Origin of the sequence: Pseudomonas sp. BJP69 (genome assembly GCF_007633355.1) — a bacterium.
Lineage (GTDB): Bacteria > Pseudomonadota > Gammaproteobacteria > Pseudomonadales > Pseudomonadaceae > Aquipseudomonas > Aquipseudomonas juntendi.
This window is the reverse complement of sequence record NZ_CP041933.1, coordinates 1,774,586-1,832,256: the sequence shown is the minus strand read 5'-3', so window position 1 is coordinate 1,832,256 and position 57,671 is coordinate 1,774,586. Positions and strand designations below refer to the sequence as shown.

The 57,671-nt window shown below is 65.7% G+C and carries 32 protein-coding genes (2 of these 32 running past the window's edge); 17 read left to right on the top strand and 15 right to left on the bottom strand.

What is annotated here, in order from left to right; genetic code table 11:
• The 11 genes from FPB55_RS08470 to FPB55_RS08415 form a co-directional block, all read right to left on the bottom strand.
• Nucleotides 1–198, bottom strand: partial view of a TonB-dependent receptor gene (locus tag FPB55_RS08470; protein WP_047150165.1) — the start only. It extends 2,298 nt beyond the left edge of the window; 198 of the gene's 2,496 nt are visible here — the first part of the coding sequence; its start codon is at nt 196–198; its stop codon lies off the left edge, out of view.
• Nucleotides 199–391: 193 nt separating this feature from the next.
• Nucleotides 392–3,586 carry an amino acid adenylation domain-containing protein gene (locus tag FPB55_RS08465; protein ID WP_144187967.1) on the bottom strand — a complete coding sequence of 1,065 codons (3,195 nt, stop codon included), beginning with the start codon at nt 3,584–3,586 and terminating at the stop codon, nt 392–394.
• Nucleotides 3,583–15,705: a non-ribosomal peptide synthetase gene (locus FPB55_RS08460; RefSeq protein WP_125854485.1), complete on the bottom strand. Its 12,123-nt coding sequence runs from the start codon at nt 15,703–15,705 to the stop codon at nt 3,583–3,585. The genes FPB55_RS08465 and FPB55_RS08460 overlap by 4 nt, the downstream gene beginning before the upstream one ends.
• 279 nt (nt 15,706–15,984) lie before the next feature.
• On the bottom strand, nt 15,985–17,376 hold the full coding sequence (locus FPB55_RS08455; RefSeq protein ID WP_125854484.1) for an aspartate aminotransferase family protein: 1,392 nt from the start codon (nt 17,374–17,376) through the stop codon (nt 15,985–15,987).
• A gap of 206 nt (nt 17,377–17,582) precedes the next feature.
• The gene (locus tag FPB55_RS08445; protein ID WP_009684794.1) at nt 17,583–18,905 is read right to left on the bottom strand and encodes an ATP-binding protein; all 1,323 of its coding nucleotides are present in this window, start codon (nt 18,903–18,905) and stop codon (nt 17,583–17,585) included.
• Nucleotides 18,902–19,585: a response regulator transcription factor gene (locus FPB55_RS08440; RefSeq protein ID WP_144187963.1), complete on the bottom strand. Its 684-nt coding sequence runs from the start codon at nt 19,583–19,585 to the stop codon at nt 18,902–18,904. The genes FPB55_RS08445 and FPB55_RS08440 overlap by 4 nt, the downstream gene beginning before the upstream one ends.
• Before the next feature lie 56 nt (nt 19,586–19,641).
• Nucleotides 19,642–20,232, bottom strand: coding sequence for a nucleotidyltransferase family protein (locus tag FPB55_RS08435; protein WP_144187961.1), 591 nt, complete (start codon nt 20,230–20,232; stop codon nt 19,642–19,644).
• Entirely contained in the window at nt 20,229–21,200 is a 972-nt protein-coding gene (locus tag FPB55_RS08430; protein WP_125854480.1) for an XdhC family protein, read from the bottom strand. The genes FPB55_RS08435 and FPB55_RS08430 overlap by 4 nt, the downstream gene beginning before the upstream one ends.
• A gap of 3 nt (nt 21,201–21,203) precedes the next feature.
• On the bottom strand, nt 21,204–22,415 hold the full coding sequence (locus FPB55_RS08425) for a cytochrome c (RefSeq protein ID WP_047150167.1): 1,212 nt from the start codon (nt 22,413–22,415) through the stop codon (nt 21,204–21,206).
• Between the two features lie 2 nt (nt 22,416–22,417).
• Nucleotides 22,418–22,954 (bottom strand): (2Fe-2S)-binding protein, encoded by a 537-nt coding sequence (locus tag FPB55_RS08420; protein WP_125854479.1) that lies wholly within the window; start codon nt 22,952–22,954, stop codon nt 22,418–22,420.
• The gene (locus FPB55_RS08415; protein ID WP_009684800.1) at nt 22,947–25,778 is read right to left on the bottom strand and encodes a xanthine dehydrogenase family protein molybdopterin-binding subunit; all 2,832 of its coding nucleotides are present in this window, start codon (nt 25,776–25,778) and stop codon (nt 22,947–22,949) included. Before FPB55_RS08415 ends, FPB55_RS08420 begins: the two co-directional genes overlap by 8 nt.
• A 694-nt stretch (nt 25,779–26,472) precedes the next feature.
• Here FPB55_RS08415 and dsbD point away from each other — a divergent pair.
• From dsbD to FPB55_RS08390, 5 genes are all read left to right on the top strand, one after another.
• Nucleotides 26,473–28,188, top strand: coding sequence for a protein-disulfide reductase DsbD (gene dsbD, locus FPB55_RS08410; protein ID WP_009684801.1), 1,716 nt, complete (start codon nt 26,473–26,475; stop codon nt 28,186–28,188).
• A complete protein-coding gene (locus FPB55_RS08405) occupies nt 28,188–29,024 on the top strand; it encodes a TlpA disulfide reductase family protein (RefSeq protein ID WP_009684802.1) in 837 nt (278 codons plus the stop codon). The genes dsbD and FPB55_RS08405 overlap by 1 nt, the downstream gene beginning before the upstream one ends.
• A 1-nt stretch (nt 29,025) precedes the next feature.
• Entirely contained in the window at nt 29,026–29,784 is a 759-nt protein-coding gene (dsbG, locus tag FPB55_RS08400) for a thiol:disulfide interchange protein DsbG (RefSeq protein ID WP_009684803.1), read from the top strand.
• A gap of 453 nt (nt 29,785–30,237) precedes the next feature.
• The gene (locus FPB55_RS08395) at nt 30,238–30,969 is read left to right on the top strand and encodes an ABC transporter permease (protein WP_144187959.1); all 732 of its coding nucleotides are present in this window, start codon (nt 30,238–30,240) and stop codon (nt 30,967–30,969) included.
• Nucleotides 30,970–31,671, top strand: a complete 702-nt coding sequence (locus FPB55_RS08390; protein WP_144187957.1) for an ATP-binding cassette domain-containing protein — start codon at nt 30,970–30,972, stop codon at nt 31,669–31,671.
• A gap of 69 nt (nt 31,672–31,740) precedes the next feature.
• Here the strand turns inward: FPB55_RS08390 and FPB55_RS08385 are convergent, their stop codons facing one another.
• Nucleotides 31,741–44,694 carry a non-ribosomal peptide synthetase gene (locus FPB55_RS08385; RefSeq protein WP_144187955.1) on the bottom strand — a complete coding sequence of 4,318 codons (12,954 nt, stop codon included), beginning with the start codon at nt 44,692–44,694 and terminating at the stop codon, nt 31,741–31,743.
• Nucleotides 44,695–45,310: 616 nt separating this feature from the next.
• On the opposite strand from FPB55_RS08385, the gene FPB55_RS08380 reads away from it, so the two are divergent.
• Complete coding sequence (locus FPB55_RS08380; RefSeq protein ID WP_009684812.1) at nt 45,311–45,841, top strand: RNA polymerase factor sigma-70; 531 nt, start codon at nt 45,311–45,313, stop codon at nt 45,839–45,841.
• A 201-nt stretch (nt 45,842–46,042) separates the two neighbouring features.
• Here FPB55_RS08380 and FPB55_RS08375 read toward each other — a convergent pair whose 3' ends face one another.
• Entirely contained in the window at nt 46,043–47,056 is a 1,014-nt protein-coding gene (locus FPB55_RS08375; protein ID WP_125855256.1) for a GNAT family N-acetyltransferase, read from the bottom strand.
• A gap of 62 nt (nt 47,057–47,118) precedes the next feature.
• Nucleotides 47,119–47,928, bottom strand: a complete 810-nt coding sequence (locus FPB55_RS08370) for a transporter substrate-binding domain-containing protein (RefSeq protein WP_009684814.1) — start codon at nt 47,926–47,928, stop codon at nt 47,119–47,121.
• A gap of 185 nt (nt 47,929–48,113) precedes the next feature.
• Between FPB55_RS08370 and FPB55_RS08365 the strand changes: the two genes are divergently transcribed.
• Together FPB55_RS08365 and FPB55_RS08360 are read left to right on the top strand one after the other, a co-directional pair.
• A complete protein-coding gene (locus tag FPB55_RS08365; protein ID WP_054890391.1) occupies nt 48,114–48,665 on the top strand; it encodes an exonuclease domain-containing protein in 552 nt (183 codons plus the stop codon).
• A gap of 73 nt (nt 48,666–48,738) precedes the next feature.
• A complete protein-coding gene (locus tag FPB55_RS08360) occupies nt 48,739–49,023 on the top strand; it encodes a pyrimidine/purine nucleoside phosphorylase (RefSeq protein WP_009684816.1) in 285 nt (94 codons plus the stop codon).
• 134 nt (nt 49,024–49,157) lie between these two features.
• Here FPB55_RS08360 and FPB55_RS08355 read toward each other — a convergent pair whose 3' ends face one another.
• The gene (locus FPB55_RS08355) at nt 49,158–49,859 is read right to left on the bottom strand and encodes an alpha/beta family hydrolase (protein ID WP_054890392.1); all 702 of its coding nucleotides are present in this window, start codon (nt 49,857–49,859) and stop codon (nt 49,158–49,160) included.
• Between the two features lie 50 nt (nt 49,860–49,909).
• On the opposite strand from FPB55_RS08355, the gene ccoN (FPB55_RS08350) reads away from it, so the two are divergent.
• The 9 genes from ccoN (FPB55_RS08350) to ccoG form a co-directional block, all read left to right on the top strand.
• On the top strand, nt 49,910–51,334 hold the full coding sequence (ccoN, locus tag FPB55_RS08350; RefSeq protein ID WP_029885688.1) for a cytochrome-c oxidase, cbb3-type subunit I: 1,425 nt from the start codon (nt 49,910–49,912) through the stop codon (nt 51,332–51,334).
• 13 nt (nt 51,335–51,347) lie between these two features.
• A complete protein-coding gene (gene ccoO / locus FPB55_RS08345) occupies nt 51,348–51,956 on the top strand; it encodes a cytochrome-c oxidase, cbb3-type subunit II (protein WP_009683894.1) in 609 nt (202 codons plus the stop codon).
• A 5-nt stretch (nt 51,957–51,961) separates the two neighbouring features.
• Nucleotides 51,962–52,156, top strand: a complete 195-nt coding sequence (locus tag FPB55_RS08340; RefSeq protein WP_009683895.1) for a cbb3-type cytochrome c oxidase subunit 3 — start codon at nt 51,962–51,964, stop codon at nt 52,154–52,156.
• Nucleotides 52,153–53,094, top strand: a complete 942-nt coding sequence (ccoP, locus tag FPB55_RS08335; RefSeq protein WP_009683896.1) for a cytochrome-c oxidase, cbb3-type subunit III — start codon at nt 52,153–52,155, stop codon at nt 53,092–53,094. Before FPB55_RS08340 ends, ccoP (FPB55_RS08335) begins: the two co-directional genes overlap by 4 nt.
• Before the next feature lie 451 nt (nt 53,095–53,545).
• Nucleotides 53,546–54,988: a cytochrome-c oxidase, cbb3-type subunit I gene (gene ccoN, locus FPB55_RS08325; RefSeq protein ID WP_029885689.1), complete on the top strand. Its 1,443-nt coding sequence runs from the start codon at nt 53,546–53,548 to the stop codon at nt 54,986–54,988.
• On the top strand, nt 54,988–55,596 hold the full coding sequence (gene ccoO / locus FPB55_RS08320) for a cytochrome-c oxidase, cbb3-type subunit II (protein ID WP_009683898.1): 609 nt from the start codon (nt 54,988–54,990) through the stop codon (nt 55,594–55,596). Before ccoN (FPB55_RS08325) ends, ccoO (FPB55_RS08320) begins: the two co-directional genes overlap by 1 nt.
• A 5-nt stretch (nt 55,597–55,601) precedes the next feature.
• Nucleotides 55,602–55,793 carry a CcoQ/FixQ family Cbb3-type cytochrome c oxidase assembly chaperone gene (locus FPB55_RS08315; RefSeq protein WP_009683899.1) on the top strand — a complete coding sequence of 64 codons (192 nt, stop codon included), beginning with the start codon at nt 55,602–55,604 and terminating at the stop codon, nt 55,791–55,793.
• Nucleotides 55,790–56,767, top strand: coding sequence for a cytochrome-c oxidase, cbb3-type subunit III (ccoP, locus tag FPB55_RS08310; protein ID WP_029885690.1), 978 nt, complete (start codon nt 55,790–55,792; stop codon nt 56,765–56,767). Before FPB55_RS08315 ends, ccoP (FPB55_RS08310) begins: the two co-directional genes overlap by 4 nt.
• Before the next feature lie 308 nt (nt 56,768–57,075).
• Nucleotides 57,076–57,671 carry the start of a cytochrome c oxidase accessory protein CcoG gene (gene ccoG / locus FPB55_RS08305; RefSeq protein ID WP_054881976.1) on the top strand. The gene runs 820 nt beyond the window's last position, so the window shows 596 of its 1,416 coding nt (coding positions 1–596); its start codon is at nt 57,076–57,078; the stop codon falls past the right edge of the window.

Sequence of the window (57,671 nt, the reverse complement as noted above, 5' to 3'; positions counted from 1 at the left end):
GAACAGGATCTGCAGGCCGGTCTGCTCGCCGAACGCGCGCAGGGCGCTGCCCAGTGGCTGTTTCGGAATATCGACCTTCACCTCTTTGGCGTAGGCCGCGTTCCCCAAGGCCAGCAGCACCGCCGATACCGACAGGCAAAGCATGCTCTTTTGCAGTGCAGACGCCTTGCGTCGCCCTTGCCGTACTACGGAACCCATTGTAATCCCCTTGCTGTGATGATTTTTTCTAATGGTTGGCGTAAAAATGACGCCCCGCAGCCCCCTTCCCGAGCTGCGCCGGCACCTACGCCTTGGATGAAGGCGTAGATGAGACGAGCGACGCTCAGGAGAAATTAGAGTTTTTTGCAATTTTGTGAACAGGCCCGGGCGCGGACGCACCCGGGCCCTCGGTTCAGCGCTGCGTTTCGCGCAGGCGCCGGGCCTTTTCTTCCAGTGCCGCGCGCTGCTCCGGCGGCAATGCCTCCAGTTGCAAGTGGGCACGGGCCAGCGCTTCCAGCGCCTGCGCATCGCTGCCGGGCAATGCGCCCAGGGCCTGGGCAAGCTCGGCCACGGTCGGGTTGTCGAACACCATGGCCGGGCTCACCTCGCGGCGCAGCACGTTGCGAATGCCCGCCACCAGCTTGATTGCCAGCAACGAGTGACCGCCTGCGGCAAAAAAGTCCTGGTGCAGGCCCAGCGCCGGCTGCTCCAGCATTTGCCCCATACGCTTGGCCAGCAGGCGTTCCAGCGCCGTGCGGGCTGGCTGCTGCTCGGTTTGCGGGGCCTGCGGTGCCAGCTTCGCCAAGCCCTGGCGGTCGACCTTGCCATTGGCCAGCCGGGGCAACTGCGCCACCACCTGGATACGCCGTGGTAGCAACGGCTCCGGCAGGCGCAAGGCCAGGTCGCGGCGGATACTGGCTTGCGGGTTCTGCTCATCGGCCTGCACCACCACGAAGGCCGCTGGCTGCAGCCCCGCCTGGGCGTCCTCGGCAGGTACCGCGACCACCGCTGCCTCGCGCACACAGGCCACCCGCTGCAGCTCGGCCTCAAGCTCCGCCAGCTCGACCCGGAAGCCATTGAGCTTGACCTGCTGGTCCCTGCGCCCATGCAGGGCCAGGCTGCCATCAACGCGGTAACGGGCCAGGTCGCCCGTGCGGTACAGCCGCTCTCCCGGCGCGAACGGGTGGTCGACGAAGGCTTCGCCCGCGTCGTTCAGGTAGCCCCGGCACAGCTGCCGGCCGCTGATGTAGAGCTCGCCCAGCACGCCAGGGGGCACCAGGCGGTGCCGTGCATCCAGCACGTACACCTGGTTGCCCGGCAGCACGCTGCCCAGCCCGACCGGCCCGTGGCCGAGCGGCTCAGGCGTCAGCACCTGCACCATCACCCCGACCGTGGCCTCGGTGGGGCCATAGTGGTTGAACACGCGGCAATCGGCGCGCAACTGGAAGACCCGCTGGAGCAGGCCAGGGGCTGGCGCCTCGCCACCCAGTACCAGGGTGCCAGGCAGGCGTGGTTGTTCGGCTTCGAGCAAGGCGCCCAGGTGCGAAGGGACGATCTTGAGGCAATCGACCTCGCCGGCCACCAGGTAGTCCCTGAAGCGTTCGGGGTCGCGCAGGGTGTCTTCATCCGCCACCAGCAGGCAAGCCCCGTTGTACAGGGCACCGAACAGGGTGGTATTGCCCAGGTCCGCCGCCACGCCGCTGGTGAAGGCGAACCGCGAGCACTGCTCCAGGCCCATGAGCTGCGTGGCACCGGCCAGGTAGTTGGCCAACTGCCGATGCTCGATCACCACGCCCTTGGGCTCGCCGGTGGAGCCGGAGGTGAATAGCACGTAGGCCGCCTCGTCGCCCTGCAACGGGCAAGCTTGCGCACCGTCGTCTGCCTGCTGCACCACCAGCGCCGCCGGGTCGAGCAACTGCACACCCTGCGCGTGCCACAGATCTGACTGCGCGGGCTGGCCGAGCAGCCAGGCCGCGCCCGCCAGGCCGACGATGCTGGCCTGGCGGGCCTGTGGCCAATGTGGGTCCAGCGGCACATAGGCCGCGCCCAGCCACCAGGTGGCCAGGATCGATTCCACCAGGGCACTCGAACGGGGCAAGGCGACGGCCACCCGGGCCCCCGGCCCCACACCCTGGGCAGCCAAGCCGGCAGCCAGTCGCCGGACCCGCTGCCCCAGGCCGGCGTAACTCAGGCGCTGCTCGCCGTGCACCAGCGCATCGCGGCTCGGCGCCTGTGCCAGCCACTGCGCCAGCCGGGCCATCAGCAATGGCGCCGGCGACGTCGGTACTGCCGGGTTGAGGGCCAGCAGGCGTGCCTGCTCCGCCGCACCGACCAGGTCAAGCGCGCCGATCGCGGTCGTGGCGTCATCGACAACCCCTTGCAGCAACATCAGCAACTGTTCGAGCAGACGCTGCATGCTGGAAGCGCTGTAGCAGTCGGGCAGAAAATCGAGCGCCAGTGCCTTGCATTCACCCTGCGCCGACAGCTGCACCTGCAGCATCAGTTCACAGCCATCAGCGCCTTGCGCCACCTGCTCCAGGCGCCACCCCGACGGGGCGTCGACGCAGTACTCACGCACAGCGGCAAAACCCAGGGCGGGCAGCGCCTGGTCAGGCGCCGCCGCCCAGTACTCCTGCCAGGTCACGTGCTGCGCCGCCAGCGCGGCGAACGCGCTCACCCACGCATCGAAGCGCTGGCTTTCATCAATACGCACCTGCACCGGCAGGGCCTTTTCCAGCACGCCGGCGCTCTGGGCAAAGTAGTCATAGTCCTCGCGGCCGTCATGGCGCCATTGAGCGAGGAAAGCGGGTTGGTCGCTGACCCGCCCCAGCAGCGCCCACCAGGCGGCCTGCAACAAGGCTGGCACTGCCACCTGCAATGCGGCGGCCCGGCCTTGCAGGCCGGCCTTCAGCGCCGGGTCGAGTGCGACCTGCACCCGCTGCACCGGCGTTCCACGGCTGTCGCCGAGGCGATACGCCAGCCTGGCATGGCCGCTCGCCTCACCCTGAAGATGATCGTGCCAGTAACGCTGGGCCTGCCCGGCATCCTCGTCGATGGCCGTTTCCGCACGCCATTGCAGGTACTGCTCGAAGCACCCGGCCGCCTCGTCCTGGCGTGTATCAGGTGCCCGGTACAGGGTAATCAGCCCTTCGGCCAGCAGGCCCATGCCAGGGCCATCGACCAGCACGCTGGCCACCGCCAGGGTCAGTTGCCAATGCGTCTGGTCCAGGCGCAGCAGCAAGGCTTGCGCCCAGGGGCCCTGGGTCAGGGAGAACGGCGAGTCCAACCAGGCCTGGCGCTGCTGCTCAAGCGCCTCGGCAGGCAACGCCGACAGGTGCGCGGCCAATGCCAATGGCGCGCGGTCGGCGCCAGGGCACCAGCGCAGGCCGTGGAAGCCCGGCACCGTCTGCAGCCGCGCGGTCAGCTCGGGGTGCAGCTCGGGCAGCGCGGCCACGGCGCGCTGCAGGCGCGGCACATCCAGCTCGCCCTGGATGTGCAGGGTGACCTGCCGGCACGCCTGGGCGAAGGTCGTGGCGCGCTGCAGGGCCTTCAGGGTCACTTGCTGTTGCGGGCACAGGGCAACGCTTTCAGACATTGGCGTGCTCATGCGTCCACCTCCTGTGGCTGTACCTGGGTCGCCGCCAGGCTGGCCCGGTCGAGCATGTCGCCCATGGCGACGACGATCTTGCGCGGCCCTTCGAAGGGGTCGCGGGCGTGGGCGATCAGCATGTTGTCCAGCAGGATCACGTCGCCCTTGCGCCAGTCGAAACGCACCGCGCAGGCTTCGTACAGTTCGCCGATGCGCTGCATCACCTCGTCCTCGATCGGCGAACCATCGCCGTAATACACGTTGCGCGGCATACGCTCGTTGCCGAACAGCGTCAGCAGGTCTTCGCGCACGTCGGCATCCAGGCAGTAAGGGTGGTGCAACTGCACCTGGTTGAAGAACGACCGCGCACCGCTCACCGGGTGGGTGATGATGGCCGGGCATGGCGTGCGGATCTGCAGCCCGTCATCGGCCAGCCACTGCCACTGGATACCGGAGGCCTGGCAGCGGGCCTCGACTTCGGCGCGCTGTTCGGTCTTGAAGAAATGCTGCCAGGACACGTCGAGCTTGCCGGTGAAGGTGCGCACGTACAGCAAGCCATTGCGCTCGAACCGCTCACGCAGGGCGGTGGGCAGGCGCTGGTACATCTGCCGGCAATCCACCACCGGGGTGGCGCCGCCGACCGGCGACGGCAGCTCGCAGTAGAACAGCTGCTTTCGCGGCCAGCTGTCCTGGTGGGCGCTTTCGTTGTGGAAGAGGATCATCTTCTTCTCGGGGTAAGGCGTGGAGCGGTAGGTGTTCTGCCCGCCCTCCTTCTTCGGCAGATCACCGTAGTTGCCGTACAGGCCTGGCTGCACCGCCTCGGCGAACGCCTCGAACGCCTGGCTGTCGGGGATGCTGAAATTGCGGAACAGGATGCCACCGTGGTGAACCAGCTTTTCCTCGACCCAGGCGCGGTTGGCCGCGATCCAGCCGGTCACGTCTAGGCCGGGGTCAGTCGGTTCCAGCAGCAACGGGAACACCTGCTCTGGCACCAGCAGGGACTCGCGCACCGGTTGCTGCGCTTGCCCTGCCGGACGAGCCTGGTTCTTTTTCAGGAACTTGTCCAGCTTGTTGGCTTTGCCGGCAGGTACTGCCGGGCCGGCCGCCGCGTGTTGCATTGGCACGTTCATGTCTTCCACTCTCACGCTCTGGTCACATGTGATCTGCTCGAGAACGGCGATCCAGCCGTCCACGAACCCCTGGATCTCAGCCTGCTCGAACAACGCCGAGGCATACTGCCAATGGCCGCTGAGCTCGGCCTGCTGACCCTGTTCGACGAACAGCGCCATGTCGAATTTCGACTGCTGCGACACGCTGGGCAGCGCCTCGACGCTCAACCCGTCGATACCCGCGGTGGGCAGTGGCAGGTCGTTCATCACGAACAGCACCTGCACCAGCGGGCTGATGCCCTTGTGCCGAGGTACCCGTGCGGCCTCGACGATCATGTCCAGCGGCAGGTCCTGATGCTCGAATGCGTTGAGCAACTGCTCGCGCCCCTGCGCCAGGAACTGGGCGAAGGTGCTGCCGGGCAGCTGGCGTGAGCGCACCGGCAGGACGTTGACGAAGAAACCGATCAACCCTTCAAGTTCAGGCTGCTGGCGGCCGGCGTAGTCGACGCCCACCACCACATCGTCACTGCGGGTCAGGCGGTGCAGGTAGGCCTGGAAGGCCGCCAGGATCACGCTGTACAGGGTGACCTGGGCCTGCGCCGCCAAGGCGTTGAGTGCCGCGGTCAAACCTTCGCGCAGGCGGAACGGGACCGTGCCGCCCTCATGGCTGGCCTTGGCAGGCCGCGGCTGGCGCAGCGGCAACGGCAACTGCCCGGAGTAGCCAGCCAGGGTCCGTGCCCAGTACTGCGCCTGTTGCTGCAGCACGCCAGCGTCCTGCAGCGCCTGCTGCCAGTGGGCGAAGTCCGAGTATTGCAGCGCCAGTGGCGGCAGCGGCGTGTGGTCCCCCGCACGCAGGCGGGCATAGATTCCCACCAGTTCGTTGGCCATGACCGCCATCGACCAGCCATCGGAGATAATGTGGTGCATCGAATAGAACAGCACATGCTCCTGCGGCCCCAGGCGGGCGAGCTGCATACGCAGCAGCGGCCCCTGATCGAGCACGAACGGATGGGCTTCGTTGGCCAGCGCCTGGGCCGCCACCTGGGCCTCCTGTTCGGCGCGGCTCAACTGCGACCAGTCGTGCAATGGCAGGTCTACGGCCAGGTGTGGTGCGATCAGGGCAACCGGTTCGCCCTCGCTGTCCTGGCCATAGGTGGTGCGCAGCACCTCATGGCGGCCGACCACAGCCTGCAGGCTGGCACGCAGCAGCTCGACCGACAGTTCGCCGCGCAGGCGCAACGCCATGGGCATGCCATAGGCGGCACTCCCTGGGGACAGTTGCTCGACCACCCACAACCGGCGCTGCACCAGCGCCAGCGGCGCCTGGGTGCTGACGGCGCGGGCCTGCAACAGCGGCAGCGCTGGCCGCGCCTGTTCGTCATGGCCCAGGCAGGCGACAAACGCGTCCAGCCGCGGGTGATCGAACAGGGCACGCAGCTTCAGGCCCGGCGCCAGTTGCTGGCGCACCCGCGCCACCACCTGGGTCGCCAGCAGTGAATGCCCGCCCAGGGCGAAGAAGTCATCGCTGCGCCCTACCCGCTCGACGTCCAGCACTTGGGCCCAGATCGCCGCCACCTGCTGCTCGCGCTCACCCTCGGGCGCGACATAGGCATGCCCCTGGCGGTCGGTCTGTGGCTGCGGCAACGCCTTGCGGTCGAGCTTGCCATTGGCGGTCAATGGCAGGCTGGCGAGAAACAGCAGATGGGCCGGCACCATGTGCTCGGCCAGCACCGCCTTGAGCGCGCTACGCAAGCTGTCGCGCAGGCCCTGCTGGGCCTCCAGGCTGCCGGGCAGCGCTTCGGCAGGCACCACATAGGCCACCAGCTGCGTGCCGCCCGGCCCTTCCTGGGCCAGCACCGCGGCTTCGCGCACGACCGCCTGCTCCACCAGCCGGGCCTCGATTTCCCCCAGCTCGATGCGGAAGCCCCGCACCTTGACCTGGTGGTCGATACGGCCGTTGTACTCGATCACCCCATTGCCTGCGCTACGGGCCAGGTCGCCCGTGCGGTAGAGCCGCCCGCCTCCTTGCGCGCTGGTGTCGAAGGGGTCGGGCACGAAGCGTTCGGCGGTCAGCGCCGGGCGGTTGAAATAGCCCCGGGCCAGGCCGGCCCGGCCGACATGCAGCTCACCCCGGCAACCCTGTGGCGCCAGCTCGAACGCTTCGTCCAGCAGGTACCAGGTCAGGTCGTCGATGACCCGGCCCAACGGGCTGGTCACACCGCCCTGCAAGTCGGCGCGGGTCACCGGGCGGTAGGTGACGTGTACCGTGGTCTCGGTGATGCCGTACATGTTGATCAACCGCGGTGTGGCATCGCCGAACTGGTCGAACCAGGGTGCGAGGCTGGCCACATCCAGCGCTTCACCGCCAAACACCACATAGCGCAGGGCAAGTGCCTTGCCCTCGCGGGCGCCGGCACAGGCGGCGCGAATCAGCGGTTTGAACGCCGAAGGGGTCTGGTTCAGCACCGTGACCCGCTCCTGCACCAGCAGCTCATGGAAATCTTCGGCCGAGCGTGCCACGTCCTGCGGCACGATCACCGCCCGCCCGCCATATAGCAGCGCGCCGAACAGCTCCCACACGGAGAAGTCGAAGGCGTAGGAATGGAACACCGTCCAGACATCCCCGGCGTCGAAGCCGAAATCGCCCTGGGTCGCCGCGAACAAGCGCGTGACGTTCTGGTGCGCGAGCAAGGTGCCCTTGGGCTTGCCGGTGGAGCCGGAGGTGTAGATCACATACGCCAGGTTCTGCGGATGCGCACCACTGTCGGGGTTGGCCTCGCTGTAGGCCGACCAGGCGCCCTCGCCGCTGCCCACCTCCAGGCACTGCACCGCCGGGCCGGCCGACAGCCGCTGCTGCAGGTGCGGCTGGGTCAGCACCCACTGCACGCCACTGTCCTCCAGCATGTAGGCCAGGCGTTCGCTCGGGTAATGCGGGTCCAGCGGCAGGTAGGCGCCACCGGCCTTGAGAATGGCCAACAGGCTGACGACCATCTCCAGGCTGCGCTCCAGCGCCACACCAACGCGCACATCCGGCCTTACGCCCAGCTCGCGCAGGCGGTGCGCCAGGCGGTTGGCCCGGCGATTGAGCTGGTCATAGCTCAAGTGCTGGCGGCCCAGGGTTACAGCGATGGCCTGCGGGTTGCGCACCACCTGCTGCTCGATCAGCTGGTGCAGGCAATGGTCTTGTGGATAGTGCGCGGTGCGCGGGTTCCAGGCCTGCACGGTCTGGCGCTGTTCGTCGGCATCGAGCAACGCCACCCGGGCGATTGCCTGCTGCGGCGCAGCGGCGACCGCTTGCAGCAACCGCAGCCAGTGCCGCCCCAGGCGCTCGACGGTCGCGGCATCGAACAGTTCGGTCGCATAGGTCAGCGACGCCGCCAGGGTGGTGCCATTGTCGACGGTGTCCAGGGTCAGGTCGAACTGCGCGGTGCCATGGGCATGCGGCCACAACTCCAGGCTCAGCCCCGGCAGCGTGCGGCGGTCGCCCTGGGCCTGGCCCTGATGGTTGAACATGACCTGAAACAGCGGGCTGTGGCTTTGGCTGCGCTCGGGCTGCAAAGCCTCCACCAGTTGCTCGAACGGCAGGTCCTGGTGCATCTGCGCGCCCAGGGCGGCCTGTTTCACCTGGGCCAGCAAGCCGGCAAAGGTGGTGTCAGGGGCGAATTCGGCCTTCATCACCTGGGTGTTGACGAAGAAGCCGATCAACTGCTCGGTTTCCACCTGCGTGCGGTTGGCGATGGGCACGCCGACACGGATATCGGCTTGGCCCGAGTAACGTTGCAGCACGCTTTGCCAACCCGCCAGCAACACCATGAACAACGTGGCATCGGCCGCCGATGCCAACGCCCGCAACGATTGGGTGAGCGGTGCGTCAAGCTGCAGCGCCAGGCGTGCGCCAGCGTGGCTTTGCACGTTGGGCCGTGGCCGGTCGGTAGGCAGTTGCAGTAACGGCTGCTCGCTGCCCAGTTGGGCGCGCCAGTAGGCCAGCTGGCGGTCGCGTTCGCCGCCCGCCATCCATTGGCGCTGCCACTGGGCGAAATCGGCGTACTGGATCGCCAGCGCCGGCAGTGTCACGGGCTGCCCCTGGCGGTGCCCCTCATACAGTTGCACCCACTCGTCGAGCATGATCGGCACCGACCAGCCGTCGGTGACGATGTGGTGCTGGGTGACGATCAGCACATGCTCGGCCTGGCCCCGCGACAGCAGGCGCACGCGCATCAACGGCCCGTGCTGCAAGTCGAAGGGGCACTGGATTTCCGCGTCGATGCGCGCCTGCACCTGGGCATCGTCCCAGGCCTGCGCATCCTCCACGGCGAACGCCAGTGGCAGGCTGGCGTGGATGACCTGGCGCACCTGGTCGCCGTCCTGGCAGAAGGTCGTGCGCAGCGGCTCGTGGCGCGCGATCAGGTCATTGAAGCTGCGTTGCAGGGCGGGCACATGCAGTGAACCCGTCAGGCGCAGCACGGCCGGCACATGGTACGCCGCACTGTCAGGTTGCAACTGCCAGAGGAACCAGTGACGTTGCTGGCCGTAGGACAGCGCCAGAGGCTGGTCACGGTCCACTTGGGGAATGCCGCCCGGGGTTGCGCGCGCCGCGCCCCCGGCCAGCGCGGCGAAGTCGGCCAGCACTGGGGCCTCGAACACGCTGCGCAGCGGCAGGTCGATGCTCAGGGCCTGACGGACCCGGGAGATCATCTGGGTGGCCAGCAACGAGTGGCCGCCCAGCTCAAAGAAGTGGTCGGCGCGCCCCACGCGGTCCAGCTTGAGCACCTGCGCCCAAAGGTCGGCGACCTGCGCCTCCAGGGTACTGGCCGGGGCCTGGTAGGCCTGTTGCAGCAGACTGGCATCGACCGCCGGTAGCGCCTTGCGGTCCAGCTTGCCGTTGGGCGATAACGGCAATGCCGGAAGGATGAGCAGGAACGCCGGCACCATGTGTTCGGGCAGGCTGCCCTTGAGCGCATCGCGCAAAGTGTCACGCAGCGCCGCTTCGGCCTGCAGGTCGCCGGCCTGCCCAGCCTCGGCAGGCACCACGTAGCCCACCAGTTGCACGCCGTTGGCGGTCGGCTGCGCCAGCACCACGGCTTCGCGCACCAGGGCGTGGCCCAGCAGGTGGCCCTCGATCTCACCCATTTCCACCCGGAACCCGCGGACCTTGACCTGGTGGTCGATCCGCCCGCTGTATTCCAGCACACCATCGGTGCGGTACCGCGCCAGGTCACCGGTGCGGTACAGGCGCCCACCGCCTGCCAGGCTGGTGTCGAAGGGGTCGGGCACGAAGCGCTCGGCGGTCAGCGCCGGCCGGTTGAAATAGCCCCGCGCCAGGCAACCGTTGCCGCCGATCAACAGCTCTGCCACCACCCCCACGGGCGCCAGCGTGAAGCCGCTGTCGCACAGGTAGGTGGCACGCCCACCGATGGCCGTGCCGATCGGTACGCTGGCCTTGGGCAACGCCTGCAAGGCGCTGGCCGAGCAGTCGAACACGGTCGACACCACCGTGGCCTCGGTCGGCCCGTAGGTATTGAGCAGACGCACGCCCGTGAGGCAGGAGGCAAACCAGTCGTTGAGGCCTTCGGGCGGCATGGCTTCGCCGCCCACGTGCACCTGGCGCAGGGCGCCACAGGACGACGCACCGCGCATGTGCGCGGCGAACAGCCGCCAGTACGCGGTGGGCAGGTCGGCCACGGTCACGCCCTGGCGGACGATGGTGTCGGTCAGCGTCTCGATGTCCCAGCGCTGTTCGCCCCGCATCACCACCTGCGCGCCCACGCACAGCGCCGGGTACAGTTGCTCGACGAAGCCGTCGAAGCTGACGGTGGCGAACTGCAACACCTTGTCTTCAGGGGTGAGTCGCGAATACTCCGCGGCCACCTGGCAGAACGCCGACAGTTCGCCACGAGCGATGGCCACGCCCTTGGGCTTGCCGGTGGAGCCGGAGGTGTAGATCACATAGGCCAGGTTGCTTGCCACGGTCAGCGGCTGCGGGTTGCCCTCGTTGCCGCCCGCCAATGCCTCCTGCGCCGCACTCAGGTGCATGCGGCGCACGCCTGCCAGGTCTGGCAGGCTCGACGCCAGTTCGGCCTGGCTCAACAGCAGTTCGATGCCACTGTCCTGGAGCATGTGCACCAGCCGCCCGCGCGGGTAGGACGGGTCCAGCGGCACATAGGCGCCACCGGCCTTGAGAACCGCCAGCAGGCCGACGATCAGTTCGAGGCTGCGCTGCGCTGCGATGCCGACCCGCACGTCGGGGCCCACGCCCTGTTCGCGCAAGCGGTGCGCCAGGCGGTTGGCCCGGCGGTTCAGCTCGCCGTAAGTCATGCTTTGGGCGTCGAGCACCAACGCCGTGGCCTGCGGCCGTGCCTGGGCCTGGGCTTCGATCAGTTGCAGGGTGTCAGGCGCCAGTGCGGTGGCGGTGGGCAGCGGGTTCCAGTCCTGGACCAGCTGGCGCTGCTGCGCGGCATCTACAATCGGCAGCTCGGCAACAGCCACCTCGGCCTGACCGAGGCTGGCCAGCAAGGTCAGCCAGTGCCCCGCCAGGCGCTGGATGCGCTCGGCATCGAACAGGTCGGTGGCATAGTTGAAGGTCGCGGTCACACCGTCCGAGCGCTCCAGGGTGTCCAGCGACAGGTCGAACTGGGTGGTCTGCTCCAGCCACTGCACTTCTTCCACGTGCAAGCCCTGCACGCTGTCACTGGAGACCTTCTCGCCCACATCCAGCAGGTGGTTGAACATCACCTGGAACAGTGGGTTGTGGCCCAGGCCGCGCTCCGGCTTGAGCTGCTCGACCAGCACGTCGAAGGGGATGTCCTTGTTGGCCTGGGCCTGAAGGGTGGTTTCCTTGACCGCGGCCAGCAACTGGCCAAAGGTGTGCGCGGGCACGATGCCGACCCGGGCAATGAGGGTATTGACGAAAAAGCCGATCAGGCCTTCCAGTTCCAGGCGGTTGCGATTGGTGACGGGAATACCGATGTTGAGGGTCTGCCGCCCGCTGTAGCGCGACAGCAGCAGGGCGAACGAGGCCAGGAACACATGGAACAGCGTGGCATTGGCTGCCACCGCCAGGCGCCGCAGCTGGCCGGTCAGTTCGGCGGGCAGTTGCACGTCGATGCGCCCGCCGCGGTAGCTCTGTTGCTGTGGACGCAAGCGGTCGGCAGGCAACTCCAGCACCGCGAAATCGTCCTCCAGGTTGGCCTTCCAGAACGCCAGCTGCGCCTGCAACTGGCCCTCGGCCAGGCGCTGGCGCTGCCAGCCGGCATAGTCGGCGTACTGCACCGCCAGCGCCGGGCGCTGGTCGGCCTGCCCCTGGGTGCGGGCGTTGTACGCGGCGGCCAGCTCGCGCACCATCACGCTCATCGACCAGCCGTCGGAGACGATATGGTGCAACGACACGGCCAGCAGGTGCTCCTGCGCGGAAGTGCGCCACAGCGCGACGCGCAGCAGCGGCCCTTGGGCCAGGTCGAAGGGGCTGGCGAACAGCTGGTCCAAGTGAGGCTTGAGCGCATCGCGTGACAGACCGATCAGGTCCTGGGACTCGATGAGCACCGGCGCGGCCGGTTTCACCACCTGCCAGGGCAGGCCATCGTGCTCGGCGAACACGGTGCGCAGGCTTTCGTGCCGCGCGACCAGCGCATCGAAGGCGGCCTGCAGGGCGCCCAGGTCCAGCGCGCCGCGCAAGGTCACCGCCAGTGGCGTGTTGTAGGCGGTGCTGTCGGGGTTGAGCTTCCAGAACATCCACTGCCGGTACTGGGCATGGGAGACGGGCAGGCGCTCGCTGCGGTCCAGCAGCGCGATGGCGCCGCCGCCGGTTTGCTCCAGGCCTTCGAGTACCTGGGCATACGCCTCCAGGTCACGGGTATCGAACAGCACGCGCAAGGCCACTTCCCGCTGCAACTGCTGGCGGATCCGCGACACCACCTGGGTGGCCAGCAACGAGTGGCCGCCCAACGCGAAGAAATTGTCGTCCAGGCCCACCTGGTCCACTTGCAGCACCTCGGCCCAGATTGCCGCCACCTCCGCTTGCAGCGCGGTTACCGGGGCACGGTAGTCCACCTGGGTGGTCACCGCCTGCGGCAGGGCTTGCAGGTCGACCTTGCCGTTGGCTGTCACCGGCAGGTGCGGCAACAGCATCAGGTACCGCGGCACCATGTGCTCGGGCAGCGTCTGGCGCAGCGCCTGGCGGGTGGCGTCGATGCAGGCCTGCCGGCCCGCCTCGTCCGCAGGCCACGCCCTGGGCACCAGGTAGGCGGCCAGTTGCCGGTTGTCCTGCTCGCCGACCACGCGCACCACGGCGGTGTCCAGCTCGGGTAACTGGCGCAGGCAGTTGTCGATTTCCGCCAGTTCCACGCGATAGCCACGGATCTTCAACTGGCCGTCCATGCGCCCGGCGAACGCCAGTTGGCCGTGGCCATCACGGCGGACCCAGTCGCCGCTGCGGTACAGGCGCCCGCCCTGGCCCGAAGGGTCGGGCACGAAGCGCTCGGCGGTCAGCGCCGGCTGCCCCAGGTAGCCCCTGGCCAGGCCCGCACCGCCCAGGTACAACTCGCCGCGCGCGCCAGCGGGCACCGGCAGCAGGCAGGCGTCGAAAACCTGCGCGCTGAGGTTGCCCAGCGGGCGCCCCAGCAAGGCCTGGCCGTGGACCTCATGGGTCAGCACACCGACCGTGGTTTCGGTCGGGCCGTAGTGGTTGAGCAGCCGCAGCCCCGGTGCCAGCGCGGCGATGCGCGCGATCAGCGCTGGGCTGATGGCCTCACCGCCGACCACCAGGCAGCGCCGAGGCAGGGCATCGCTGCCGGCGGCGAGCATCGCCTGCAGGTGCGAGGGCACCATCTTCACCGCGTCGATGGCATGCCGTTGCAGGTAGTGCGCGTAGGCCTGGGCGTCCAGCACCGTATCATTGCCCAGCATGTGCAAGGTCTTGCCGTTGCACAGGGCGCCGAAGAGCATGGTGTGCCCCAGGTCTGCCGCCGGTGTGGTGACCATCGCCAGGCTGCGCAGTTCGTCGATACGCAGGCGTTCGCCCACGCTTTGCACATAGTTGGCCAGGGCGCCATGGCTGATGGCGACGCCCTTTGGTGTGCCGGTGGTACCGGAGGTGTAGATCACGTACGCCAGGTTGTCGGCGTGCACAGGCACGCGCGGCAACGGCGCCGCCGGGTAATCACCCGTGGGGTCGATACGCTCGATGCCGGGCGCCAGTTCCAGCCGCCCCGCCGGGGCCAGTACCCGCTTGACCTGGCTGTCGGCCAGCATGAAATCCAGCCGCGCCTGAGGCTGCTCCGGCTCCAGCGGCAGGTAGGCAGCACCAGCCTTGAGCACGGCCAGGATGGCGACCAGCATGTCGATGGAGCGATCGGCCAGCACCGCCACCCGCTCGTCGGGCTGCACGCCGGCGCCCAGCAGCACCCGGGCCAGGCCCTCGGCGCGGGTTTGCAGGGCGCCATGGCTGATCTGCTGGCTGCCACTGACTGCCGCCAACTGCTGCGGATCGCGTGCGGCAGCGGCATCGATCAGCGTGTGGACCGCCGCGGGGGCGTCAAACGCCTGGGGCACGACCAAGGGCGCTTCATCGCCCAGCACCAGCTCGCCCACCGGGCCTTGCGCACGCTCGGTCAGGCCCTGTAGCAGGCGCAGCCAGTGCTGGCTGAGCGTCGCCACGGTGTGCGGTTCGAAGCGGTCCACGGCATAGGTGAACACCGCGTGCAGGCGGCCGGCACTCTCGTAGGTGTCCAGCGACAGGTCGAAACGTGCGCTGTGCTTGTCCAGCGCGACTTTTTCCAGGGTCAGGCCGCTGACCAGCTGAATCTGCCCTGCATCGGCGATGGCCGCCTGATGGTTGAACAGCACCTGGAACAACGGGGTATGGCTGGCACTGCGCGGCACGCCCAGGGCCTCGACCAACTGCTCGAACGGCAGGTCCTGGTGGGCCTGGGCCCCCAACGCGGTGTCCTTGACCCGAAGCAGCAGTTGCGCCACGTCCATCAGCGGGTCGATCTCGGTGTGCAGCACCTGGGTATTGATGAAGCAGCCGATCAGGCCTTCCACTTCACTGCGGTGGCGGTTGGCGACCGGTACGCCGACGCGAATGGCCCGCTGGCCGCTGTAGCGCTGCAGCAGCAACTTGAACGAGGCCAGCAGCACCATGAACAAGGTCACGCCATGGGCCTTGGCCAGGCTGGCCAGGCGCGCTGCCAGGTCCGCCTCGAGCTGCAGTTCCACACGCTTGCCGCGCAAGCTGGGCAGCGCTTGCTGCGGGTGGTCGAACGGCAAGTCGAGCGGCGCATGGTCGTCGCCCAGCTTGTCGCGCCAGTACGCCATTTGCCGCTCCTGCTCGCCCGCCTCCAGCCAGCTGCGCTGCCACAGGGCGTAGTCGCGGTACTGGATGGGCAAGGCCGGCAACGACAGCGGTACCTGGCTGCACGCGGCGTCGTACAGCTGCACGAACTCGTCGACCAGTACATTCAGCGACCAGCCGTCGGCGACGATGTGGTGCAGCGTCAACATCAGCACATGCTCTTGCGCCTGCAACTGCACCAGTTGCACCCGCAGCAGCGGCCCTTGCACCAGGTCGAACGGCGCCTGCGCCTCGGCGGCGCCGAGCGTGAGGACCTGCTGCTCGCGCTCGCCGGCCTCGAGCAGGCTGAGGTCGTGGCGGGTGATGGCCACTGCAGCGGGCGGCAGTACCTCCTGCAGCCATTCGTTGGCGTCGGCCCGCAGGCGTGTGCGCAGGCTTTCGTGGCGGGCCACCAACTGATCGAACGCAGCTTGCAGCGCGACAAGATTCAGCTCGCCCTTGAGCCTTACGGCCATGGGCAGGTTGTAGGCCGCGCCCTGTGGGTCCAGCTGCCACAAGAACGCCATGCGCCGCTGTGCATACGAGAGCCGGTCACGGCTGGCCTCGGCGACATTGCCCGGGATCGGAAACACGGCAAAATCCACCCCCTCTCGTTGCAGCGCGGCCAGGAACAAACGGCGTTTTTCCGGCGGCAGTTCAATGAAGCGGCGAGCGAGTTTCAACGAATCTTCGGCATTCATGCGATGCGTCCTTAGCAATAGGAAGCGGGACCAGAGGGTCCAGTCATCCCACAAGGACGAAACTGCGCGAGGCCGATTTAGCCCCTGCAGCCGCGCGGCCGGGCGCCTTCAAATGCGTGCGCCGAACTTGGCCTACGGTGACGTCATGCGGTTATGAATGGAAACCCTGCGGGAAGAGATCAGTAGCGCCAGCAGTGGGTTTCACGCCTGGTGGCGGGAGAAGCGGCGACGGTGATGGATAGGCTATTGGCGGGGCCGCTTTGTGGCCCCGCCAATCAGTCAGACCGCCGCGATCAACGCCTCGGCAAAGCGCTGCGCGACTTCATCGATCTGCTCGCCGCTGATGATCAACGGCGGCAAGAAGCGCACCACTGCACCATGTCGCCCTCCCAGCTCCAGAATCAGGCCACGCTTGAGGCACTCGCGCTGCACCTTGGGCGCCAGGTCGCGGTTAGCCGGTGGGTGGCCCAGCACATCGGGCTGGCCTTGCGGGTCGACCAGCTCCACGCCCAGCATCAAGCCCCGGCCACGGATATCACCCAACTGCGGGTAGTCCCGCTGCAGGCGCTGCAGGTGCCCACGCAACCGTAGCCCCATGGCCTCGGCATGCTCGGCCAGGCGATGCTCGACCAGGTAATCGATTACCGCCGAACCCGCCGCCATGGCCATCTGGTTACCGCGGAAGGTGCCGGCGTGCGCCCCCGGTTTCCACGTGTCCAGCCAGTCGCGGTACACCACCACCGCCAACGGCAGGCTGCCGCCAATGGCCTTGGACAGCGTGACCACGTCCGGCACGATGCCGGCATGCTCGAAGGCGAACATCCGCCCGGTACGGGCAAAGCCGCTCTGAATCTCATCGACGATCAAGGCCACACCCGCCTGCTCGGTGATCCGGCGCACGCCCTTGAGCCATTCGATATCGGCCGGGATCACCCCGCCCTCGCCCTGCACCACCTCCAGGATGACTGCAGCCGGCAGTGGCACCCCGCTTTCCGGATCGAGCAGCAGGTTTTGCAGGTAATGCAGGTTGGCCTTGACCCCGGCCTCACCGCCCAGGCCGAACGGGCAGCGGTAGTCGTACGGGTATGGCATGAACTGCACGCCGCTGCTCAACAAGGCACCCAGCGGTTGCTTGGGACCATGGCTGCCCATCAGGCTCAGCGCCCCCTGACTCATGCCATGATAGGCACCCTGGAAGGCCAACACGGTGCTGCGCCCGGTGGCGCTGCGCACCAGCTTGAGGGCCGCCTCCACGGCGTCGGTCCCGGTCGGGCCGCAGAACTGCACCTTGGCCTCGCGGCGCAGGGCCTCGGGCAGGATGCTGTACAGGTCCTGAACGAAGCGGTCCTTGACCGGTGTGGTCAGGTCGAGTGTGTGCAAGGGGATCTCATCGGCCAGCACACGCTGGATCGCCTCGATCACCACCGGGTGGTTATGGCCCAGCGCCAGGGTGCCGGCGCCCGCCAGGCAGTCGATGAACTGTCGGCCTTCGACGTCTTCGACGTGGATACCCCTGGCGCGCTTGAGCGCCAGCGGGATGCGCCGTGGGTAGCTGCGGGCGTTGGACTCCTGCTGTTGCTGGCGTTGCAGCAACGGTGAGTCGGTGAATTCGTACAGGGCCTGCGACACGCTGGCCGGCGGGACCTGGGCAAGGCTGGAAGCGGTGGACATGGGTAAATCCTCGCAAGCGAGCGAAAGTGCGGGTGTTCGTCGCTTGGAAAACGCTTGAGTGCTGGGAGGATTTAGCGGTTGTTACTGGATTTTACTCACCCTGTGCCGGCCCTTTCGCGGGCTTGCCCGCTCCCACAGGGTCAGGCCCTGTGCAGTACCTGTGGGAGCGGGCAAGCCCGCGAAAGGGCCGGCACAGGCAAGGAAAATCAACTGCTCGAACGCGCCGGCACTTGCAACCACACCCGCAAGCCATCGCTACTGCTGTCGAACCTGAGGCTACCGGCACACCGCTGCACGATCGCCTGCACGATCGCCAACCCCAGCCCGCAACCACCGCTCTGCCCGCTGCGCCAGAAACGCTCGGTAAGGTGTTCCAGATCCGCCTCGGCAATCCCCGGCCCATGGTCACGCACCATGAAGCCCACCTGCCCGTCAGCCATCTGCACCTCCAACTCCACTGCCTGTTCGCCGCCATGGCGCAGGGCGTTGTCCAGCAGGTTGCGCAGCGCGGCCACTGCCAGCGGCGCCGGCATGCCCAGGTAGATCTGCGTGGCCTCTTCAGGCAGGCGCAACACGATACGCCGGTTGTCACCGCCACCGGCGTCCTGTACGGCCTGGCGGGCCACCTGCTCGGCGCTGCACTGCACGCCATCCTCGAACGAAAGGCTGCCCTCCACCCGTGCCAGCATCAGCAACTGCTCAAGGGTACGGTGCATGCGGTCGGCGCCCTGCTCGGCATGCTCCAGTGCCTGCTCGCGCACGGCGCCATCGGTCATGCGCGCCACCTGCAGGTGGGTCTTGATTGCGGTCAACGGGCTGCGCAACTCGTGCGCAGCATCGTCGGTCAGGCGCCGCTCGCGTTCGATGGTCTGGGCAATGCGCAGGAACAGCTGGTTTTGGGTGTCCAGCAACGGTTGCAACTCGCTGGGCAGGCCCGCCACCTGCAACGGCTCCACGCTGTCGGCGCGCCTGCGGCGCAAGGCATCGCGCATGCGGTTGAGCGGTTCCAAGCCCTTGCCCAGGCCGATCCACAACAACCCCAGGCTACCGAGCAGGGCCATCAGCACCGGCGCCGAAGCCGCCAGCAGGATCGACTGGTTCAGCGCTTCACGCTCCATATGCCGGTCGGCGGTGGTGATGCGCACATCCCCATGGTTGTAGGTGAAGGTGCGCCACGAAGCGCCGTCGATGGTCTGGTCGCGGAAGCCGCTGCGCTCGTCATCCATGGTCCCATCGTGCTTGTGGTTGCTGGCGAGGATTTCGCCGCGCAGCGAGCTGACCTGGCAGGCCATGCCGTCCGGCACGCTGAACTGGTCGGCCGAGAAATGCGCCTCGCCGCCCTTGGCCGTCAATGGCTGCGGCAACTGGTCGATCAGCCCGGCGACCATGCGCGCCGAGGCGACCAGCCGTTGGTCGAGGGAAAACATCATCTGCTGGCGCAGGTCGCGCAGCATCCATGCCGCAGCCAGCACCCAGATGATGATAAAGGCACTGCCCAGGATCAGGCTCAAGCGTACCCGCAGGCTCATGGTGCAGCCTCTTCCGGTGCCTGCGCCGGGCCCAGGCGGTAGCCCAGGCCGCGCACGGTCTCGACGATACCGTTGCCGAGCTTGCGCCGCAGGTGGTGGATATGCACGTTCAGGGCGTTGCTTTCCACTTCGTCACTGAAGCCATACACGCAGTCCTTCAACTGCTCGCTGGACAACACCCGCCCGGGGTTTTGCAGCAGGGCCTGCAACAGCGCCTGTTCACGGCGGGAAAGGTCGACCTGCTGGCCGGCCAGGGTCGCCTCGCAACTGCTGGGGTCGTAACGCAGCGGGCCGTGCTCGATCACATTGACCGCCCGCCCCGCCACCCGCCGCAGCAGGGTGTGCAGGCGTGCAGCCAGCTCGCGCAGGTCGAAGGGCTTGAGCAGGTAATCGTCGGCACCGGCCTGCAGGCCATCGACGCGATCGGTGACGGCGTCGCGCGCGGTGAGCACCAGTACCGGCAAGGTCTCGCCTTTTTCGCGCAGGCGGCGCAGCAGCTTGAGGCCGTCTTCGTCGGGCAGGCCCAGGTCGAGGATCATCACGTCGAACTGCGCCGCCTGCAGGATGGCCCGCGCAGCGGCGGCGTTGCCCACCCGGTCGACGGTCAGGCCCTGGGCTGTAAGGCCGGCGCAGATGCCGGCGGCGATCAGGTCGTCGTTCTCGCAGAGCAGAACGTGCATGGTGTGGGCTCCCAGTGGTGTGGCTGGCATTGCACTATGAAGGGATTAAGGGGGGATTATGAACCCTCTGCAGGTGGGCTGGGCGAGCTCAGCGCCTCTGGCCTGTCGACATCCTGCAGCACACCGACGTCCTGCACGTGCACCCTTACGCAACTTTCTGGATGAGCCTTCACTACCGACCGCGCCCCTTCATCACCCTGCAACTGGGCAAGCGCCGGCCAGAAATCACGGCCGAACAACACCGGATGGCCCTGCCGCCCGGCATGCCAAGGCAGGACTATGGTTGACGGACCGGCCTGGCGTGCAAGCAAGCCAAGCGTGGCGGGCGCCACCCAGGGCATGTCGCCCAACACCACCGCTACCGCCCGCGCCTCGCAATCTGCCAGCGAGGCGGCGCCGGCTGCCAGGCTATGGCCCATGCCCTGTGCGCAATCGACACTGGAAATGACCCGGCACGCCGATGGCAAACCCAGCGCCTCTGCCCGTTCGCCGGCGCGCAACACCACCCGCACCTCATCGAACACCGCGCAGGCACGTTCGACACTGTGCACCAGCAGGCTGCGACCGTCCGACATCAGCGCCCGGCGCTTGTCGCCGCCGAAGCGCACGCTGCTGCCAGCCGCCAACACCAACGCCACCACACTCACAGCGCCGCCCGCCCAATCCCGTTGCGCAGGCGCAAGATATCGGCCAGTACCGCCAGGGCGATTTCGGCCGGTGTCTTGCTACCCAGGTTGAGGCCGATCGGCGCGTGGATACGCGCCAACTGGTCGCCACTCAGGCCGCCGATGCGCTGCAAGCGCTCGCGACGCTTGTCAGAGGTGGCCTTCGAGCCCATCACGCCGATGTAGAACGCTTCTGTACGCACCGCTTCAAGCATGGCCAGGTCATCGATTTTCGGATCATGGGTCAATGCAACCACCGCCGTGTCGGCATGGCAACCGCCATTGGCGATAAATTCCGACGGCAGCTCGCGGCGTAGCTCGATGCCGTCCAGGTGCACGCCGTCGAGCACTTCATCACGTGGCTCGCAGAGAATCACTTCGAAGCCCAGGCCTTTGCCGAACTCGGCGCAACAGTGCGCCACGCTGGAATAGCCCGCCAGCAGCAGGCGCTGGGCGGCGCCGACGCGCAGCCGTACACAGGTGGGCTCACGCTGCACCCGCGGCCCCTGGCTGGTGTCAGGCACCAACTGGCGGTTGCCGTCGGGCAGGCGCACTTCGCGCAACAACCGGCGCTGCCCCAGCAATGCGCTTTGCAACTCGCGCAGGTGGGCCTGCACGTCGCACTCGGCCGCCAGGTTTTCCACCAGCACTTCCAGCACCCCGCCGCACGGCAGGCGAATGCCCGAGCGGGGGTCACTGCCATCGCCGTAACGCACAAGGGTGACCGGCTCGGCGAACTCGCCCAAGGCCACACGGTGCAGGAAGTCGTCCTCTACGCAGCCACCAGACAACGAACCCAGCCACTGGCCGCTGGCGTTGACCGCCAGCAGCGACCCCGGTGCACGCGGCGCCGAACCGTAGGTGGCGAGTACCGTGCACAACCACACCTGCTGACCGCTGCACGACCACTGCAAGGCCTGGCGAATCACCTGAAGATCGAGATGCTGCACCGGTTACTCCGCCTGCAGCTCGGCGAGCTGCTGTACCTTCAGGTCACCGGGCAATCCGCCCCAGGCCTGGCGCAGGTAGTTGACCATGTCCGTCACCTGCTGGTCATCCAGCTTACCGGCGAAGCCAGGCATCGGCTGCATGCGCTCGAAGCCGGTGAACTGTTGTTCGCGGATGCCTTCGAGGATGACCTTGACCAGGTTGCGCGAGTCGGCCTGGCGCAGCACGGTATTGCCCTGCATGGCCACGGCGACGTGTGGCTTGCCCTCGCCGTCGACCCCATGGCAGCCGGCGCAAACGTTCAGGTACTGCTGGTGGCCGCGCTGGGCACTGTCGCTCATCTGCGCCAGGGCAACCGGCTGGATGACCTTGGCCGCGGGTGGCTGGTCGCCCAGCAGGTAGGTGGCCATGGCCGCCAGGTCGGCGTCCTCCAGGTGCTGGGTGCTGTGGTGCACCACCGGGAACATCTCGTTGAACATGCTGCCCTGGGCGCTGATGCCGTGCTTGAGGAAGGTGGTCAAGTCTGGCTGGGTCCAGCCCCGCTCAGCCAGGTCCTGCGCCAGCAGGCTGGGCGCCAGGTAACCCGCCAGCAGGCCGCCGCTCAGGCGCTGGTCTTGCTGCAGTGCGCCGATCGCATTGCGTGGGGTATGGCACTCGCCACAGTGGCCCATGACTTCGACCAGGTACTGGCCACGCTGCCAGGCCGGGCTTTTGCCCTCGGCTGGCTGCAGCTGCACGCTCTTGCCATACAACAGGTTCCAGCCGCTCAGGCCCATGCGCACGTTGAACGGGAAGCGCAGCGCCGTCTGCGGGGCCGGGCGGTTGATCGGCGGTACGGTTTTCAGGTAGGCAAGAATCGCGTCCGAGTCTTCGCGCTTGATCAGGTGGTACGAGGTGTAAGGCATCGCGGGATAAAGGTTGGCACCATCCTTGCGCTTGCCTTGCGTGACTGCTGCGAAAAACTCGTCGGCGCTGTAGTTGCCGATGCCGTACTGCTTGTCCGGGGTGATATTGCTGCCGTAGATGGTGCCGAACGGCGAATGGATCGGCAGGCCGCCGGCATACGGTGCGCCACCTTCGGCGGTGTGGCAGGCCATGCAGTCGGCGGCGCGGGCCAGGTATTCACCGCGCTTGACCTGCGCTTCATCGGCAGCCAGGGCCGCCGAACTGACGGCAACACCCAACGCCAGCGCCAATGCGCTACGTACGAAGCCCATGTTCAACCCTCCTTGACCAGGCCGAGGTCGTTGAGCACCTGGCGGGTGGCGTCGTAGTAACGCACGTAGCCTGTGCACCGGCAGATGTGGTGCCCAAGGCTGGCCTCGATGCGGTCTTGCACTTCGCTCTTGTTCAGCGGCTGGCGCTGGGCGGTTTCCACCAGCACGGTAGCGGCGTTGACGAAGCCTGGTGCGCAGTAACTGCACTGGAAGGCGAACAGGTCGACGAACTTCTGCTGGATCGGGTTCAGCGTCAGTTTGCCGGCCTCGTCCTTGCTGGCATGGCCTTCGATGGTGCGCACTTTCTTGCCTGCAAAGTAGTGGGCACCGGTGATGCAGGTGCGCACTTCTTCGCAGGTGCCGTCCGGGTTGTCCACGATCACCACACAGGCGTGGCAGATGCCCTGGCCGCAGCCCAGGCGCGAACCGGTGAGGTTCTGGTATTCGTGCAGGTAGTCGAGCATCGCCAGGTCGTCGGGGACCTCGACCGGGCCGACCGGTTGACCGTTGAGGGTCAGTTGCAGTGGGCGGTTAGCCATTGAGGGCCTCCTTGATACGGGCTGGGGTAATGGGCAGATCGCGCACGCGCTTGCCAATGGCATGCGCAACGGCATTGCCGATGGCACCGACGACCGGGATCATCACCACTTCGGCAATGCCCTTGGACGGGTCGGTGGGTGACAGCGGCGGCAGAATTTCGCTGGTCTGCTGCCACACCGCCACATCGCGCGCATGCGGCAGGCGGTAGCGGTTGAAGTTCCAGTCGCCCTCCCCGGGCCCGCCCTCGTACATTGGCATTTCTTCGGTCAGGGCGTGCCCGATACCCATGGCGATGCCACCTTCGAGCTGGCCTTTGACCAGCTCCGGCACCAGCGCCCGGCCGCACTCGACCCAGCTGTGGTGGTTGAGCACTTGCACTTCGTGGGTGCCCTTGTTGACCTTGACTTCGACAATGGTCGCCACCGGGCTGTAGTAGGTGACCATGGCGTTGTTCAGCTGGGTATCGGGGTACGCCGCGTTCTGCCGGTCGAGCAGGTGATAACCGTGGCTGCTCATCTGCGCTTTCTTGGCGTTGACCGCGCCGTCGCCGTATTTCACGGCCACGGCGTCGAGCGGGAAGCGCTCGCGCACACCGTCGATGACGAAGTCGGCCTCGGCCCAGCTCCAGCGGTTGAAGCCGTGGACGCTCACACCGGTGACCAGGCCCATGTCATGGGCCTTTTGCGCCAGCTGGGCGAACGGGATCGGAGCCAGGCCGTTGCCGGTCAGCTCACCATTGACCCACACAGCGTTCTCGCGGCGCACCACCAGCGGGTTGGCCTGCCCGCCGTAAGGCCCCTGGCGCCAGATGGCCATGGCCGCCGGCCACAGGCCGTGGTTGAACAGTACCCGTGCCGCTTCGCGGGTAGCGTGGCTGAAATAGAACGCCGAGTTGGTCGCCGACGATGGCGACGCCAGCTTGCCCACCCAGCGCGGGTTACGCAGGGCAGCGTCCTGTTCGGGCTGGCTGATCAGGTACGGGTTGCCGCTGGTGGTCAGTTGCAGCTCTGGCCACTCGGTAACGGCAGTGCGCACCTCATCGGCCGAACGGCCAAGGAAGTCGCTGACCACCAGGGCCTGCGAAGTGGACATGCCAGTGCCCAGTTCGGTACCGATGTGGCGCAGGCTGATGCGCCCGTCGCGGCTGAACTCGACGCTGGCCATCGGCGCTTCCGCGCCCGTCCCGAAGTCTTTCTGGCAGATGGCGAAACCCACGCCGTACCAGTGATCCTGGTCCTTGGCATCCATCTGCTGCTTGCGTGCGTCACGGTTGCGCCACCGGTCGTGCACGGCGGCCTTGTCGAGAATTTCGTACAGGCGCAGGGCGCCGGCCGGCACCGCGCCCTGGGTGTTCTTCATGCCCGACTTCAGCGCGTTGGCACGGCGCAGATCGATGGCATCCACGCCCAGGCGGCCGGCGATTTCATCGACCATCATTTCAGTCGCCGCCATGCTCTGCAGGGTGCCATAGCCGCGCATGGAGCCCGCCTCCACGCCACGCGAGTAATAGGCAGTCACCGACAGGTCGTTCTGCGGCATGTAATAGATCGACTGCGCTGCGGTCGCACCCACTGCGGCCACCGACGGGCTGTAGTTGATGCGCCCGCCACCGTCGCAGCTCATGTCGGCGCGGAAAATCTTGAAGCTGTTGTCTTTCTTGTCCACCGCCAGTTGGTAGCGGATATCGAAGGCATGGCGCTTGATGCCGCTCTGGAACTGCTCGTAGCGGTCATTGGCCAGGCGGACCGGTACCCCGTCGCCGTACAACGCAGCCACGGCAGCGTAGAAAACGAAGATGTTGTTGTCCTTGGAGCCGTAGCCCACGGTGTAGCCGGGGTGCATGTTCAGGGTGTTCAGGGCAAACCGCGACGGCTTGATCATGTGCACGCATTCCTGCGCCACTTCGAACGGGCACTGGGTGGCAACCACGAAGTGCAGCGTGCCGCTGGCCCGGTCGTACCAGCCATTGCCGTTGTCCGGCTCCAGCGCGGCAGGTTCGATGGACGGCGTCTTGTAGCGCTCGTCGAACACCAGCCAGTCCTCGGGCGGGTTGTCCAGCTGTTCGGCCATACGGTTGGCGTAGAACAGCCCCTGCTCGGTCAGGTCACCATGCTGGTTGGGCTGTTTCGACCACACCGGCTTGCGGTTGAGGATGGTGGGGAACAGCATGGAATTCTTCAGGCTGGAGAACTCATCGTCGTCGAACGGCGTGGCGCCGCCCACCCGCACGAAGCGGAAGCTGCCATAGGGGTCACGCTGGTACAGCGGCGCCTGGGCGCCGTAGCGGATCGCCTGGTCGTTGAACTGCAGCTTGCGCTTGGCCTGGCGGAAACGCTCGAAATCGTGCCAGATCAGGATTGCCACGGGGTGGCCGATGAACATCGGTACCTTGCCAGGCGGCAGCAGCGGGTCGGGCGAGTGCGCTTCGGGCCAGGCGATGCCGTCCTGTTCCAGGTCGGCGGCGGTGACGACACGGTCTGGTTGCAGGTCTGCCCCCAGCAGGCTCAGGTCATGCCCGGCATAGATGCGGTCAGCCTTGGTGGCCTTGAGCAACAAGGCATGGCCCTGTTGCACCGGCCAGCCCGGCATGTCCTTGGCACGGATGTCGCGGGCGAACACCTTGTCGCCGCAGACCTTGGACAACGCATCGTTACGGAAACGCGCCTTGCCGTCATGGTTCATCCACTTCTGCGGCGAAGCGGTGACGCGTTCCTCCATCAGCGCGGCGAACGCCTGGCTGCCAAGTGGCGCCATGGTCACACCGACACCAGCGACCAGGCCGCCTTGCAGGAAGGCGCGCCTGGAAATATCACGGTTGGACATGCTTGATCCTCTGGGCAGTCGAGGGTCTGCCCTTTCTTCTGATTCTGGGCCTGGCTTGCAGAAAGCTGACCTGAACGTCAACTTTACAGCAATTTAGCGAGGACAGGCAAAGTCAAGCCGACAATATGTCGCGGTGAGTCGGGTTTTAAGCGGGGGATCCGTGCTTGGGCTGATAGGTGTTCGCCTTTGGAGATTCGGCGCTTGGGAGATCGAGCGCCGCCCGCGCGGCGCATCGCGAGCTGCGCTCGCTCCTACGCTTGTTTCGGGCCATTTATGCCTGTGGGATTTGCGCGCGAACGCATTGGCGCATGCCTCAATACCGTGCCGTACAAACAAGGCGGTCGCGCGCGCCTGTCACAGGCGTAACTGGCCTGAAACAAGCGTAGGAGCGAGCGCAGCTCGCGATGCTTATGCCTGTGGGATTTGCGCGCGAACGCATTGGCGCATGCCTCAATACCGTGCCGTACAAACAAGGCGGTCGCGCGCGCCTTTCACAGGCGTAACTGGCCCGAAACAAGCGTAGGAGCGAGCGCAGCTCGCGATGCGCCGCGCGGGCGGCGCTCGATCTCACAGGCGCTGCAAATCCCCCGTCAAACACCGAAAACCCTCACACCCCCTTCAAAACCGCCGTTAACCTTCATTTAATCAACCCCAGCCAGCATGGCCCCATTCCCCGATCTGCCAAGGCGAAGACATGCGCGTTCTCCTGCTCTTCCTGACACTGCTACTGGCTGGCCCCCTGCAAGCCAACCCGTTCGACGTCAAACCCGATTTCCTGCCGGTCGAGCAGGCCTTCGTACTGACCCACGACCGCCAGGCCGACGGCCAGATGCGCCTGTACTTCCAGATCAAGCCGGGCTACTACCTGTATCAGAAGCGCCTCAAATTCGATGGCCTGCCGAGCGATCAACAGCCGCAATTGCCGCCGGCACTCAACCACCACGACGAGTTCTTCGGCGACAGCGCGGTGTACCGTGACCAGCTTGAACTGCTGCTGCCGGCCAACGCCCAGGGCCAGTTGCGCCTGGGCTGGCAGGGCTGCGCCGACGCCGGCCTGTGCTACCCGCCACAAACCACCAGCATCGACCTGGGCGGCAGCGTAGCGCCGGCCGCCGAACAAGCCAGCGACCAGGCCTTGGCCAGCGGCCTGCAACAGGGGCACCTGGTCTGGAGCCTGCTGGCCTTCTTCGGCCTGGGCCTGTTGCTGGCCTTTACCCCCTGCTCGCTGCCGATGCTGCCGATTCTCGCCGGGCTGGTGTTGGGCAACGGTGCCAGCGCCCGCCGCGGTTGGCTGCTGGCCGGGGTCTACGTACTGAGCATGGCCCTGGTCTACGCCGCCCTGGGCGTGGTCGCCGCGCTGCTAGGCGCCAGCCTGCAAGCCTGGCTGCAACAACCCTGGCTGCTGGGCAGCCTGGCGGGGCTGTTCATCATCCTTGCCCTGCCGATGTTCGGCGCCTTCGAACTGCAGTTGCCCGCCGCCCTGCGTGATCGTCTCGACCGGGCCGGGCGAGGCACCCGCGGCGGCAACCTGTATGGTGCGGCCTTGCTGGGCGCGTTGTCCGGGTTGCTGCTGGGCCCCTGCATGACCGCGCCTCTGGCCGGGGCGCTGCTGTACATCGCGCAAAGCGGCGATGTGCTGCAAGGCGCGCTGGTGCTGTTTGCCCTTGGCCTGGGCATGGGCGTGCCGCTGCTGTTGCTGGTCACCCTGGGCAACCGCTACCTGCCACGCCCGGGCGCCTGGATGGACCGGGTAAAGGCGGTATTCGGCTTCGTGTTCCTGGCCATGGCGCTGTACACCGTGCGCAGCCTGCTGCCGGCCAGCCTGCTGCTGGCACTCGCCGGTGCCTGGCTGGTCGCCCTGGCCTGGGCAGCCTGGCCGGCCCTGCAGCGGTTGCCGGCACTGCGCGCAGTGCCGCTGCTGGGGGCGCTGTGGGGGGGCTTGCTGTTGGTCGGCGCGGCAGCCGGCGGCGACGACCTCTGGCAACCCCTGCGCCCATTCGCCGGGGGGGCAGCCGCGCCAGCCACTGCTGCGCATGCCGAGGACAGCTTCGTCACCGTCAGCCGCCCAGAAGACCTGCAACGCGAACTCGATGCCGCCAAGTCTCGCGGGCAATGGGTCATGCTCGACTACTACGCCGACTGGTGCGTGTCGTGCAAAGTGATGGAAAAACAAGTGTTCAGCCGCAGCGACGTGCAGGCCGGGCTGGCCGGCGTGCACCTGCTGCGGCTGGACGTGACCGCCAACAGCCCCGCCAGCAAAGCGCTGCTACAACGCTACCAAGTACCGGGCCCGCCCAGCATCATCTGGATCGGCCCAGAAGGCGAAGAGCGCCGCGCGCGGCGCATCACCGGTGAAGTGGACGCCGCCGCGTTCCAGCAACACTGGGCCCAGACCAGGAGCCAAGGCTGATGCTCACCGTGACCCTGGGGCCGCTGACCATGGCCCTGAACCACCTGCTCATGCTCACCGCGCTGGTGATCGCCAGCGTGGTCGGCTGGTGGGTCGCACGGCGCGGCGGTGAAAGCCCGGAGTCGGCGCTGTTCAACCTGTTTCTGCTTGGCTTGCTCAGCGCGCGGGCGGGGTTCGTGCTGGCGTACTGGCCGATGTACCGGGACGATCCGCTGCAAATCATCGACATCCGTGATGGCGGCTTTCTGTTCTGGTCGGGCCTGGCGGGTATCGTGGGCGGTGCCCTGTGGCAGGGCTGGCGCCACCCAGGCCTGCGCCGCCCGCTGGGCTGGGCGCTGTTCAGCGGCGCGCTGTTCTGGGGCCTGGCCAGCTTTGGCGGGCACTTGTACAGCAAGGGCACCGAACTCCCCGAACTGAACCTGCGCAATGCCGGCGGCCAGCCCGTGGCGCTGCACAGCTACCGCGGTACACCGCTGGTGATCAACCTCTGGGCCACCTGGTGCCCACCCTGCCGGCGCGAAATGCCGGTGCTGCAGCAGGCGCAGAGCGAATACCCGAACGTGACCTTCCTGTTCGTCAACCAGGGCGAAACCCCGGAAAACGTCAGCACCTTCCTCGCCACCACCGGCCTGAGCCTGACCCACGTGCTGTTCGACGGCACCGGCCTGCTGGCCCAACGCGTCGGTTCGATGGCCCTGCCCACCACGCTGTTCTATGACGCCCAGGGGCGGCTGGTCGGTAGCCACCTGGGGGAGTTGTCCCGGGCCAGCCTGCGCCATGCCCTGGAACCTTTCGAGCGGGCCGCTGCGCCCGCCCCTGCCGCACAAGGAAACTGAAATGCGATTGACTGCACTGTTGCCCCTGTCCCTGGCCCTCCTGGCCGCCCCCGCCTTGCAGGCCGAAGAGCTGCCCAAGGCGGTTCAGCAACTGCAAGCCAAGGGTGCCGTGATCAAAGGCAGCTTCGACGCCCCCAACGGCCTGCGCGGTTACGCCGCCGAGTACCAGAACAACGCCCTGGCCCTGTACCTGACGCCCGACGGCAAGCACGTACTGGTCGGCAACCTGTTCGACGAACAGGGCAAGGACCTGAGCGCAGAGCCGCTGGAAAAGCTGGTGTATGCGCCGATGAGCAAGGAAATCTGGGCGAAGATGGAGAAAACCGCCTGGATCGCCGATGGCAGGGACGATGCACCGCGCAAGGTGTACCTGTTCAGCGACCCCAACTGCCCGTACTGCAACATGTTCTGGGAACAGGCACGGCCTTGGGTCGAGTCGGGCAAGGTGCAGTTGCGCCACATCATGGTCGGCATCATCCGCGAAGACAGCCCAGGCAAGTCGGCCGCCCTGCTGGCGGCACAAGACCCGGCCAAGGCTTTGCACGCGCATGAGAAGGCCGGCAAGGCCAGCACCCTGACAGCGCTGAAGCAGGTGCCGCCGGCGGTTCAGCAAAAGTTGGCGGCAAACATGGCGTTGATGGAAGAGATGGGGTTGCAGGCCACCCCAGCGATTTTCTACCAGGATGATCAGGGTCAGCTGCAGAGCCAGCAAGGCGCACCACGGCCGGAGATGCTTGGGAAGATTCTTGGCAAGCGCTAGCGCCTGAGGTGAGTGCTGTAAATAGCGAGCGCCGCCCGCACGGTGCTCGATCTAGAATTCGGCAAAAAAGCTATACCTTGTAACACTTAATTGCGCACCAGAACTATCGATACCGCTCATCACAAATAGAGTATTCATAATAAAAATTCCTATACGCCTTACAAGCCAGTAGGAAACGGCCCACACCAAAAACTGAAAAGCCCCGCCCAATACCACTAATCAATTAATTGTCAGAAACATCCTTCAGACGCCCCTCACAACAAGCATCACCCCCCAACAAACGCACCTACTGCTAGAAACTGAATATTCAGCGGAAAAACTTGACACCCCTCAATCCTGACAATAAAAGATTTCGCAGCAGACATTCAGCGCCCAACCGCCGTACATGAGGGCTTGGTTCCAAAATAGCACCAGGCGTAATGTCTTCTTCATGACCTCCGAGGGGTGCATACCATGAGACGAACAAGAAGAATAATTTCGGTCGCCAGGCTACTACTCGTTGAGCACTTAAGAGAACCTACCGCACTGCTGTGGACTGCAGTAGCACCGTGCATGATGTTCATGATCATGAAGCAGAACGCTTCATTTACGGGCCTGTCAGCTTCCAGTTATACGCACTCCGCGGCCTGGTTTTACGCCTACATCTCCGCAAACGTCGCCTTTTTCGGCCTGAGCTTCTACTTGATTGGCAGACGGGAGAGCGGTTTTGTCCGTTCATTCATCTACCGACGGGAGGCCATCACGCTGTTCCTGACGTCACATGCCCTCAGCTATAGCGTGATCAGCCTGCTGTATTCAAGCGCCTTCTACATCATCACCAAGCCACTGTACGGCCCCTACTCGCTGCCAGAATTCCTGCATCTCACAACGGCTTTCTACACAAGCTTTTTACTATTTTCCTGCATAGGCCTGGCCATTGCTGCGCTGCCGATCAGGTTCAGTACCGCCGGCACGGTATTTTCATTCCTTTCATTTCTCATGCTCTTTTCTGGTTACCTGGGTAGCGCACCTTCCAACACCTCGCACTGGCTCGGCGCGATCAATCCGCTTTACTTGAGCGCAAACATCATCAATGGGCAGCTATCACTCAGCGTGAGCTTCTCTGCAGCCGTTGCTGCCTCAGCAATAGGGTTTTATGTCACAGCGAAGTTATTCAGAATCCAACCCATCTGGAGTCGATATTGAATGAATCTTTTGACGCTCGACAAACTCAGCTTTTCCCACCCCGACACGCCGCTTCTCCAGAATATCTCGCTGAGCCTAAGCGAAGGTGAGGCAGTCGGAATACTGGGATGCAACGGCGCGGGCAAAACGACACTTTTCGATTTGATATGCAATGTCAGAAAGCCTAGCCAAGGCAATATCATCAACGTTTCCAAGTGCCAGCTTTACCTGACGCAAGTACTAACACCACCGCCGCTGCTGAAAATGGGCGAGGCCTATGAACTGATCACCCAGTTGAATTCAACATCGGCACCCAGTCACCATCAGGCCCTTGCGCGCCTCTGCCAATGGTCGCCTGCGTTGTCAAAGCGCTACGCCAACCTCTCTGAGAAAAAGGCATCGACCTGCAGTTACGGCGAAATCCGCAGTTTCATCACCCTCACACTACTGCTCATGGATGGTGACCTGATCATCCTCGACGAACCGACCGCCGGCATAGACCCTGAGTTTCGACACTACATCTGGCTGGGCATAAAGAACGCGTGTGCAGATGGGGCCAGCGTGTTGGTATCGTCTCACCACACCGAAGAAATCGTAACGAACTGCCACCGGTTCTACATGCTTGCACACCAGCGCATCGAGCCGTTCGGGAATGGTGAAGCGTTTCTGACCCGCTACAGCGCAAAGTCCTATGATGAAGCTTTTATCAACGCTGCGATGTAAATCCAGTCATCTAGTTTGCATGGCGCGCCCCCGCCGCCAGACATTGGCGGTGGGGGCATAGCCTGCGGTTTACAACCCCTCCAGCTCCGCCATCAGGTCACTTAGCCGATCGACCTTGTCGTCATCCAGCGCACTGCCCTGCAGCCCCTGCACATACTCGGCCAGCTCCGCCACGGTGCTGCACTCGAACATCGCCCTCAGCGGCACGTTCAACTGCAACTGCTTCTGCACCCGCGAGGCTATCTGCGTGGCCAGCAACGAGTGCCCGCCCAACTCGAAGAAGTTGTCGTGCACCCCGACCCGCTCAGCCTTGAGCACATCGGCCCAGATACCCGCCAGTACGTCTTCCAGCTCATTGCGCGGTGCCTGGTAGGCCTGGCCGCGCTGGCCGCCGATGTCGATGGCGGGCAGGGCCTTGCGGTCCAGCTTGCCGTTGGCATTGTGCGGCAGGCTGTCGAACCAGCCCCAGTGCAACGGCACCATGTACTCCGGCAACTCGGCGCGCAGGCGTTGCTTGATCCGCTCCAGCAATTCAGCGTCCCCGGCAATGCCCTGGTGCGCAACCAGGTAACCGACCAAGTGCTTGCCATTGGCACCCTCCTGTACCCCCACGGCAGCATCGCGGATTTGTGCCTGTTCGTGCAGGCGCGCCTCGATCTCGCCCAACTCGATGCGATAACCGCGAATCTTCACCTGGTGGTCGATGCGCCCAACGTACTCCAGCACACCGTCCGGGCGCTGCCGCGCCAGGTCGCCAGTACGGTACAGGCGCTCGCCCGGCGCACCGTACGGGTGCGGGATGAACGCCAGTGCCGTGCGCACCGGGTCGCCAACGTAGCCACGGCCAACGCCGGTGCCAGCCACGCAGAGTTCACCCACCGCGCCCAGCGGCACCAGTGCCTGATCGTCCCCGCACAGGTACAGGCGGTTGTTGTCGGTTGGCGTGCCGATCGGCAAATAGGCGCCTTGAGTCGAGGCGGCATCGACCCGGAAGAACGCCACGTCATCCGAGCACTCCGCCGGGCCATAGGCGTTCACCAGCCCCACCTGCGGGTAGCGCTGCAGCCACTGCGCGGCCAGCTCCGGTGGCATGGCCTCGCCGGTTGGCAGCATCCAGCGCAGGCTATCGAGCGCCTGGTGGTCGTTGGCCAGCATGCCCTGGATCAGCGATGGCACGCTTTCCAGCACGGTGATGCCACTGGCCTGCACATGCGCCAGCAGGCCCTGCGGATCATGGGCGATGGCGTTCGGCACGATCTGCACGGTAGCCCCGAACAGCGGCGCAGCCAGGAACTGCCACACGGAAATGTCGAAACTCTGCGACGCCGTCTGGGCTATCACATCCTGCTCGCTGAGGCCCAGGTAAGGCACCTTGCTCAACTGGTTGTTGAGCATGCCGCGCTGCTCGACCATCACGCCTTTGGGCAGGCCGGTGGAACCTGAGGTGTAGATCACGTAGGCCAGGTTGTCCGGCCCGCTGTGAATCCCAGGGTTGTGGCTGGCGACCTGGCTGGCCTGGATTTCCTCCCACACCAGCAGTTGCGGGCGCGCCTGCGTGGGCAGCGCACTCAACAGTTGCCGCCCTTGCTCGGCACAGGCGGCACTGCACACCAGCACCGGCGTGCGGCTGAGCTCGATGATGCTTTGCAGGCGCGCCGCCGGCAGGCCAGGGTCCAGCGGCAGGTAGCCGGCGCCGGCCTTGAAGCTGCCGACGATCATGCCCAGCAGCGGCAAGCCGCGCTCGGCCAGCAGCGCCACCGGCTGGTCGACCTTCACGCCGGCCAGGATCAGTGCGTGGCCCAGGCGGTTGGCGGCCAGGTTCAGACCGGCATAGTCGTAGGCGGCTTGCAGGCAGCGGGCAACCACGCGCTGCGGGTGCGCGGCCACTTGCGCTTCGAACTGGGCAACGTAGCTTTGCTCCAGCGGATAAGCCCGCCCGGTGCTGTTGCAGTCTTCCAGCAGGAAGCGCTGCTCTTCGGCGCCCAGCAACGGCAGTTCGCTCACCTCTCCGGCAAAGCCCTCTACCAGCGCCAGCAACAGCCGCTTGAACTCGGCCAGCAGGCGCTCGACGGTCGGGTAGTCGAAGTAGCGGTGGTCGAACGACAGGTGCAGGCCCAGGTCATCGCCGGGGTAGCACACCGCCGTGAGCGGGAAGTTGGTGTGGGTACGGCCCGAGTCGGAGCTGGCGTTCAGGTGCTGCGCATGGTCGAGCACGGCGGTTTCCACCGGGGCGTTCTCGAACACGAACAAGCTGTCGAACAGCGGCTGGCCCTTGGGCAGTTGGCTGCACTCCTGGATCGCCACCAAGGGCAGGTACTCGTACTCGCGCAGCTCCATGTTGCTTTGCAGCAGGCTGTGCAACCACTGGCGCACGCTGCAACGCTCCCCGGCCAGCGGCAGGCGCACGCGCAACGCGACGCTGTTGATGAACAGGCCCACGGTGCGCTGCATCTGCGGCATGCTGACCGGGCGGCCGGCCACGGTCACGCCAAAGGCCACGTCACGCTCGCCACTGTAACGCGCCAGCAGCAGCGCCCAGGCCGCCTGGGCAAAGGTGTTGACGGTCAGCTGGTGCGCCTGCGCCAGTTCGCGCAGGCGCACGCCCTCGCTCACCTGCAAGCGGGTATGGCAGTCGCCCACGACCATGCCGCTGCCGGCATGGTCATGGCGCAATGGGCGGTCACTGGGCAGCGCCGTGGCGCGCTCGAACCCGGCCAGGTTGGCCTGCCACCAGGCCCGCGCATCGTCCAGCCCCTGGCGTTGCAGCCAGCCAATGTAGTCGCGGTAACGCGGCGGCACCGGCAACTGCGCCTGGCGGCCCTCGCCAAGTGCCTGGTAAACCTCAAAGAAGTCGTTCATCAACAGCGAGCGGCACCAGGCATCGATCAGGATGTGGTGGTTGCTCATCATGAACCAGTAGCGCTCGTCTGCCACGCGCACCAGGCGCAGGTGGAACGGTGCCTCGCTGAGCAAGGCGAAGCCCGCCTCGCGCTCCTGCTTGTGCAAGGCTTGCAGGCGTTGCTCCTGGGCAGCCTCGGCAAGCCCGCGCCAGTCCTGATAGTCGACGGCCAGGTCGCCCGGTTTGTGAATGATCTGCAACATCGCCTCACCGCTGTTCCAGCTGAACGAGGCGCGCAGTGCTTCGTGGCGCGCCACCACGACCTGCCAGGCCTGGGCGAAGCGATCGGGGTCCAGCGCACTGTTGATGCGGTAGCGGTCCTGCATGTAGTACAGGCCGGTGCCCGGCTCCAGCAGGGTATGCAGCAGCATGCCCTCCTGCATCGGGCTCAGCGGGTACACGTCCTCGATCTGCGCTGCCGGCACCGGCAGGGCGTCGATCTGCGCTTGCGTCAGGTGCGCCAGCGGGAAATCCGAAGGGGTGAAACTACCATTGCCCTCGGCCAGGCAATGCTCCACCAATGCCAGCAGCTCCAGGCGGTAGGCTTCGGCCAGCGCGGCAATGGTCTGCCTGTCGTAGCGTTCGGCGCTGAAGGTCCAGCGCAGCTGCAGGGCGCCGCCATACACCTGGCCATCGACACTCAGCCAGTTGGGCAGCGGCGCGTCGGGGTCGTGGGCCAGGCCGGCCGGGGCATCCAGCGGCTGGAACAGCGCCGCGCTGTCGAACTGCTGGTCGAACTGGCCCAGGTAATTGAAGGTAATGCGTGCCTGCGGCAACGCCGCCATCTGCTCGCGCCCGGCATCGTCTGCCAGGTAGCGCAGCACGCCGTAACCCAGGCCTTTGTGCGGCACCTGGCGCAGCTGCTCCTTGATGCGTTTGATCGAGCCTGCCCGCGCGGCGTCATCCTCACCGGGCACCGGGCGCAGGCTCAACGGGTAGGCATTGGTGAACCAGCCCACGCTGCGGGTCAGGTCCATATCCTCGAACAGCCCATCGCGGCCATGGCCTTCCAGCTGCACCAGCACGCTGTCGTCCCCACTCCAGCGGCACATGGCCCGCGCCAGCGCGGTCAGCAGCAGGTCGTTGACCTGCGTGTGGTAGGCAGCCGGGGCCTGTTGCAGCAACTGCCGGGTCTGCTCGGCGTTCAGGCCGGTCGTCAGGGTTAGCGCGTGGCGGTGCAGGTTACCGCCCTGGGGGTGATCGCAGGGCAGCTCACGGCGGACACCCCCCAGTTGGCTTTGCCACCAGCCCAGCTCGTCACGCAACGAATCGCTGCCGGCATAGCTGGCCAGGCGCGCGGCCCAGTCGCCCATGGCATGGGTCTTGGCGGGCAGTGGCTGGCCACGGTACAGCGCCTGCAAGTCTTCCAGCAGCACACGCCAGGACACACCATCGACCAGCAGGTGGTGAATCGCCAGCAGCAGGCGCTGGTGGCCCTGGCCGTCCGTCACCAGCAGGCCGCGCAGCAGCGGGCCCTGCTGCAAGTCGAGGCTGCGCTGCACATCGCTGTACAGCGCCTGGCAATCGGCAAAATCGGCGACGGTGGCAGCCCACAACAGCTGATCCTCAGCCGGCTGGGTGTAGGCAGCCTGCCAACGGCCCGCGGCGGCACTGAAACGCAGGCGCAGGCTGTCGTGGTGCTGCACCAGCGCGGCCAGCGCCTGCTCCAGCGAGGCTTTATCCAGCGGCTGGCGCAGGGCCAGCAGCAGCGCCTGGTTCCAATGCTGTGGCTGCGGCACCTCGCTGTCGAAGAACCAGTGCTGGATCGGCGTCAGGCCAACCTGGCCCTCGCGCAGCCCCTGGTCGATGCTGCTGTGCGCTTCGCTCTGCCTTGCCACAGCGGCCAGCGTCTGGATGGTCTGGTGCTGGAACAGGTCGCGTGGCGTGAACTGCAGACCGGCCTGCCGCGCCCGGCTGACCACCTGGATCGACAGGATCGAATCGCCGCCCAGTTCGAAGAAGTTGTCCTGCACCCCCACCTGGGCGACGTTGAGCACCTCGCCCCAGATCTGCGCCAGCCGAGCTTGCACGTCATCGCCAGGGGCCTGGTAGTGCTGGCGGGCTTGCTCAAGGTCCGGTAGCGGCAGGGCGCGGCGGTCGAGCTTGCCGTTGCCCATCAGCGGCAGGCTGTCAAGCAGCACCAGGTGCGCAGGCACCATGTAGTCTGGCAAGTGCTGGCGGGCCTCGGCCTTCACGGCTTCGCGCAGGCAGTGCTGCGCCTCGTTGTCGGCTGCGGCCTGCTGGCACACCAGGTAGCCCACCAGCTGCTTGCCGCCTGGCAGGTCGAGGGCCAGTACCACTGCCTCGTCGACATCGGCGTGTGCCTGCAGACGGCTTTCGATCTCGCCCAGTTCGATGCGGAAACCGCGAATTTTCACTTGCTGGTCGGCGCGGCCAACATACTCGACCAGGCCATCGGCGCCCAGGCGTACCAGGTCACCGGTGCGGTACAGGCGCCCACCTGCGCTGCCGAACGGATCGGCAACGAAGCGCTCGGCGCTCAGGCCCGGGCGATCGTGGTAGCCCTGGGCCAGGCCGGCGCCGCCGACATACAGCTCACCGATACCCCCTTGCGGCAACAGCGCCAGGTCTTCGTCGAGGATGTAGGCCGTGCGGCTGCCGATGACCTGGCCGATCGGCACACTGCCCAGCGCTGCGGGCAGCACCTCTGGGGCCAGGCAGGCCAGCGGCATGACCACGGTCTCGGTCGGCCCATAGGCATTGAAGAACTGCTGGGGCGCGAATGCCTGGCGAATACGCTGCAGGTGCTCACCGGTCAGCGCCTCGCCACCGGTGATCACCAGGCGAACCGGCAGCTGCTCGCCCTGGCCGCCCAGGTATTGCGCCAGTTGGCTCCCGTAGCTTGGGGTAAAACCAAGGATGCTCACCTGCTGCTCACGCACCAATTGGCATATTTCCTCCGCACCCCACTGCCCCTGGGCACGCAACACCACCCGCGCACCGCACAACAGTGGCACCCACAGCCGCTCGCTGGCGGCGTCGAAGTTGATCGAATAGAAATGCAGCTCGCAATCGTCGCTGCGCATGCCGAACGCGGCGCTCACGGCCTGGCAGTGCATGGCGAATTCGCCATGGCTGACGACCACGCCCTTGGGTTTGCCGGTGGAGCCGGAGGTGTAGATCAGGTAAGCCTGGTGCTGCGGCAGGCTGAGGTTGTCCAGCGGCGCAGCGCTGTAGGCCGCCAGGCTGGCTGCGTCGTCTTCCAGGCTCCAGCGCGCCACACCTTCGGGCAATTCGCCCAGGCTTTGCAGCAGCTCGCGCTGGCTCAGCAGCAGGCCGATACGGCTGTCCTCGATCATGTAGCGCAGGCGGTCGAGCGGGTATTCAGGGTCCAGTGGCACATAGGCGCCGCCAGCCTTGAGGATGGCCAGCAGGCCAACCACCATTTCCAGCGAGCGCTGCAGCGCCAGGCCTACCCGCACCTGCGGCCCGACACCCCGTTCGCGCAGGGCCCGGGCCAGGCGGTTGGCGCGCTGCTCGAGCTCGGCATAGCTCAGGTGCTGGCCGGCGAAGGTCAGCGCCCCGGCCTGCGGCGTGCGTGCGGCCTGGGCCGCGAACAACCCGTGCAGGGTCTGCCCGAGGCCCAAGTGCGGGTCGCCCTGCAACTGGCCCAGCAGTTGCTGCTGCTCGCTGCTGCTCAGCATCGGCAGCTCGCACAGGCGCTGTTGCGGGTTGTCGAGCAGCCCGACCAGCAGCTGTTGCCAGTGTTCGGCCATGCGCGCGATACGCGGCTCATCGAACAGGTCACGGCTGTAGGTCAGGCAGCAGCCCAGGCGGCCATCCAGGTCGGTCACTTCCAGGTACAGGTCGAACTTGGTGGCGCTGGCGTCGTTGACCAGGTAATCCACCTGCATGCCGGCCAGGCTGCGGCTTTGCTGGAAGGCCCAGCGCTGCACGTTGCACATCACCTGGAACAACGGGTTATAGGCACTGCTGCGTGGCGGTTGCAGGGCCTCGACCAGTTGATCGAACGGCAGGTCCTGGTGCGACTGGCCTTCGATGGCAGCCTGGCGCACCTGCTCCAGCAAGGCGCTGGCGCTCATCTGCCCATCCAGTTCGCAGCGCAGCACCTGGGTATTGAGGAAGGCGCCGATCAGCCCTTCGCTTTCCGGGCGGATGCGGTTGGCCACCGGCGCACCGATGCGCAGGTCGCGCTGGCCACTGTAGCGGTGCAGCAAGGCAGCCAGGGTGGCCGTCATGGTCATGAACAGGGTCAGGCCACGCTGGCTGTTGAAGGCATGTACGCGCTCGACCAGGGCCGGGTCGAGCTCGAAGCGGTACAGCCCGCCCCGGTGGCTTTGCACCGCCGGGCGTGGGCGGTCGGCGGGTAACGCCAGCACCGGGTGCTCGGTGCCCAGGCGCGTTTGCCAGTAGGCCAGTTGGCGAGCGCCCTCGCCGCTTTCCAGCCATTGCCGTTGCCACACGCTGTAGTCCAGGTACTGCACCGGCAGTGGCGCCAATGGCGACTCGCGGTCGTCGACAAAGGCCTCGTACAGTTCACCCAGCTCGCGGGCGAAGATGTCCATGGCCCAGCCTTCGGTCACGATATGGTGCAGGGTCAGCACGAAGAAGTGCTCGCGCTCTGCGGCCTTGACCAGGCAGGCGCGCAGCAGCGGGCCGCGTTCAAGGTCGAACGGCTGGTGCGCCTGGTCGTCAGCCAGCTGTTGCAGGCGTTGCGCACGGGCAGCGCCGGGCAAGGCGCTGAAGTCCTGCCAGTGCAGGTGCAGGCCGCTGTCTTCGGCCACGCACTGGTAGGGCACCCCGTCGATGCTGGGGAACGTTGTACGCAGGGCTTCGTGACGCACGATCAGCGCGTGCAGCGCCCGCTCGAACGCCTCGACGTGCAAGGTGCCGCGCAAGCGCGCCATGCCGCCCACGTTATAGGCCGGGCCGTCGGGCTGCATTTGCCAGAGGAACCACATGCGCTGTTGCGAATAAGACAGCGGCACCGCCTGGCGGCGGTCTACGCGGGCGATCTGCCCTTGCAGGTTGCGCTGGCCATTGACCTGGATGCGGGCTACCTCGGCACAGAATGCGCCCAGCTCGCTGGCCTCGAACAGGGCCTTGAGCGGCAGCTCCACGTCGCACGCATGGCGCGTGCGGGAAACGATCTGTGTGGCCAGCAGCGAGTGGCCACCCAGGGCGAAGAAATCATCGCGCAGCCCTACACGGGGCAGGTTCAGTACATCGCGCCAGATGCCAGCGACCTGCTGTTGCAGTGCTGTTTGCGGCTCGACGTGCTCACGCTGCTGCCACACCGGCGCGGGCAGCGCCTTGCGGTCGACCTTGCCGCTGGGGCCCAGGGGCATGTGCGCAAGGGCAATCAGCTGCGCCGGCACCATGTACGCCGGCAGGTGCTCGGCCAGTACCGTCAACAAGGCTTCGGCCTGGGCGCTGCCGCTGTAGTAGCCAACCAGTTGCGCGCCGACCGCATCGTTGTGGACCAGCACCAGCGCCTGCTCGACACCCGCTTGCGCCAACAGGCAGGCCTGGACTTCTTCAGGTTCAACGCGCAACCCCCGTACTTTCACCTGCTGATCCAGACGCCCGAGGTATTCCAGCGCTTGCAGCTGAACCTGCCAACGGGCGCGGTCACCACTGCGGTACAGGCGCTGGCCATTGCCATCGGCCTGGGGTACGAAACGCTCGGCGGTAAGCCCTGGGCGCCCCAGGTACCCACGGGCCAAGCCCGCACCGCCGAGGTACAACTCACCCGGCACGCCGGGTGCGGTGAGTTCGAGTTCGTCATCCAGTACCCGGCACAGCACGTTGGCCAGCGGCCGGCCGATGGGCGAACGCTCGCCGTCCGTGGCCTGGCAATGCCAGTGGGTGACGTTGATGGCGGTTTCGGTCGGGCCGTAGCGGTTGTGCAGCTGCACGTGCGGCAGCAGTTGCAGCACCCGGTCGCGCAGCGCCGCCGACAAGGCCTCGCCCCCGGAAAACACCCGGCGCAGGCTGGCGCAGCCCGCGGCCTGTGGTTCCTGGACAAACACCTGCAGCAGTGGCGGCACAAAATGCAGGGTGGTCACGCCATGCGCCTGGACCAGGGCCGCAATGCGCTGCGGGTCGCGGTGCTCGCCAGGGCCGGCGAGCACCAGCTTGCTGCCGGTGATCAACGGCCAGAAGCACTCCCACACCGACACGTCGAAACTGATCGGCGCTTTCTGCAGCAGCACATCCTCGTCGCCCAACCCATAGCTGGCCTGCATCCAGTGCAAACGCTCGGCCAGCGCCGCGTGAGTATTGCCCACGCCTTTGGGCTGGCCGGTGGAGCCGGATGTGTAGATGACGTAGGCCAGGTTGTCACCTTGCAGGTGCAAGCCGGGGGCCTGGCTGGGCCAGCTGTCCAGGTGCAGCTGGTCGAGGGCGATGGTGCTGACGCCATCGACCTGTGGCAGCTTGCCCACCAGGCTGCTGTGGCTGAGCAACAGGCCAGCATCACAATCGGCCAGCATGTACGCCAGGCGCTCGGCGGGGTAATCCACGTCGAGCGGCACGTAGGCGCCGCCGGCCTTGAGAATGGCCAGCAAGCCGACCAGCAGTTGCGGCGAGCGCTCGAGGGCGATGGCGACGCACGTGTCAGGACCGACACCTTTGTCGCGCAGGTAGTGGGCCAGGCGGTTGGCCTGCTGGTGCAGTTCGGCGTAGTCCAGGCTGCCACCCGCCCATACCAGGGCGGTACGTTGCGGGGTCAGGCGGGCCTGCTCGTTGAGTTGCTCGACCAGCAGTTGCTGCGGCGCGGCGGCTTCGGCCTGGCCCCAACCCAACAACTGGCGCCGGCCCGCCTCGTTGAGCAGTTGCACCTCGGCCAGGGCCAGGTCGGGCGCGGCGCACACTTGCTCCAGCAGGGCCAGCAACTGCCCGGCCAGGCGCTGGATGGTGCTGGCCTCGAACAGTTCGTCGGCATAGTCGAACGCCAGGCTCAACCGGCCCTGGTGGTCCTCTTCACTGTGCAGCTGCAGGTCGAACTTGGCTTCGCGGCTGTGCCACGGCAACTCTTCGGCCAGCAGGCCGGGCAGGCGGCGCAGTGCCGACAGGTCGCGTTGCTGGTGGTTGAACATGACCTGGAACAGGCCCTGCTCGCGGGCTTGCGGCAAGGCCTCGAGCAACTGCTCGAACGGCAGGTCCTGGTGGGCCTGGGCCTGGAGCGTGGCCTGGCGCACCTGCGCCAGCAGTTGGCTGAACGGCATGCGGCCATCGAGTTGCGCGCGCAGCACCTGGGTGTTGATGAAGAAGCCGACCATGCCCTGGGTTTCCAGGCGCGGGCGGTTGGCATTCGGCACGCCGACGCGGATCTCGGCCTGGCCGCTGTAGCGCTGCAACAGTGCCTGCCAGCCGGCCAGCAGGACCATGAACAGGCTGGCCTGCTGCGCCTGCGCCAGGCCCTTGAGGGCTTGGCTGAGCGTGGCGGGGACCTTCACGCTGAAACGCGCAGCACTGAATGTGCGCTGGTTGGCCCGGGGTTGGTCGGGGCACAGGTCAAGCACGGGCAGTTCGTCACCGAGCTGGGTCTTCCAGTACTGCAGTTGGCGTTCGGCTTCGCCGTCGGCCAGCCACTGCCGCTGCCAGTTGCCGTAGTCCGCGTAGCCCAGGGGCAGCGGCGCCAACGCTGCCTCCAGGCCCTGGCAGTGAGCGGCATACAATTTGGCGAATTCATCGAGCAGGATGTTCAGCGACCAGCCATCGGCCACGATGTGGTGCAGGGTCACCCACAGCTGATGGTCTTCATCGTCGAGCCGGGCCAGGGTCACACGCAGCAACGGGCCTTGCGTCAGGTCGAACGGCTGGCAGGCCTCGGCCTCACGCTGGGCGGCGACCTGCTCGGGGGTCTGGCCTGCGAGGTCCAGGCGGGCCAGGCTGAACGGCTGCTGCGGCAGAATACGCTGCAGCGCCTGGCCGTTTTCTTCAGCGAACACGGTACGCAGCGACTCGTGGCGCGCCACCAGTGCCTGGAATGCGGCCTGCAGGGCGCTAGCGTCCAGTTCGCCACGCAGGTGCAGGCCGGCGGGAATGTTGTAGGCCGCCGATTGGGGTTGCAGTTGCCACAACAGCCACAGGCGGTTCTGCGCCAGCGACTGGGGCAGCGCCTGGGCGCGTGCCAGGGGCGCGATAGCTGTGGGCTGGGCAGCGCCTGCACCGATGAGCGCAGCCACCGCGTTGCTGTAGTCAGCCAGCACCGGCGCCTCGAACAAGGTGCGCAGGCCCAGATCGATGCCCAGTTCGTCGGCCAGCCGCGCCGTGGCCTGGGTAGCGGCGATGGAGTTGCCGCCCAACAGCAGGAAATGGTCATCTGCCGCTACTGCCTGCACCTTGAGGGTGTCGCGCCACACCGCCGCGATGCGCGCCTGCAAGGCATCGCCTGATGCCTGGGTGGCAGCAGCGGCGCTCGGCTCGGGGAATTGGGCATAGCAGTCCAGGCTGCCCTCGGCCATGCGCACGCGGCAGGCCGAACGCTGCAGCTTGCCACTGGAGGTTTTCGGCAGCGCGCCCGGGTTGAGCAGCAGCACCACCGCCGGCGCCTGGCGGCAGGCATCGGCGATGACCTGGCGCAGGGTGTTGATCAGCGCTTGTGGTTGGGTGGCCTTTTGCACGCTGCGGCTGATCTCCACCGCCACGCCGATGCCCTCCTCGCCCTGATGCTCGACGGCGAACACCGCCACCCGGCCCTTGCGCAGTGCCTGCACTTCACGCTCGAGGGTTTTTTCCAGGTCTTGCGGGTACAGGTTCTGCCCACGCACGATCAACATGTCTTTCAGGCGCCCGGTAACGAACACCTCGCCTTCACGCATGAAACCCAGGTCGCCGGTCCGCAGCCAGGTCTGCCCGTCCATTTCGACGAAGGTGCGCGCGCTGGCTTCTGGGTTACGCCAGTAGCCCGAGGCGATACTCGGCCCGCCTGCCCAGATTTCCCCGACCTGGTTGTCGCCCAGCCGTTGCAGCTGTTGCGGCTCGACAATGCGTACCGCGTGCCCCGGCTGCGGGAAGCCACAACTCATCAGCACGCTGCCGGTACCGGGCTCGGCGCGGTTGGCGGCCAAGGCGTCGGCATCCAGCGCAAGCGCGGGGATACCCTGGCCACGGCGGCTGCCGCTGACGAACAAGGTTGCTTCGGCCAGGCCGTAGCTGGCGAAGAAGCTCTGGGGGTCGAAGCCGCAGGCCTTGAAGGTGTCGGCGAAGCTCGCCAGGCTGTCCTGGCGGATCGGCTCGGAGCCCGAATAGGCCACGCGCCAGCGGCTCAGGTCGAGCCCGGCCAGCGAGGCCTCGCTGACCCGCTCGCTGCACAGGCGGTAGGCAAAGTCGGGGCCGCCGCTGATGGTGCCGCCGTAGTCGCTGATGGCCTGCAACCAGCGCACGGGCCGGGCGAGGAAGTAGCCGGGCGACATCAGTACGCAAGGCACTCCGCTGAAGATCGGCTGCAACAGGCCGCCGATCAGGCCCATGTCGTGGTACAGCGGCAACCAGCTGACGATCACGTCGTCGGGGTTGAGGTCGATGCCAAAGCCGCTGCGGATGAGGTGTTCGTTGGCCACCAGGTTGCCATGGCTGACCTGCACGCCTTTGGGCAGTGCGGTGGAGCCGGAGGTGTACTGCAGGAAGGCGATGTCCTGGCTGCTGAGGGCAGGTTCCTGCCAGGTGTCGGCCAGGGCGGGGTCCAGGCCATCCACTGCCAGCAACGCGGGCGCCGCCTCGGCGGCAAGTGCTTCCAGGCCCTGCAGGCTGTCGTGCAGCGCCGCCACGGTCAGCAGCAGGCGCGGCTCGGCGTCGGCGATGATCGACAGCAGGCGTTGCTGGTGGTGCTGGCGGGCAGACTCTGGCGGGTAGGCCGGCACTGCGATCACGCCGGCGTACAGGCAGCCGAAGAACGCCGCTACGTAATCCGGCCCACTGGGAAACAGCAACACCGCGCGGTCACCAAAGCTGGCGCGTGCCTGCAGGGCGGCGGCGATGGTGCGCGCGCGCTGGTCGAGCTCCCGATAACTGAGCACAGCCTGCTCGTGCGGGGCGTCGGCGAGAAAGCGCAGGGCAATCCTGTCCGGGGTCTGCGCGGCGCGTTGCGCCAGGGCCTGGACCAGCGAGAGCGGGAGTTCGAAGGCGTCCGTCATGGGGTGTTCCTGCCAGTATCTGTTGGGGCGTGCCGACTGCGCCGCGGACATGGGCGGGCAGCGGTTGGCGGCCGGGGATGTACACAGGGGAACGGATGGGCGGCGGGAGAAATTAGCGGAGCTGGCGGGGTCGGCGGATTGACGGGCATGCCATGACGGGGGTGTCGCCTGGGAGACCGAGCGCCGCCCGCGCGGCGCATCGCGAGCTGCGCTCGCTCCTACGTTTGTTTCGGGCCAATTATTCCTGTGGGATTCGCGCGCGAACGCCTTGGTGCATGCCTCAATATCGCGCCGTACAAACAAAGCGGTCGCGCGCGCCTGTCACAGGCGTTACTGGCCCGAAACAAACGTTGGAGCGAGCGCAGCTCGCGATGCGCCGCGCGGGCGGCGCTCGGTCTTCCAGGCGACACACCTGTCATGGCCTGCACTTTGTCGTCGCAACACTTTCTCCAGGCAGGCACCACGCCCCCCGACAGACCTCGCAAAAATCGAAAAACCCTGATACCAATTACATTTCGCATTTGACAATCATTATCATTGTGAATAGCTTGTCGCACGTCGTAGGAAGCTTCCCTGCCCCGGGTGCGTCCTCCCCCTTTGTGACAAGGTGATTTCCATGGCGGAACAACTATCCACAAGTAAGTGCGATTCACCATTACTGCAGGCCTTCGTAGACAACCGCAGCATTCTGGTCAAGATTGCAGCGCGCATTACCGGCTGCCGCTCGCGTGCCGAAGATGTGGTGCAGGACGCCTTCTTCCGGCTCAGCGCCGCTCCGCAGATAACCTCGTCGTTCAAGGCGCAGCTGAGCTACCTGTTCCAGATCGTGCGCAATCTGGCGATCGACCATTACCGCAAGCAGGCGATGGAGCTGAGATACTCCGGCAGCGAAGAGGAAGGCCTGAATGTGGTCATCCAGAACGCCTCGCCCGAAGCCACCCACATCAACCTGGCCGCGCTGGACGATATAGCCGAAGCGCTGAACCAGTTGCCCCAGCGCACCCGCTATGCGTTCGAGATGTACCGCCTGCATGGCGTACCGCAGAAGGACATCGCCAAGGAACTGGGCGTGTCGCCGACCTTGGTCAACTTCATGATCCGCGATGCCCTGGTGCATTGCCGCAAGACCGCCAACCGGCAGGGCTGACCCTAGCTGCAAGCTGCAAGCTGCAAGCTGCAAGCTGCAAGCTGCAAGCTGCAAGCTGCAAGCTGCAAGCTGCAAGCTGCAAGCTTCAAGCTTCAAGCTTCAAGCTTCAAGTTAAAAGAAAAAGCCAAAGCAGAACGCGATCGGCTTTTGCTTGTAGCTTGTAGCTTGCAGCTTGCAGCTTGCCGCTTGCCGCTCTGGCCATCAGGCGAGCCTGCAACGATCGAAGAACCGCTCCCGCCCCAGAATCATCAGCGCCGCGCGCTTGTGCGGGAAGTCGAACTCCTTCTCGCAATGGAAGCACTGGTCGTGCATGTAGCCGATCATCTTGCCATTGTCGGCACGCGGCTCGGCGACCACCCGCTGGGTACGCGGGTCATCCAGGAACAGGTAATGCACCAGCGCCGATAGCCAGCTAGCGACCTTGTGGGGCCCACGATGGCTCTGCTCCCCGACCAGCATGTGGATGCCGCGGTCGTAGTCATCAGCCGGGTAGAACGGTGCAATGCGATCCTCCTTGGCCCAGTAAACCTCGAAATAGGCAAATGGCTGATCGTCGAAGCAGCCAATCAACGTCAGGGTATGCGGGTCGGCCTCCAGCTTGGCCAGGTACGCGCGGTGCTGGGCAAGCGTGCCGCTTTCCTGCCAGAACGCCTCCACGCGCGGGTCGTTCTGCCAGCGGTTGAAGCGCTCCAGGTCATGCTCGATGTCCAGGGTGCGCAGTGACACCCAGCTACCCAGCCGCGCATCGAAGCGCCGATAGACCTCGCCACGGGGCTTGGGCGCCCGCCGCGGGTGGCGCTTGCCGTTGCTGATCTGCATCTGCTGCGGGTAGGGTGCAGCCAGCGCCTCACCCAGCCAGGGCTGCGGCAATTGCCAGAACAGCGCGCGCTCGCACAGGTACTGCCCAGGCACATCGCCCACCAGCAGCAGGCCGCTGGCCAATGCCTGCGGCACCACCTCGGGCAGGTGCCAGGCCAGGCGCTGGCAGGCACTGTCACGGGACAACAGCCAATAGCAGGCCGCCCACAAGGCTTGATAAGGGCGCTCGGGGCACAGCTGCTCAAGGTGTACCTGCAAGGTTGGACCCGCCTGCAGGCGCACCTGCGCCAGCGGGCGGCCCTCCAGGGTCAGGCTCAGCCTGTTGGCCCCCTCCTCGGCACTGAGGCTGCGCCAACGTGGCGGTGACTGTGGCTGCGAAGCGGCATCGAAGGGCATGGGTGGGTCTCGCGAAATGAACAAAGGGCTCACTGTCGAGAACGATGCCACGCGGCGGCAATTTAGTCCTCGGGCGCACTGACGGCGATGCGGTAAGGCTGGAAAATGCGCGCCAGTTCACCGCTATCACGCAAACCTCTCAACAGTTCAGCGAACGACCGCTCGCCAATGGGCGCGGCGGGCCGCAGCAGCGCGTAGTGGTGGTAAACCTGATCGATGCGCTGCGATGCAACCAGTTGCGCACGGCTGGACGGGTTACGTGCCAGGAAGTCACTGAGGTAGGAGCGCGTGACCAGGGCAATGTCGGCGCGGCCCGCCTGCACCATCAGCAGGTTGCTGTCGTGCGAATAGGTCAACGTCGCATTGTAGGCCTTGCGCAGGTAGCGCGGGTCGGCGTTGAAACCGGCGAACGCATAGTGATAGCCGTTGAACAGGGCCAGGCGCTTGCCCTTCAGGTCATCGAAGTAATGCGGGGCGCGCCCGTCCACCTGGCGGGCCACGAACACTTCGGCATCTTCCAGGCCCATGTCCACCTGTTGATGGGGGATCTGCTCCCAGCCCCACTGCGGGTTCTCGAAAATGGCCATATCGGTACGGCCCTGCTGCAAGTCACTGAAACGCCGCTGGATGGAAGTGGGCACCAATACGAAGCGGTAGCGCTGCTGGGCACGGTTGAGCGCAGCGACCAACTGCGGCAACAAGCCGATATCGGCGCCCTGCTCGGGGCGCACCGTATACGGCGGGAAATGCGCGGCACCGACTTTCACCTCGATGGCACCTGCCGCGCATGCCGGTACGGCCAACCAGTACACAGCCAGCAACATGAGGGTGGACAAGGCCTTCAGGCCGGGCGCAAGGGTAAAGGCGGACATTCATCACGGTTCATGCCTGGGTCCGCTTAAGCTAGGCGTTTTACCGGGGCGGCACAACTGCTGCCTCCGGCTTTCGTGCCCCTCGATACGCCATTGGCGGTGACAAAACGGGCGGCAAAATGCCACGAGGTGCCGGATGCGCCGAGTTTGGCTACGCTCTAGCAGGATCTGCAAGGGAGCCTGGTATGGGCCATTGGTTGGTGATCGACCTGGAGGCCACCACCGATGAGGGTGGGTGGCCGGTCACGGAGATGGAAGTCATTGAAATCGGCGCGAGCCTGGTCACCCGCGAAGGCCGTGAGGTCGACCACTTCCAGCGTTTCGTGCGCCCGCGGCGGCGCCCGCAGCTGACCCCGTTCTGTCGCGAGCTGACCCACATCAGCCAGACCGACGTCGATGCGGCCGCGCCGTTTCGCGAGGTATGGGCCAGCTTCGAGCACTGGCTAGGGCAGCATCGTGAACAGTTGCAGGCCTGGGTCAGTTGGGGCGACTACGACCGCCAGCAACTGCACCAGGAATGGCACCTGCACGGCCTGGACAGCCTGCTGCGCACGCTGGCGCACATCAACCTCAAGCAACGCTTTGCCAAGGCCCGCCACCTGCAGCGCCCTGCCGGCCTGAACGGCGCCCTGCAACTGGCTGGCATGCACTTCTGCGGGCAGCAGCACCGGGCCCTGGAAGATGCGCGCAACACAGCGCGGCTGCTGCCCTTGAGCCTGCCCGCCGACGGGCCCTGAAAGCAGATGACGAGGCCATTGGGCTTGGGCATACTGGCCAGCCCTTTTTCCTCCCCTTTTTCAGGAGACGCCCATGTTCCAGGTCAACGAGTACTTCAACGGCACCGTCAAGTCGATCGCCTTCACGGGCGAAGAAGGCCCGGCCACTGTCGGCGTGATGGCCCCGGGCGAATACGAGTTCGGCACCGCCAAGCGTGAAATCATGCACGTGGTGTCGGGTGCGTTGATCGTCAAGCTGCCAGGCAGCGACAACTGGGAAACCTTCAAGGCGGGCGACACGTTCAATGTACCGGCTGACAGCAAGTTCCAGCTGCAGGTGAAGGTAGACACCGCTTACCTGTGCGAGTACCGCGATTAATTGTTCGCTATTGGCACGCTCGTTGTAGGAGCGGCCTTGTGTCGCGAAAGGGCTGCGAAGCAGCCCCAGTTTTTAGCTTCGCCGCGTGAATTGCCGGGGCCGCTGCGCGGCCCTTTCGCGACACAAGGCCGCTCCTACAAGCGTATGCCTGCCAAAAAGCTGGCAACTCGCTGCGCAGCCGCCTGCAAATGCTGCTCATGGCTGAACCCCGAAGCCTTCAACGGCTTCAGGTCATGGTCCGCCGCCACTAGCCAGCTCACCTCGATCGCCGGCGACAACGCATACCCTGCCACCGCCTCCCGGTTACCCAGCGCATCGCGCTCGCCCTGCACGATCAACGTCGGGGTTTTCAACCCGGCCAGGTGCTCCACGCGCGGCTTCTCGGGTTTGCCCACCGCGTAGAACGGGTAGCCCAGGCACACCAGCGCATCGGCGCCCAGTTCGTCGGCCAGCAGGCTGGCCATGCGCCCGCCCATCGACTTGCCACCCACCGCCAGCTTGCCCGCGACCAAAGGTCGCACCTGCCGGTACACCTCGCGCCAGCTTTCCAGCAATACCTTCTGCGGGTTCGGCGGCCGCTTGCCACCGCCAACCCGGCGCTCGGCCATGTACGGGAACTCGAAGCGCAGCACCGCTACCCCAAGTGCCGCAAGCCTTTGCGCCATTTCGTCCATGAACCCGCTGTCCATCGGCGCACCGGCACCATGGGCCAGGATCAGGCAGCCCTTGTAACCCTCCCCGCCCTCGACCTGCGCAAGATCGCAGCGCAAGCCTGGGACATTTCCGACCTTCGCCCATTGATCCCCGTCAATACCGGCACTTTGCCCATTAATCATGCTTGCCTCGCTGTAAAGCCTGCCAAATAACCGTGGATGGGAACCCATACATGAACACAACCAGCAGTACCGCCTATAACTACAAGGTGGTCCGCCAATTCGCCATCATGACGGTGGTGTGGGGAATCGTCGGGATGGGGCTCGGCGTTTTCATCGCCGCCCAGCTTGCCTGGCCTGCCCTCAACTTCGACCTCCCCTGGACCAGCTTCGGCCGCCTGCGCCCACTGCACACCAATGCGGTGATCTTCGCCTTCGGCGGCTGCGCGCTGTTCGCCACGTCCTATTATTCGGTGCAACGCACCTGCCAGACCACCCTGTTCGCACCCGGCCTGGCCGCGTTCACCTTCTGGGGCTGGCAGCTGGTGATCCTGCTGGCGGCCATCAGCCTGCCATTGGGCTACACCAGCTCCAAGGAATACGCCGAGCTGGAATGGCCGATCGACATCCTGATCACCATCGTCTGGGTCTGCTACGCCATCGTGTTCTTCGGCACGCTGATCAAGCGCAACACCAAGCACATCTACGTGGGCAACTGGTTCTTCGGCGCGTTCATCCTGACGGTGGCCATGCTGCACATCGTCAACAACCTGGAACTGCCGGTCAGCCTGACCAAGTCGTACTCGGTCTATGCCGGTGCCACCGACGCCATGGTGCAGTGGTGGTATGGCCACAACGCGGTGGGCTTCTTCCTGACCGCGGGCTTCCTGGGGATGATGTACTACTACGTGCCCAAGCAGGCCGAACGCCCGGTGTATTCCTACCGCCTGTCGATCGTGCACTTCTGGGCGCTGATTACCCTGTACATCTGGGCCGGCCCGCACCACCTGCACTACACCGCCCTGCCTGACTGGGCGCAATCGCTGGGCATGGTGATGTCGCTGATCCTGCTGGCACCGAGCTGGGGTGGCATGATCAACGGCATGATGACCCTGTCGGGGGCCTGGCACAAACTGCGCAGCGACCCGATCCTGCGCTTTTTGGTGGTGTCGCTGGCGTTCTACGGCATGTCCACCTTCGAAGGCCCGATGATGGCCATCAAGACGGTCAACGCCCTTTCCCACTACACCGACTGGACCATCGGCCACGTGCACGCTGGTGCCCTCGGCTGGGTCGCGATGATCTCGATCGGCGCGCTGTACCACACCATCCCGAAAGTGTTCGGCAAGGAACGCATGTACAGCATCGGCCTGATCAACGCGCATTTCTGGCTGGCCACCATCGGCACCGTACTGTACATCGCCTCGATGTGGGTCAACGGCATTGCCCAGGGCCTGATGTGGCGCGCAGTGAACAGCGACGGCACGCTCACCTACTCGTTCGTGGAAACCCTGGTGGCCAGCCACCCAGGCTTCATCGTGCGCTTCGTCGGCGGTGCGATCTTCCTCAGCGGCATGTTCCTGATGGCCTGGAATACCTGGCGCACCGTGCGTTCGCCGGCGCTTGATGCTGCCCCTGCGAACGCCCAGCTGGCTTGAGGAGACCTGCCTGATGAAACATGAAGTCATCGAGAAAAACGTTGGCCTGCTGGCCCTGCTGATGGTGTTGGCCGTCAGTATCGGCGGCCTGACCCAGATCGTGCCGCTGTTCTTCCAGGACGTCACCAACAAGCCGGTCGAAGGCATGAAGCCTTACACCGCGCTGCAGCTCGAAGGCCGCGACATCTACATCCGCGAAGGCTGCGTAGGCTGCCATTCGCAGATGATCCGCCCATTCCGCGCCGAAACCGAGCGCTACGGCCACTACTCGGTCGCTGGCGAGAGCGTGTGGGACCACCCGTTCCTGTGGGGCTCCAAGCGTACCGGCCCGGACCTGGCCCGGGTCGGCGGCCGCTACTCGGACGACTGGCACCGCGCGCACCTGTACAACCCGCGCAACGTGGTACCGGAATCGAAGATGCCGGCGTACCCCTGGCTGGTCGCCCAACAGGTGGACAACAGCCACACCGACGTGAAGATGCGCACCCTGCGTACCCTCGGCGTGCCCTACACCGACGACGACATCGCCGGTGCCCGCGACGCGGTCAAGGGCAAGACCGAGATGGACGCGCTGGTGGCCTACCTGCAGGTGCTTGGCACCGCGATCAAGAACAAGAGGTGATTGCGATGGAAATGGACACCGGCATGATTCGCGGCCTCGGCACCCTGGTGGTGATGGTCGCCTTCATCGGCCTCTCCCTGTGGGTATTCAACCGCCGTCGCGACCGTGATTTCGCCGAGGCGCGCTTGCTGCCCTTCGTCGACGACCGCCTGCCCGCTGCCGGGCAGGAACCTGCTGCAAAAAGGAGTAACGGGCAATGACCACCTTCTGGAGTACGTATATCAGCGTACTGACCATCGGGAGCCTGATTGGCCTGACCTGGCTGTTGCTCGCCACCCGCAAGGGCCAGAGCCACAACCCCACCGACCAGACTATGGGCCACAGCTTCGACGGCATCGAGGAGTACGACAACCCCTTGCCCAAGTGGTGGTTCTGGCTGTTCGTCGGCACCCTGGTGTTCGCGGTCGGCTACCTGATCCTTTACCCGGGCCTGGGCAACTGGAAAGGCATTCTGCCGGGTTATGAAAATGGCTGGACCGGCGCCAACGAATGGCAAAAGGAAATGGACAAGGCCGACGCCCGCTTCGGGCCGATCTTCGCCAAGTACGCCGCCATGCCGGTGGAGGAAGTAGCCAAGGACCCGCAGGCGTTGAAAATGGGCGGGCGCCTGTTCGCCTCCAACTGTTCGGTCTGCCATGGCTCGGACGCCAAGGGCGCGTTCGGCTTCCCCAACCTCACCGACAAGGACTGGCGCTGGGGCGGTGATGCGCAGACCATCAAGGCGTCGATCATGAACGGCCGCCATGGTGTGATGCCGGCCTGGGCCGAGGTGATTGGCGAGCAGGGCGTGGCCGACGTCGCCGCGTTCGTGCTGACCAGCATGGACGGCCGTAAACTGCCGGAAGGCGCCAAGGCCGACCCGGCCAAGGGCAAGGAGATCTTCGCCGGCAACTGCGTGGCCTGCCACGGGCCGGAAGGCAAAGGCACCCCGGCCATGGGCGCGCCCGACCTGACCCACCCACAGGCGTTCATCTATGGGTCGAGCTTTGCCCAGCTGCAACAGACCATCCGCTACGGTCGCCAAGGGCAGATGCCGGCGCAGGCCGAGATTCAGGGTAATGACAAAGTGCACCTGTTGGCGGCGTATGTGTACAGCCTGTCGCAGGATGGCGCGGCTGAAACTGTGACCTCCAAGTAATACCCCCGGGGCCGCTTTGCGGCCCATCGCGACGTAAGGCCGCTCCTACAGGAGATCGCATTTTTTCTGTAGGCGCGGCCTTGTGTCGCGAAAGGGCTGCAGAGCAGCCCCAGCGCTCCCCCGCCCTACTCCCTCCCTTGCACCCCCTCCGAACAGAACTAAGCTTGTTGCCACAGTGGGCATCCTACGAAAGCACCGGCGCAGACGCCGCGCCTGGCCAGTGGCCGCCCCAAAAAAAGCTTGACCAATCGATCAGAAAAAGGTGAAAAACGGTACACATTACAAATATTTATTTGTGTACAATCCACCTGACCCGAGCGCTGCGGGACATCAGTGAACGGGCCCGGACACGGGTCGGCGTACCAAAGTTGCGTTGCGGTAACCCGGAGGGTTATCAATACTGGCGCCGATTTTTCAACCAACAAGAACATCAAAACCGTGGAACCTTAGAATGAGCACAGCAATCAGTCCGACTGCTTATAACTATAAGGTCGTCCGCCAGTTCGCCATCATGACGGTGGTCTGGGGGATCCTTGGCATGGGCCTCGGCGTCTTCATCGCCTCGCAGCTGGTGTGGCCACAACTGAACCTGGACCTGCCCTGGACCAGCTTCGGCCGCTTGCGTCCGCTGCACACCAACCTGGTGATCTTCGCCTTCGGCGGCTGCGCGCTGTTCGGCACCAGCTACTACGTGGTGCAGCGCACCTGCCAGACGCGGCTGATTTCCGACAGCCTGGCCGCCTTCACCTTCTGGGGCTGGCAGGCGGTGATCGTCGGGGCGCTGATCACCCTGCCGATGGGCTACACCACCACCAAGGAATACGCCGAGCTTGAGTGGCCACTGGCGATTCTGCTGGCCATTGTCTGGGTCACCTACGGGGTGGTGTTCTTCGGCACCATCGTCAAGCGCAAGACCAAGCATATCTATGTCGGCAACTGGTTCTACGGTGCTTTCATCGTGGTCACCGCGATGCTGCACATCGTCAACCACATCTCCCTGCCGGTCAGCCTGTTCAAGTCGTACTCGGCCTACTCCGGCGCCACCGATGCGATGATCCAGTGGTGGTACGGGCACAACGCCGTGGGCTTTTTCCTGACCACCGGCTTCCTGGGCATGATGTACTACTTCGTGCCCAAGCAGGCCGAGCGGCCGATCTACTCGTACCGCCTGTCGATCGTGCACTTCTGGGCGCTGATCACCCTGTACATCTGGGCCGGCCCGCACCACCTGCACTACACCGCCCTGCCCGACTGGGCGCAGTCGCTGGGTATGGTGATGTCGATCATCCTTCTGGCGCCAAGCTGGGGCGGCATGATCAACGGCATGATGACCCTGTCGGGCGCCTGGCACAAACTGCGTACCGACCCGATCCTGCGCTTTCTGGTGGTGTCGCTGGCGTTCTACGGCATGTCCACCTTCGAAGGCCCGATGATGGCCATCAAGACCGTCAACTCGCTGTCGCACTACACCGACTGGACCATCGGCCACGTGCACGCAGGCGCCCTCGGCTGGGTCGCCATGATTTCGATCGGCGCCGTGTACCACATGATCCCGCGCCTGTATGGCCGCGTGCAGATGCACAGCGTTGGCCTGATCAACGCGCACTTCTGGCTGGCCACCATCGGCACCGTGCTGTACATCGCCTCGATGTGGGTCAACGGCATCACCCAGGGCCTGATGTGGCGTGCCATCAACGATGACGGCACCCTCACCTACTCGTTCGTCGAGGCACTGCAAGCCAGCCACCCGGGCTACATCGTGCGTGCCCTGGGCGGTGCGTTCTTCGCCAGCGGCATGCTGCTGATGGCCTACAACGTGTTGCGTACCGTGCGTGCCGCCAACCCGGCACAGGCTGAAGAAGCCGCCAAGATCGTCGTTGTGGGAGCGCACTGATGAAGCATGAAGCCGTCGAGAAGAACATTGGCCTGCTGGCCTTCTTCATGGTCATCGCGGTAAGCGTCGGTGGCCTGACCCAGATCGTCCCGCTGTTTTTCCAGGACGTCACCAACAAGCCGGTCGAGGGCATGAAGCCGCGTACCGCCCTGGAGCTGGAAGGCCGCGACATCTATATCCGCGAAGGTTGCGTGGGCTGCCACTCGCAGATGATCCGCCCGTTCCGCGCCGAAACCGAGCGCTACGGGCACTACTCGGTCGCCGGCGAGAGCGTGTGGGACCACCCGTTCCTGTGGGGCTCCAAACGCACCGGGCCGGATCTGGCACGGGTCGGTGGCCGCTACTCCGATGACTGGCACCGCGCGCACCTGTACAACCCGCGCAACGTGGTGCCGGAATCGAAGATGCCGGCCTACCCCTGGCTGGTCGAGAACACGCTCGACGGCAAGGACACCGCGAAGAAGATGGAGGTGCTGCGCACACTCGGCACACCGTACACCGACGCCGACATTGCCGGCGCCCGTGACGCGGTCAAGGGCAAGACCGAAATGGACGCCCTCGTGGCGTACCTGCAGGGTCTTGGCACCATCATCAAGAGCAAACGGTGACGCTGATGGATATCGGGATGATTCGCGGCCTGGGTACCGTCGTGGTGATGGTGGCGTTCGTGGGCCTGGCGCTGTGGGTGTTCAACCCACGGCGCAAGAAGGACTTCGACGAAGCCACCCAACTGCCCTTCGCCGATGACCCCGAGGCCAAACGGCACGTCGAGCAAGCAAAAGCTTCTGGGAGCAAACAACAATGACAACCTTCTGGAGTCTGTACGTTACCGTCCTGACCCTGGGCACCATCTTCTCGTTGACCTGGCTGCTGCTGTCGACCCGCAAGGGCCAGCGCGAAGAGGTGACCGACGAAACCGTCGGGCACGCCTTCGATGGTATCGAGGAGTACGACAACCCACTGCCGAAATGGTGGTTCTGGCTGTTCGTCGGCACCATCGTCTTCGCCCTCGGCTACCTGGTGCTGTACCCAGGGCTGGGCAACTGGAAAGGCATGCTGCCGGGTTATGCCTACCTGGACAACGACAAACAGACCGAGTTTTCCAACGGCCAGCAGGGCTGGACCGGCGTGCACGAGTGGGAAAAGGAAATGGCCAAGGCCCAGGCACGCTTCGGCCCGATCTACGCCAAGTTCGCCGCCATGCCTATCGAGGAGGTGGCCAAAGACCCGCAGGCGCTGAAAATGGGCGCACGCCTGTTCGCCTCCAATTGCTCGGTGTGCCATGGCTCCGACGCCAAGGGTGCCTTCGGTTTCCCCAACCTGACCGACAATGACTGGCGCTGGGGCGGCGAGCCGGAAACCATCAAGGCCACCATCATGGGCGGCCGCCACGGTGTGATGCCGGCATGGGCCGAAGTGATCGGTGACCAAGGTGTGGCTGACGTCGCGGCATTCGTGGTCAGCAAGCTCGATGGCCGTACCCTGCCGCAAGGGGTCAAGGCCGATGTGCAGAATGGGCAGAAGATCTTCGCCGCCAACTGCGTGGCCTGCCACGGGCCGGAAGGCAAAGGCACGCCAGCCATGGGGGCACCGAACCTGACCCACCCGCAGGCGTTCATCTACGGCTCCAGCTTTGCCCAGTTGCAGCAGACCATCCGCTATGGCCGCCAGGGGCAGATGCCGGCCCAGGAACAGCTGCAGGGTAACGACAAGGTGCACTTGCTGGCGGCTTATGTGTACAGCCTGTCGCACCAGGCTGAGCCGGCCAAGGCCGAGTAAGGCAGGCCCGGCCTCTTCGCGGGCTCGCCCGCTCCCACAGCCTCGAGGCTGATGAGGGACCTGTGGGAGCGGGCAAGCCCGCGAAAAGGCCGGCACAACCAAGCATTTCTCGCAGGCTGATGACCTGGATCAATTGACACCCGCCATAACACGATTCACACCGCGAACCCAACGCGACTAAAGGTCGCAGTGCGACCCCGGGCCGCCCACAGCGGCGTATCATGAACCGCAGAGCGCTAGCAGATTGCGCGAGACTGCGGCCGGCACGCACTGGCCGCGGCATTTTTCCACTGCCGTGGGACTTGATGATGAGCAAGCAAATTCCGGTACATGATGTAACCCCGCCTGCCACGAAAGGGAAGGACTCCGTCGACCTCTACGCGTCCCGCGAAAAAATCTATACCCGCGCCTTCACCGGCCTGTTCCGGCGTTTGCGCATGGTTGGCGGTGCCGCGCTGTTCCTGCTGTACTTCGGCACAGTATGGCTGAACTGGGGTGGCCACCAGGCGGTGTGGTGGAACCTGCCCGAGCGCAAGTTCTATATCTTCGGTGCCACCATCTGGCCGCAGGACTTCATCCTGCTGTCAGGCATCCTCATCGTCGCCGCCTTCGGCCTGTTCTTCATCACCGTGTTCGCAGGCCGGGTCTGGTGTGGCTACACCTGCCCGCAAAGCGTATGGACGTGGATCTTCATGTGGTGCGAAAAGGTCACCGAGGGCGACCGCAACCAGCGCATCAAACTGGACAAGGCGCCCATGAGCGCCAACAAGTTCCTGCGCAAGTTCAGCAAGCACAGCCTGTGGCTGCTGATCGGCTTCGTCACCGGCATGACCTTCGTTGGCTACTTCTCGCCGATCCGTGAACTGGTGATCGAGTTCTTCACCGGCCAGGCCGATGGCTGGGC

Coding starts and splice junctions, on each gene's coding strand:
- ccoN (WP_029885688.1), top strand. CDS start 49,910: ATGAACACAACCAGCAGTACCGCCTATAACTACAAGGTGGTCCGCCAA.
- FPB55_RS08420 (WP_125854479.1), bottom strand. CDS start 22,954: ATGGCTAACCGCCCACTGCAACTGACCCTCAACGGTCAACCGGTCGGC.
- FPB55_RS08455 (WP_125854484.1), bottom strand. CDS start 17,376: ATGTCCACCGCTTCCAGCCTTGCCCAGGTCCCGCCGGCCAGCGTGTCG.
- FPB55_RS08360 (WP_009684816.1), top strand. CDS start 48,739: ATGTTCCAGGTCAACGAGTACTTCAACGGCACCGTCAAGTCGATCGCC.
- dsbG (WP_009684803.1), top strand. CDS start 29,026: ATGCGATTGACTGCACTGTTGCCCCTGTCCCTGGCCCTCCTGGCCGCC.
- FPB55_RS08405 (WP_009684802.1), top strand. CDS start 28,188: ATGCTCACCGTGACCCTGGGGCCGCTGACCATGGCCCTGAACCACCTG.
- FPB55_RS08440 (WP_144187963.1), bottom strand. CDS start 19,585: ATGCACGTTCTGCTCTGCGAGAACGACGACCTGATCGCCGCCGGCATC.
- FPB55_RS08445 (WP_009684794.1), bottom strand. CDS start 18,905: ATGAGCCTGCGGGTACGCTTGAGCCTGATCCTGGGCAGTGCCTTTATC.
- FPB55_RS08425 (WP_047150167.1), bottom strand. CDS start 22,415: ATGGGCTTCGTACGTAGCGCATTGGCGCTGGCGTTGGGTGTTGCCGTC.
- FPB55_RS08385 (WP_144187955.1), bottom strand. CDS start 44,694: ATGACGGACGCCTTCGAACTCCCGCTCTCGCTGGTCCAGGCCCTGGCG.
- FPB55_RS08370 (WP_009684814.1), bottom strand. CDS start 47,928: ATGTCCGCCTTTACCCTTGCGCCCGGCCTGAAGGCCTTGTCCACCCTC.
- ccoO (WP_009683894.1), top strand. CDS start 51,348: ATGAAACATGAAGTCATCGAGAAAAACGTTGGCCTGCTGGCCCTGCTG.
- ccoO (WP_009683898.1), top strand. CDS start 54,988: ATGAAGCATGAAGCCGTCGAGAAGAACATTGGCCTGCTGGCCTTCTTC.
- FPB55_RS08460 (WP_125854485.1), bottom strand. CDS start 15,705: ATGAATGCCGAAGATTCGTTGAAACTCGCTCGCCGCTTCATTGAACTG.
- ccoP (WP_029885690.1), top strand. CDS start 55,790: ATGACAACCTTCTGGAGTCTGTACGTTACCGTCCTGACCCTGGGCACC.
- FPB55_RS08415 (WP_009684800.1), bottom strand. CDS start 25,778: ATGTCCAACCGTGATATTTCCAGGCGCGCCTTCCTGCAAGGCGGCCTG.
- FPB55_RS08375 (WP_125855256.1), bottom strand. CDS start 47,056: ATGCCCTTCGATGCCGCTTCGCAGCCACAGTCACCGCCACGTTGGCGC.
- FPB55_RS08380 (WP_009684812.1), top strand. CDS start 45,311: ATGGCGGAACAACTATCCACAAGTAAGTGCGATTCACCATTACTGCAG.
- FPB55_RS08395 (WP_144187959.1), top strand. CDS start 30,238: ATGAGACGAACAAGAAGAATAATTTCGGTCGCCAGGCTACTACTCGTT.
- FPB55_RS08390 (WP_144187957.1), top strand. CDS start 30,970: ATGAATCTTTTGACGCTCGACAAACTCAGCTTTTCCCACCCCGACACG.
- FPB55_RS08465 (WP_144187967.1), bottom strand. CDS start 3,586: ATGAGCACGCCAATGTCTGAAAGCGTTGCCCTGTGCCCGCAACAGCAA.
- dsbD (WP_009684801.1), top strand. CDS start 26,473: ATGCGCGTTCTCCTGCTCTTCCTGACACTGCTACTGGCTGGCCCCCTG.
- FPB55_RS08340 (WP_009683895.1), top strand. CDS start 51,962: ATGGAAATGGACACCGGCATGATTCGCGGCCTCGGCACCCTGGTGGTG.
- FPB55_RS08315 (WP_009683899.1), top strand. CDS start 55,602: ATGGATATCGGGATGATTCGCGGCCTGGGTACCGTCGTGGTGATGGTG.
- ccoP (WP_009683896.1), top strand. CDS start 52,153: ATGACCACCTTCTGGAGTACGTATATCAGCGTACTGACCATCGGGAGC.
- ccoN (WP_029885689.1), top strand. CDS start 53,546: ATGAGCACAGCAATCAGTCCGACTGCTTATAACTATAAGGTCGTCCGC.
- FPB55_RS08355 (WP_054890392.1), bottom strand. CDS start 49,859: ATGATTAATGGGCAAAGTGCCGGTATTGACGGGGATCAATGGGCGAAG.
- FPB55_RS08365 (WP_054890391.1), top strand. CDS start 48,114: ATGGGCCATTGGTTGGTGATCGACCTGGAGGCCACCACCGATGAGGGT.